Source organism: Candidatus Viridilinea mediisalina, assembly GCF_002532535.1.
Classification (GTDB): Bacteria; Chloroflexota; Chloroflexia; order Chloroflexales; family Chloroflexaceae; genus Viridilinea; species Viridilinea mediisalina.
In genome coordinates this window covers 1-56,915 of sequence record NZ_NQWI01000026.1, presented here as the reverse complement: position 1 = coordinate 56,915, position 56,915 = coordinate 1, and the positions used below count along the sequence as shown (strand labels likewise).

51 protein-coding genes and 1 pseudogene are annotated in these 56,915 nt (G+C 55.5%); 43 read left to right on the top strand and 9 right to left on the bottom strand.

What is annotated here, in order from left to right:
• Positions 1–594: pseudogene (locus CJ255_RS08095) on the top strand (hypothetical protein); the annotation flags it as partial.
• A gap of 370 nt (positions 595–964) precedes the next feature.
• Here CJ255_RS08095 and CJ255_RS08085 read toward each other — a convergent pair.
• Positions 965–3,244 carry a WD40 domain-containing protein gene (locus CJ255_RS08085; protein ID WP_097643579.1) on the bottom strand — a complete coding sequence of 760 codons (2,280 nt, stop codon included), beginning with the start codon at positions 3,242–3,244 and terminating at the stop codon, positions 965–967.
• Between the two features lies 1 nt (position 3,245).
• Positions 3,246–3,812 carry an anthranilate synthase component II gene (locus tag CJ255_RS08080; protein WP_097643578.1) on the bottom strand — a complete coding sequence of 189 codons (567 nt, stop codon included), beginning with the start codon at positions 3,810–3,812 and terminating at the stop codon, positions 3,246–3,248.
• Between the two features lie 242 nt (positions 3,813–4,054).
• On the opposite strand from CJ255_RS08080, the gene CJ255_RS08075 reads away from it, so the two are divergent.
• The 30 genes from CJ255_RS08075 (at position 4,055) to CJ255_RS07950 (ending at position 36,641) form a co-directional block, all read left to right on the top strand.
• A complete protein-coding gene (locus CJ255_RS08075; protein ID WP_097643580.1) occupies positions 4,055–5,161 on the top strand; it encodes an ABC transporter ATP-binding protein in 1,107 nt (368 codons plus the stop codon).
• Positions 5,162–5,550: 389 nt separating this feature from the next.
• Positions 5,551–6,414, top strand: a complete 864-nt coding sequence (locus CJ255_RS08070) for an ABC transporter permease (protein WP_097643577.1) — start codon at positions 5,551–5,553, stop codon at positions 6,412–6,414.
• Positions 6,411–7,271 (top strand): ABC transporter permease, encoded by an 861-nt coding sequence (locus tag CJ255_RS08065; RefSeq protein ID WP_097643576.1) that lies wholly within the window; start codon positions 6,411–6,413, stop codon positions 7,269–7,271. The genes CJ255_RS08070 and CJ255_RS08065 overlap by 4 nt, the downstream gene beginning before the upstream one ends.
• Before the next feature lie 125 nt (positions 7,272–7,396).
• Positions 7,397–8,545: a polyamine ABC transporter substrate-binding protein gene (locus tag CJ255_RS08060; RefSeq protein WP_097643575.1), complete on the top strand. Its 1,149-nt coding sequence runs from the start codon at positions 7,397–7,399 to the stop codon at positions 8,543–8,545.
• A 61-nt stretch (positions 8,546–8,606) separates the two neighbouring features.
• Entirely contained in the window at positions 8,607–8,747 is a 141-nt protein-coding gene (locus tag CJ255_RS23440) for a hypothetical protein (RefSeq protein WP_165774617.1), read from the top strand.
• A 6-nt stretch (positions 8,748–8,753) separates the two neighbouring features.
• The gene (locus CJ255_RS23435) at positions 8,754–8,900 is read left to right on the top strand and encodes a hypothetical protein (protein ID WP_165774616.1); all 147 of its coding nucleotides are present in this window, start codon (positions 8,754–8,756) and stop codon (positions 8,898–8,900) included.
• A gap of 87 nt (positions 8,901–8,987) precedes the next feature.
• A complete protein-coding gene (locus CJ255_RS24840; RefSeq protein WP_369127668.1) occupies positions 8,988–9,293 on the top strand; it encodes a ribonuclease toxin HepT-like protein in 306 nt (101 codons plus the stop codon).
• On the top strand, positions 9,290–9,781 hold the full coding sequence (locus CJ255_RS08050; RefSeq protein WP_097643573.1) for a Uma2 family endonuclease: 492 nt from the start codon (positions 9,290–9,292) through the stop codon (positions 9,779–9,781). Before CJ255_RS24840 ends, CJ255_RS08050 begins: the two co-directional genes overlap by 4 nt.
• A gap of 215 nt (positions 9,782–9,996) precedes the next feature.
• Positions 9,997–10,959, top strand: coding sequence for a Gfo/Idh/MocA family oxidoreductase (locus tag CJ255_RS08045; protein ID WP_097643572.1), 963 nt, complete (start codon positions 9,997–9,999; stop codon positions 10,957–10,959).
• The gene (locus CJ255_RS08040) at positions 10,959–12,062 is read left to right on the top strand and encodes a DegT/DnrJ/EryC1/StrS family aminotransferase (protein ID WP_097643571.1); all 1,104 of its coding nucleotides are present in this window, start codon (positions 10,959–10,961) and stop codon (positions 12,060–12,062) included. The genes CJ255_RS08045 and CJ255_RS08040 overlap by 1 nt, the downstream gene beginning before the upstream one ends.
• A gap of 48 nt (positions 12,063–12,110) precedes the next feature.
• Positions 12,111–12,875, top strand: a complete 765-nt coding sequence (locus CJ255_RS08035; RefSeq protein ID WP_097643570.1) for a class I SAM-dependent methyltransferase — start codon at positions 12,111–12,113, stop codon at positions 12,873–12,875.
• Positions 12,876–12,968: 93 nt separating this feature from the next.
• A complete protein-coding gene (locus tag CJ255_RS08030; protein WP_097643569.1) occupies positions 12,969–14,135 on the top strand; it encodes a DegT/DnrJ/EryC1/StrS family aminotransferase in 1,167 nt (388 codons plus the stop codon).
• Positions 14,126–14,743 carry a GNAT family N-acetyltransferase gene (locus tag CJ255_RS22615; RefSeq protein WP_124681858.1) on the top strand — a complete coding sequence of 206 codons (618 nt, stop codon included), beginning with the start codon at positions 14,126–14,128 and terminating at the stop codon, positions 14,741–14,743. The genes CJ255_RS08030 and CJ255_RS22615 overlap by 10 nt, the downstream gene beginning before the upstream one ends.
• Before the next feature lie 55 nt (positions 14,744–14,798).
• Positions 14,799–16,274 (top strand): MOP flippase family protein, encoded by a 1,476-nt coding sequence (locus CJ255_RS08025; protein WP_097643568.1) that lies wholly within the window; start codon positions 14,799–14,801, stop codon positions 16,272–16,274.
• Positions 16,271–17,743, top strand: coding sequence for an O-antigen ligase family protein (locus tag CJ255_RS22610; protein WP_124681857.1), 1,473 nt, complete (start codon positions 16,271–16,273; stop codon positions 17,741–17,743). The genes CJ255_RS08025 and CJ255_RS22610 overlap by 4 nt, the downstream gene beginning before the upstream one ends.
• Entirely contained in the window at positions 17,715–18,908 is a 1,194-nt protein-coding gene (locus CJ255_RS08020) for a glycosyltransferase (protein ID WP_097643567.1), read from the top strand. The genes CJ255_RS22610 and CJ255_RS08020 overlap by 29 nt, the downstream gene beginning before the upstream one ends.
• Positions 18,909–18,923: 15 nt before the next feature.
• Positions 18,924–19,874 (top strand): tetratricopeptide repeat protein, encoded by a 951-nt coding sequence (locus tag CJ255_RS08015; RefSeq protein ID WP_097643566.1) that lies wholly within the window; start codon positions 18,924–18,926, stop codon positions 19,872–19,874.
• Positions 19,875–19,912: 38 nt separating this feature from the next.
• Positions 19,913–21,037: a glycosyltransferase gene (locus CJ255_RS08010; protein ID WP_097643565.1), complete on the top strand. Its 1,125-nt coding sequence runs from the start codon at positions 19,913–19,915 to the stop codon at positions 21,035–21,037.
• A gap of 70 nt (positions 21,038–21,107) precedes the next feature.
• A complete protein-coding gene (wecB, locus tag CJ255_RS08005; protein WP_097643564.1) occupies positions 21,108–22,202 on the top strand; it encodes a non-hydrolyzing UDP-N-acetylglucosamine 2-epimerase in 1,095 nt (364 codons plus the stop codon).
• Between the two features lie 34 nt (positions 22,203–22,236).
• Positions 22,237–23,481, top strand: a complete 1,245-nt coding sequence (locus CJ255_RS08000; protein ID WP_097643563.1) for a glycosyltransferase family 4 protein — start codon at positions 22,237–22,239, stop codon at positions 23,479–23,481.
• Positions 23,478–24,383 (top strand): SDR family oxidoreductase, encoded by a 906-nt coding sequence (locus tag CJ255_RS07995; protein ID WP_165774615.1) that lies wholly within the window; start codon positions 23,478–23,480, stop codon positions 24,381–24,383. Before CJ255_RS08000 ends, CJ255_RS07995 begins: the two co-directional genes overlap by 4 nt.
• 15 nt (positions 24,384–24,398) lie before the next feature.
• On the top strand, positions 24,399–25,550 hold the full coding sequence (locus tag CJ255_RS07990) for an MraY family glycosyltransferase (protein WP_097643561.1): 1,152 nt from the start codon (positions 24,399–24,401) through the stop codon (positions 25,548–25,550).
• A gap of 484 nt (positions 25,551–26,034) precedes the next feature.
• Positions 26,035–27,948, top strand: coding sequence for a polysaccharide biosynthesis protein (locus CJ255_RS07985; RefSeq protein ID WP_165774614.1), 1,914 nt, complete (start codon positions 26,035–26,037; stop codon positions 27,946–27,948).
• On the top strand, positions 27,949–29,301 hold the full coding sequence (locus CJ255_RS07980) for an O-antigen ligase family protein (RefSeq protein WP_097643559.1): 1,353 nt from the start codon (positions 27,949–27,951) through the stop codon (positions 29,299–29,301).
• Positions 29,302–29,388: 87 nt separating this feature from the next.
• Positions 29,389–30,381 (top strand): lysylphosphatidylglycerol synthase transmembrane domain-containing protein, encoded by a 993-nt coding sequence (locus tag CJ255_RS07975; protein ID WP_097643558.1) that lies wholly within the window; start codon positions 29,389–29,391, stop codon positions 30,379–30,381.
• A 243-nt stretch (positions 30,382–30,624) separates the two neighbouring features.
• Entirely contained in the window at positions 30,625–31,413 is a 789-nt protein-coding gene (locus CJ255_RS07970) for a WecB/TagA/CpsF family glycosyltransferase (RefSeq protein WP_097643557.1), read from the top strand.
• Positions 31,414–31,521: 108 nt separating this feature from the next.
• Positions 31,522–32,922: a sugar transferase gene (locus tag CJ255_RS07965; RefSeq protein ID WP_097643556.1), complete on the top strand. Its 1,401-nt coding sequence runs from the start codon at positions 31,522–31,524 to the stop codon at positions 32,920–32,922.
• Between the two features lie 2 nt (positions 32,923–32,924).
• Positions 32,925–34,319 (top strand): glycosyltransferase family protein, encoded by a 1,395-nt coding sequence (locus CJ255_RS07960; RefSeq protein WP_097643555.1) that lies wholly within the window; start codon positions 32,925–32,927, stop codon positions 34,317–34,319.
• Positions 34,316–35,005: a hypothetical protein gene (locus tag CJ255_RS07955; RefSeq protein WP_097643554.1), complete on the top strand. Its 690-nt coding sequence runs from the start codon at positions 34,316–34,318 to the stop codon at positions 35,003–35,005. Before CJ255_RS07960 ends, CJ255_RS07955 begins: the two co-directional genes overlap by 4 nt.
• 265 nt (positions 35,006–35,270) lie before the next feature.
• A complete protein-coding gene (locus CJ255_RS07950; RefSeq protein WP_165774612.1) occupies positions 35,271–36,641 on the top strand; it encodes a GumC domain-containing protein in 1,371 nt (456 codons plus the stop codon).
• A gap of 131 nt (positions 36,642–36,772) precedes the next feature.
• Here the strand turns inward: CJ255_RS07950 and CJ255_RS07945 are convergent, their stop codons facing one another.
• Positions 36,773–37,621, bottom strand: a complete 849-nt coding sequence (locus CJ255_RS07945; RefSeq protein ID WP_097643552.1) for a hypothetical protein — start codon at positions 37,619–37,621, stop codon at positions 36,773–36,775.
• Positions 37,614–38,378 (bottom strand): LamB/YcsF family protein, encoded by a 765-nt coding sequence (locus tag CJ255_RS07940; protein WP_097643551.1) that lies wholly within the window; start codon positions 38,376–38,378, stop codon positions 37,614–37,616. Before CJ255_RS07940 ends, CJ255_RS07945 begins: the two co-directional genes overlap by 8 nt.
• Before the next feature lie 115 nt (positions 38,379–38,493).
• Between CJ255_RS07940 and CJ255_RS07935 the strand changes: the two genes are divergently transcribed.
• From CJ255_RS07935 to CJ255_RS07910, 6 genes are all read left to right on the top strand, one after another.
• Positions 38,494–39,690 carry an aminotransferase-like domain-containing protein gene (locus tag CJ255_RS07935; RefSeq protein ID WP_097643550.1) on the top strand — a complete coding sequence of 399 codons (1,197 nt, stop codon included), beginning with the start codon at positions 38,494–38,496 and terminating at the stop codon, positions 39,688–39,690.
• 151 nt (positions 39,691–39,841) lie between these two features.
• On the top strand, positions 39,842–40,438 hold the full coding sequence (locus CJ255_RS07930; protein ID WP_097643549.1) for a YIP1 family protein: 597 nt from the start codon (positions 39,842–39,844) through the stop codon (positions 40,436–40,438).
• A gap of 188 nt (positions 40,439–40,626) precedes the next feature.
• A complete protein-coding gene (locus CJ255_RS07925) occupies positions 40,627–41,793 on the top strand; it encodes a radical SAM protein (protein ID WP_097643548.1) in 1,167 nt (388 codons plus the stop codon).
• 118 nt (positions 41,794–41,911) lie between these two features.
• Positions 41,912–43,216, top strand: coding sequence for a histidine--tRNA ligase (gene hisS, locus CJ255_RS07920; protein WP_097643547.1), 1,305 nt, complete (start codon positions 41,912–41,914; stop codon positions 43,214–43,216).
• A 14-nt stretch (positions 43,217–43,230) separates the two neighbouring features.
• A complete protein-coding gene (locus CJ255_RS07915) occupies positions 43,231–44,070 on the top strand; it encodes an NAD(+)/NADH kinase (protein WP_097643546.1) in 840 nt (279 codons plus the stop codon).
• Between the two features lie 18 nt (positions 44,071–44,088).
• Positions 44,089–44,700: an SRPBCC family protein gene (locus CJ255_RS07910; RefSeq protein ID WP_097643545.1), complete on the top strand. Its 612-nt coding sequence runs from the start codon at positions 44,089–44,091 to the stop codon at positions 44,698–44,700.
• An 81-nt stretch (positions 44,701–44,781) separates the two neighbouring features.
• Here CJ255_RS07910 and CJ255_RS07905 read toward each other — a convergent pair whose 3' ends face one another.
• A complete protein-coding gene (locus CJ255_RS07905) occupies positions 44,782–44,994 on the bottom strand; it encodes an anaerobic carbon-monoxide dehydrogenase catalytic subunit (RefSeq protein ID WP_281257196.1) in 213 nt (70 codons plus the stop codon).
• A gap of 20 nt (positions 44,995–45,014) precedes the next feature.
• Positions 45,015–45,563 carry a Crp/Fnr family transcriptional regulator gene (locus tag CJ255_RS07900; protein ID WP_097643544.1) on the bottom strand — a complete coding sequence of 183 codons (549 nt, stop codon included), beginning with the start codon at positions 45,561–45,563 and terminating at the stop codon, positions 45,015–45,017.
• A 259-nt stretch (positions 45,564–45,822) separates the two neighbouring features.
• Here CJ255_RS07900 and tyrS point away from each other — a divergent pair, with 259 nt between their 5' ends.
• The 3 genes from tyrS to CJ255_RS07885 all read left to right on the top strand — a co-directional run bounded on the left by tyrS (position 45,823) and on the right by CJ255_RS07885 (position 49,924).
• On the top strand, positions 45,823–46,998 hold the full coding sequence (tyrS, locus tag CJ255_RS07895; RefSeq protein ID WP_097643543.1) for a tyrosine--tRNA ligase: 1,176 nt from the start codon (positions 45,823–45,825) through the stop codon (positions 46,996–46,998).
• A gap of 282 nt (positions 46,999–47,280) precedes the next feature.
• Complete coding sequence (locus tag CJ255_RS07890) at positions 47,281–48,477, top strand: 30S ribosomal protein S1 (protein WP_097643542.1); 1,197 nt, start codon at positions 47,281–47,283, stop codon at positions 48,475–48,477.
• A 460-nt stretch (positions 48,478–48,937) separates the two neighbouring features.
• Entirely contained in the window at positions 48,938–49,924 is a 987-nt protein-coding gene (locus tag CJ255_RS07885) for an ornithine cyclodeaminase family protein (RefSeq protein WP_097643541.1), read from the top strand.
• A 285-nt stretch (positions 49,925–50,209) separates the two neighbouring features.
• Here CJ255_RS07885 and CJ255_RS07880 read toward each other — a convergent pair whose 3' ends face one another.
• Positions 50,210–50,857 carry a CBS and ACT domain-containing protein gene (locus CJ255_RS07880; RefSeq protein WP_097643540.1) on the bottom strand — a complete coding sequence of 216 codons (648 nt, stop codon included), beginning with the start codon at positions 50,855–50,857 and terminating at the stop codon, positions 50,210–50,212.
• A gap of 111 nt (positions 50,858–50,968) precedes the next feature.
• Here CJ255_RS07880 and CJ255_RS07875 point away from each other — a divergent pair, with 111 nt between their 5' ends.
• Positions 50,969–51,880, top strand: a complete 912-nt coding sequence (locus CJ255_RS07875; RefSeq protein ID WP_097643539.1) for a cation diffusion facilitator family transporter — start codon at positions 50,969–50,971, stop codon at positions 51,878–51,880.
• A 112-nt stretch (positions 51,881–51,992) separates the two neighbouring features.
• Here the strand turns inward: CJ255_RS07875 and CJ255_RS07870 are convergent, their stop codons facing one another.
• Both CJ255_RS07870 and CJ255_RS07865 read right to left on the bottom strand, forming a co-directional pair.
• Complete coding sequence (locus CJ255_RS07870; protein WP_097643538.1) at positions 51,993–53,204, bottom strand: radical SAM protein; 1,212 nt, start codon at positions 53,202–53,204, stop codon at positions 51,993–51,995.
• Positions 53,205–53,279: 75 nt separating this feature from the next.
• Entirely contained in the window at positions 53,280–54,470 is a 1,191-nt protein-coding gene (locus CJ255_RS07865) for a lycopene cyclase family protein (protein WP_097643537.1), read from the bottom strand.
• A gap of 63 nt (positions 54,471–54,533) precedes the next feature.
• Here CJ255_RS07865 and CJ255_RS07860 point away from each other — a divergent pair, with 63 nt between their 5' ends.
• On the top strand, positions 54,534–56,594 hold the full coding sequence (locus tag CJ255_RS07860) for a DUF4838 domain-containing protein (protein WP_217352425.1): 2,061 nt from the start codon (positions 54,534–54,536) through the stop codon (positions 56,592–56,594).
• 42 nt (positions 56,595–56,636) lie between these two features.
• Positions 56,637–56,915, top strand: a 279-nt coding sequence (locus tag CJ255_RS22600) for a hypothetical protein (RefSeq protein WP_133117001.1), incomplete at its 3' end; no start/stop codon positions are given.

The window sequence follows — 56,915 nt, the reverse complement described above, 5'->3', positions numbered from 1 at the left end:
GAGCGCGGGGGCTACGGAGGACGCGAGGACGCGGGGATGCGAGGACGCGAGGAGCGGCGCGAGCGCGGGGGCTACGGTCCGCCCCGTGAGGATCGGCGCGAGCGTGGCGGCTACGGCCCGCCCCGCGAGGAACGGCGCGAACGCAGTGGCTACGGCCCGCCCCGTGAGGATCGGCGCGAGCGTGGCGGTTACGGAGAGCGCGAGGACACGAGGACGCGAGGACGCGAGGAACGGCGTGAGCGTGGGAGCTACGAGGAGCGTGGGCAACGGCGTGTTGAAGACGCACGGCCACGCGGACGTCAAGCGAACACAGGGCGGGGGCATAACGAACCAGCAACTCCCCGCAGCGATACGCCAGAAATGCGGGCGCAGAGTGATCACGCTGCCCAGCCGTCGTCGCACCAAGAGCGACAGGAGCAGCCCTCCCACGCCTCCCAACCTCAGCCAGAGCCAGGCTCAAAGGCACCAGCTCCCAGTCGTCCAGTGAAACCTCGGAGCGATCGGCGGGTGGTAGGACGCTCACGCACCAGCTTCCGCTCACGCCCCGGTGGTCGCCCCAACTTCGCCATGCCCCCTAAGCGGTCTGAGAAATAAGTTTTCTGGCATGCGACCGGCTGGTAGAGACGCCCCGGCGGGGCGTCTCTACGCAGGGGAAGCGCTCACGACTGCGCGAAATAAGGATGCCGCCCCAAGACCCAACGGCGCGCACCTGGCAGGTCTGGGGGGCCAACGGTTCAAAGGGTTTCACCAAATGCTTGAACATGCCGCATCATCAAGAACGCGAAAGCCCATTGGGACGCCATGTTCGGCAATCTCCAATCTCCAATCTCCAATCTCCAATCTCCAATCTCCAATCTCCAATCTCCAATCTCCAATCTCCAATCTCCAATCTCCAATCTCCAATCTCCAATCTCCAATCTCCAATCTCCAATCTCCAATCTCCAATCTCCAATCGAAAATGCTATCACACCCGCCACAACCGCACGGTGCCATCAGCCGCGCCGCTTACTAGCAGTGTGCCGTTGGGGGCGTAGGCGAGCCGAGTGATTGCGCCTGCATGAGCCTGAATACTACTAGGGGGCCGCTGTTTGCGCTGGCCTAAACGCCAGCGGATAATGCTACCTGTTGCGTCACCAAGGGCTAGGCTGTGACCATCAGGGGCAAAGGCGATGCTTCTAGCGGCATGGCCTTGACCCACAAAGCTTGTGTGCGCTGTCCCAGTCTCAGTATCCCAAATGCTGACGCTGCCCGTTTGGCCCCCCGCCGCTAGGAGTTTGCCGTCTGCACTGAAGGCCAAGCTGTGTAGCTGTTCGCTGCCAACGTTACAACTCCAGAGCGGTAGGTCGCCCTGCTGCGCGAGATTGGCTAAACGCCAGTATTGGAGTGCCCCACTATCACTTGCAAGTGCCAAGGCATCGGCTTGGGGGCTAAAGCTCAGACACCGTGGACGCCCTTGGATGCCACGCAGGATACGCCAAAAGGCTCCACCCGGCGTTGCGCTGGAGGCCGTAAGCTGCCAGAGTTGTACCGTGGCCTCGCTGTCACGACAGGCGAGCAAGCGCCCCCCTGCGGCCAGACCGAGTACCTGAAAGCCGCCCTGGATCTGCAGTAGCATGGTGGAACCGGGTTGGTCGGTATGGCATGCGCGGATCGTCCGGTCGGCGGAGGCCGAGATGAGGGTGGATGGCGTTGCGAAGCTCAGGTCGAGGATTGCGCCGCGATGCTCACGCTGGCGCGTGCGCCCTCCGGTCGCATCGTTGAGCTTGTAGGTTACGGTGATGCCATCGCTACTGCCGACAACTAAGTGCTCTGCATCAGGGCTGAGGGCTAGGCTCGTTACTCCGGCGGAGCAGGGCTGCAACGCGGCCACCTGCTGGCCAGTGGTGGGTTCCCACGCCAAGAGCCGATGGTCTTCAGCCACACTCGCCAGCCTGGTACCATCGGGGCTAAAGGCCACACGCACCAGTGGCGCACGATGTTCACTGATGATCCGCAGCAGCTTGCCATCATGCCCGCGCCACAGCCGGATCGAATGGTCATCGGCGCCACTGGCGAGCAAGGTAGTATCGGGGCTAAAGGCCAAGCTGGTCAAGGCGCCGGCGTGGCCTTCGAGCGTCGCCCGCAAACGCCACGTCGCCACATCCCAGAGGCGCACCTGGCGTCCCCGCGAACCCGCAGCCAAGGTGTTTCCGTCAGGACTAAAGGCCAGCGTCTCGACGGCTCCGCCATGGCCGCTCAAGCTCTGCACCAGCACGCGGTCGAGGCTGCGCCAGACCCGCACGCTGCGATCAACGCCCCCAGCGGCGATGAGGCTGCCATCGGGGCTAAAGGCTACGCAGGTTAGCGTATCACCCTGATCGCCGAGCGTTGCCAATAGCACTGCTGCCCGCCCAGTTTCACTACTACGCCAGAGGCGCAAGCTGCGGTCGCGCCCGACTGAAGCGAGCATGCGCTCATCGGGAGCAAAGGCAAGGCCGGTCACCGGCGCCTTATGGCCACTATAGATAGTGCGCACCTTGCCGGTCGCTAGGTCCCAAAGCACAATCTGGGTTGCCGCCGCGAGGGCCAGCAGGTGCCCACTCGGACTGAGGGCGACGCAATTGGTGGGACAATCAATGGCCCAGAGGGGCGGGCCACCAGCGAGGGGCATGAGGGCGGGGCCGCCGCCTGAAACGACCAAGGCGTACTCCGTATCGATCAGGAACAGACCACGCGCCCCGCCCCGCCCCAAGCGCCGCACCTGGCCCTGCTGCTCAAGGCTTGGCAGTTCAAAGACACCCCGTAGGCTCAAGGCTGGCATGGCGGGCGGGGCGGGATCGGGGGCGGCTGGCGCGGGCGCTTGTGGTGGTGGTGTCAGCGTCTGGGTATGCTCACGCAGCCGTGTTAGCAACCGCTCATAGCCACTGGCGCGAAAGAGATCGAGTGCAGGCACCGCAGCAAGTGGTTCTGGCAGATCGCAACTCGTGAGGCGCAAAGCCAGTACCAAACGCTGCGGACTAGGGGTTAACGGCAGCAGATCGAGCAGATTGGCCAGTGTGGGCGGAAGGCGATCAGCGGGCAGCGCACGGTGCGAAAGGCAAAACATGACCACCGCAGCTTTACGTAATGCCTCATGTTGTGCCCGTGGCGAAGCCAAATCAAGCGCCAGCACCAACGCAAGCCCATCAAGTTCCAAGCGTTGCGCCAACAGACGCAACGCGGGCGCATCCTGCTCGGCACAGACCATCAAGACGAAGGGCACCATACTAGAGCACCAAGAAATTGTGGAGCAACTGCTTTCCCACTTCAGTCATGATCGACTCAGGATGGAACTGCACCCCCTGTATAGGATACTCGCGGTGGCGCATACCCATAATCAAGCCATCATCACTCCATGCCGTCACCTCAAGTTCAGGTGGCAGATCATCACGGCGCACAATCAACGAATGGTAGCGCGTAGCCACAAAGGGATCGGGCAAACCCGCAAAGACTCCTTGGGCCGTATGGTGGATCGGCGCAAGCTTTCCGTGCATCAACGTGGGCGCACGCACCACCGCAGCACCAAAGGCTGCGCCAAGGGCCTGATGCCCCAAACAGACCCCCAGGGTAGGAATCTGCGGCCCCAGTTCACGGATCAAGGCCACACTAATGCCTGCTTCAGCGGGCGTACATGGCCCCGGACTCACGACGATGCGCTCAGGGCGCAAGGCTGCCACCGCATCCACCGTGATGCAATCGTTGCGTTGCACCTCAACCGTCGCCCCCAACTCTGCGAGGTACTGATAGAGGTTATAGGTAAACGAATCATAATTATCAAGTAGCAGCACCCGCATAGCGTTCCTCCTCGCATCACAACAACCATTGCAGCGCAGTATAGCCGCCAGTGGCAGAGGGTGCAAGCCAGATGTTTAGGAAAGATTTCGCATTGCGGCGATCGGCATTTTCTATATTCTCGTTTCTATATCCTTCCCTTATGGTATACTAGCCCCATTCCCTACGACGGGCAACTCATCACGCAACGACAGCGGCTGATGGATACGCACCAACCAGATTGTACCCTGTAGGGGCTTGGGCCTTGAGCGACACTCCCGCGATTGAACTGCGTCATGTGGTCAAGCAGTTTGGCGCTACCTACGCCGTAGACCACGTTTCGCTCCAGATTGGTGATGGCGAATTCTTTTCGCTGCTAGGGCCGAGTGGCTGTGGCAAGACCACAACGCTGCGAATGATCGCGGGATTCGAGTATCCCTCCAGTGGTGAGGTGCTGATCCACGGATGCCCGATGGCCGCCACGCCACCCCATCGCCGTCCAGTCAATACCGTCTTTCAATCCTACGCGCTCTTTCCCCATATGAGCGTGGAACAGAATGTGGCCTTCGGCTTGCAGATGAAACGTCTGCCGAAGCACGAGATTGGCCCCCGCGTGCAAGCCGCCCTCGCCTTGGTGCGCTTGGAGGGCTTTGAGCAGCGGCGTCCACGCGAGATGTCGGGCGGTCAACAGCAGCGCGTTGCCCTTGCGCGTGCCCTGGTCAATCAGCCAGAAGTGTTGCTCCTCGATGAGCCGCTTGGCGCACTCGATCAGAAACTGCGTAAAGAGATGCAGTTTGAACTCAAAAGCCTCCAGCATCGTGTTGGGATTACCTTTATCTTTGTAACCCACGACCAAGAGGAGGCGCTGATCATGTCGGATCGTATTGCGGTCATGAACCAGGGTAAGGTGCTGCAGGTTGGCAGCCCCACCGAGATCTATGAGCGCCCCACATGTCGTTTTGTGGCCGATTTTATTGGCGAGACCAACTTTATTGATGGGCAGGTTGTGGCGCATGCGGGTGACTATGCCACGATTGTGAGCAGAGATGGGCTTGAGCTACGGGGCATGATGCCGCGCCCAATAGCGGTGGGCAGCCAGGCGACCCTTTCGATTCGCCCGGAAAAGACGCGGCTGCTGACGCTCGATCAGGCTGGCAATGGGCATGGTGCATGTAGCTTCCCGGCCACCGTCGAACTTGTCAGTTACATTGGTTCGGATACACGCATTACAGTACGGCTCAACGCGCAACGCACCCTGCATGTATGGGAGCAAAATACGCGCAGTACCCTCGACCGCAATGCCTACTGGCAACCCGGCGAAGCAGCGCTGCTTGTCTGCCCGCCAGAGAATGCGTTGGTGTTGGTGGAGTGAGGCGGCGGGAGACAGGGAAGGTTTCAGAAGGGCGCTTGTAGCTTTACCGTCGTAGTGCCGACTTATGGTCTTCCAGTAAATAATCCGCTAACCAGACCTCGCAGATCTGGCATATCTATCAGGTCTAGTCCGTGCCGCGACACCGGATTAATTTCTGGAAGACCATTAGTCGGCATCCGGGGGTTGTCGGCGACCTCAGCCGACTAAAGTCAGCGGGAGGCGAAGCAGTGGGAGGCGATGCGGCGAAGCGGTAGCATAAACGCTAAACAGATTACACCATTTACCCTTGAACATACCGCATGATCAAGAACGCTAACGCCCATTGGGACACCATGTTCGGCAATCTACAATCTACAATCTACAATCTACAATCGTAAATAATATTACCCATGCTAGAACAGACTCACGCCCGCCGCGATCGGCGCAACCTCATTGCTCTACTTACCCCCGGAATGCTCTGGCTGCTGCTCTTTTTTGCACTGCCACTTGTGATCATTCTGCTCTATAGCTTTATGACCAATGGGCCAAGGGGGGCGGTGATCTGGCAGCCAACTCTTGAGAACTACCGGACGCTCTTTACCCAGACGATCTATGTCAATGCCTATATGCGCTCAATTCGGATTAGCCTTGAAACGACGCTGATCTGTCTGCTTTTGGGCTATCCCTTGGCGCTCTTTATTGTGCGCCAACCGGCCCATTGGCGTACTTTTTTGCTCTTTTTGGTGTTGATTCCCTTTTGGACCAATTTCTTGGTGCGGATTTATGCATGGCAGATTATTCTCGCCAATAATGGCATCATCAATACAGGGTTAGGGGCGCTAGGGTTTGCGCCTATGCCGCTACTCAATACAGAAGGGGCGACGCTCCTTGGTCTGGTATATGGCGAATTGCCCTTTATGGTCTTGCCACTCTATGCCGCACTTGCGCGCTTCGATTTTACCCTGCTAGAGGCGGCAGCCGATCTGGGGGCCAACCGCTGGCAGGCTTTTTGGCGCATTATGGTGCCCCAAACCATGCCTGGGATTGTCGCAGGCTCAGTGCTGGTCTTTATTCCCACCTTGGGCCAGTTTGTGGTGGCTGAACTGCTGGGCGGGGCCAAAGTGGACTACCTGGGCAACCTGATCCAGCGCCTCTTCCTGCGTTCCAACCCGGTCAATTGGCCCCTCGGCTCGGCCTTGGCGGTCGCTATGATGATCATCCTGCTTGCCTTGATCTTCTGGTACTTTCGTGTGACCCGTGAGGAGCAGCGATGATCAAGAGTCTACCTGCGGGCGCACAAGCGCCACCCGCAACCTCACAGCAGCGGCAGCATGGGTGGCTGCGTCGGGCCTTGAGCGGCTATGCGCTCCTCGTCTACGCCTTCCTCTACCTGCCGATTGTTGTCCTCGTTGTCTTCTCCTTCACCCGTGATGAATTTGGGGTGCGTTGGACCGGGTTTACCCTTGAGTGGTACATCCGCCTCTTCAATAACCCGCGCCTGATGGGCGCTGCCGTCAATTCGCTCGTTGTTGGACTCATATCCACCTTTGTTGCCACGCTGCTCGGTACGCTGATTGCCCTTGCCATGGAACGTTACCGCTTTCGTGGGCGCAGTGGAGTGGATGGCCTGCTCTATCTGCCCATCGTCATGCCTGAGATTGTCATGGCGGTGGCGCTGCTCGCCTTCTTAGCCCTGGTCTTCGACCTGATCAACGCTCTGACTGGCCAGATGTTGCGGCGTAGCCTCGTGACCGTGACGATTGGCCATATTGCCTTTAGTATCAGCTTTGTGGCGGTGGTGGTGCGCGCCAGTCTGAAAGGCTTTGATCGGCGGATCGAAGAGGCAGCGGCTGATCTAGGGGCCAATAGTTGGCAGATCTTCTGGCGCATCACCTTCCCCCTGATTCTGCCAGGAATCATTGGCGGGGGACTCTTGGCCTTTACGCTCTCGCTCGACGACTTTATCATCAGCCTCTTCCTCTCTGGGCCAGGCACATCGTTGCTGCCTGTAGAGGTGTACAACCGCGTGCGGCGGGCGATTACGCCCGAAATCAACGCGATCTCGACCATCATGTTGCTGCTTTCGATTACACTAGTGGTGCTTTCACAGTTGGCGCAACGCCGCCGCTGAAAGCGGTTCTGGGGCGAAGGCAACGCAGTGTATTTGCCTTCTTTTGCGGCAATGAACACGTCTTCTGTCCACAGTCCAGAAGGGGAGAAACGGCCTCCCTATCTGCAAAAAGAAAGGTTTAACCCATGACTCCATTCCGTTCGCTGTTCTGTTTGCTGCTACTGCTGCCCCTGCTCGTAGCCTGTGGGAGTGAACCGACCACGGCGCCACCGCCGCCCGCACTCGAAGCTACAGACAGCACGGGATTGGAAGATGGAGTGGATCGGGCGCAACTGGCCTCCGAACTCTACTTCTACAACTGGGGCGATTTCATCGATATGGATACGCTGGCCCAGTTTGAGGCGGAGTATGGGGTACGGGTGATCTACGACCTCTACGACTCCAACGAAGACATGATCGCCCAGGTACGTACCGGCAATTCGGGCTACGATATCGTGGTACCTTCCGACTACGCCGTGCAGATGCTGATTGAAGAGGGCTTACTGCAACCCCTTGAGCTTGAGCGCCTCGACAACCTGCGTCACATCGATCCCGACTATCTCAACACCTACTTTGATCCGGGCAATCGCTACTCGGTGCCCTACATGTTTGGGCTGACCGGCATCGTCTACAACCGCGAATTTTTCCCGGAGGGCGTCGAGAGTTGGGCAGCGCTCTTTGACCCCGCGCAACTGGAGGCCATTCGTGGGCGCTTCAGCATGCTTGATGACGAACGTGAAACGCCAGGGGCGGCGCTGAAATACCTTGGCTACTCCTACAACACCACTGAGCCGGAAGCACTGCAACAGGCCCAAGAGTTGCTGATTACCCAGAAGCCCTTCCTCGCGGCCTACAACAGCGCCGACGTAAACCGCAAGATGGCCTCGGGCGAATATGTGATCGCCCACTCCTGGAGTGGCTCGGCGATGCAGGCACGCCTCGGGCTTGAGGGTGAATTCTCGGGCAACCCAGCGATCAACTTTGTCATCCCGCAGGAGGGTGGAGCGATCTGGATGGACAACCTCGCCATCCTGAGCGAATCGGCCAACGCCTACACCGCCCATGTCTTCATCAACTTCCTGCTCCGTCCCGAGATTGCCGCCCAGAACGCCGACTATGTTGGCTACATCACCCCCAACGAAGCCGCGATTCCGCTCATGTCGGAAGAGGTGCAGGCGCTCTACGCAGCAGGCTTTGCGCCCGATGATGCCTTGCTGACGCGCCTCGAATGGATCGAGCGTACCGAAGCCACTGCGGTCTTTAGCGATCTTTGGACGGTTGTGAAGGGGGAATGACACCAATTACGCAATAGGGTAATGTACCCTGAAACCATCCCTTAAGTGGTACAATGCCTCCATGCAGCAGCCTAACGACAACAGCAACGAACTCCTCGCCGTGCTTGCCGCCAGTGAACTCCACTACGATGAGAGTCCTCTCTTCGGCGCTGGGATTGATCAACTGGCCCTACCCGCCTTTGAACACTACCACCAGCGCTAATTTGGCATGAGCCTTGAGGAACACCTGAGCGAAAGCGGGATCGATCTGCCCCACTTGCTCTGCAATCTGCACCTCTTACACGACCTCGACGGCGTTCCAACCCTCGTAGGCGAAGAGTTGCGCGTATGCATCTGGGCCCGACCGGGGGGGTAGAAAGGGAGGGGTTCGGGGAGGGCGAAGTCCTCCCCGAACCCCTCCCACAATAAGGTATCTATTCCATGAGCCACACACTCGTCGCGCATCTTCGAGCAGATCGCCCGCACCATTGACACCAGCGCACCCAGCGGCGCAGACTGGCACCGCACCCTGCTTATGCAAATGTCCGCCCCAGTGGAAGAAAAACGCCCTGCCGTCATCAGCCGCGAAGTACGCTTCTGCCTAGATGAATACCGTGGCTTTCGCCATGTCGTGCGCCACATCTACACCTTCAATCTCCGCTCCACGCGACTGCAGGAACTCGCCCTCGGGCTACGCAACTGTTATGACTCGTTACAGCATGATCTACAAAGCTTTATCACATTTCTCAAACAGGTGGAAGCAGCTTGAACAGAGCGATCAAAACATTCCTTGACGCCGACCAACTCGGCATCCGGCTCGAATTCGTTCGCGGCCTACCCTTATGGGAGGCATCACCAGTGGTGCGCCACCAACGCGCCATTGATCGCATCCGCGCCAGCATCAGCCCGGTAGCTCCAGAGGGCGGATGCACCTGCGTCCACCTTGCCGACATCTACATCCACTTCCCCGACGGCTCACTCAAACGGCCTGACATCGCCATCTTCTGCCAAGAGCCAGCGGAAGAGGACGAAGCAGTACGCCTCATCCCCGAAGCAGTGATCGAAGTAGTAAGTCGCGGCTTCGAGGCCAAAGACCTCGAAATCGGCCCCCCCTTCTACCTCAGCCAAGGCGTCAAAGACATCGTCGTCTTCGACCCACACACCCTCCTCGTCCTCCACATCCAGCAGCACGGTGCCTGGCGCCACACCTCGCCAGTGGAATTGACGCTCTGCTGTGGCTGTACATGCCGGGTGTAGGAATGCTTGCCCCATATGGTATAATGCGCCCTACGCAACATATTCGTAACGTATGGACTCGTCCACTTTGGCCATATAAATTGGGTGTGACTGGAATCTGTAGGGCGGTGCCCTGCAACCCCCGCCAGACAGGGGGAAATGCGGGGGAACCAGGTTCCCCCCCACCCCCCATCTACACATTTTGGTCACACCCATATAAATTATAGACCCCCGCTATGCCCTGTAATTTTGCCCTCACTGGTGTCGGTGGCTACATCGCCCCTCGCCATCTCAAAGCCATCCGTGATACTGGTAATCTCTTGGTAGCCGCTACCGATCCCAAGGATTCGGTTGGCCTGCTTGACCAGTTTGGTTTTGAGACAGGCTTCTTTACCGAGTTTGAACGCTTCGACCGTCACCTTGAGAAGTTGCGCCGGGGGCCGGAAGAGCAGCGCGTTCACTATCTCAGTATCTGCTCACCCAACTACCTCCACGACGCCCACTGCCGTGCAGCGCTACGTGTGGGCGCTCACGCCATCTGCGAAAAACCTCTGGTGATCAATCCGTGGAATCTTGCACCACTAGAAGAACTAGAGGCCGAGACCAATAGACGGATTTATAATGTGTTGCAACTGCGCGTGCATCCCACGCTGATGCAGTTGCGCGAAGCGTTACTGCGTGAACGCAGTAGCGGCAAGCAGCACGATGTGGTCCTCACCTACATTACCGCCCGTGGCCCCTGGTACCATGTCTCATGGAAGGGTCAACTCGATAAATCGGGGGGCGTCGCAACCAACATCGGTATTCACTTCTTCGATCTGCTCCTCTGGCTCTTTGGCCCCGCTGGTGAGTATCGCGTCCACCACGCAGACACGCAGCGTATGACAGGCTTTCTCGAACTAGAACATGCGCGGGTGCGCTGGTTCCTCTCGTTGGATCACCGCGATCTCCCCTTCACTGCCGAGCCGGGCAAACGCACCACCTTCCGCTCAATCACCATTGATGGCCAAGAGTTGGAGTTTACCGAAGGCTTCAGCGATCTGCACACGCGCATCTATGAAGAGGTGTTGGCCGGGCGCGGCTTTGGCATTGCCGATGCGCGACCATCAATCGAATTGGTCTACAACCTACGAACCGTGGCACCGAACGGGAACGATGACGGCTTGCGCCATCCCTTGCTGACAAACGAGAAACGCTGATGGCCATCCCTCTGCTCGACCTCAAAGCCCAATACGCCACACTGCGTGAAGAGCTCAACGCCGCCCTACTGCGCGTGGTCGAGAGCCAGCACTTTATTCTCGGCCCCGAGGTTGAGGCGTTCGAGCAAGCGGTCGCCACCTACGTGCAGTGCCAGTACGGCATCGGCGTCTCTTCCGGCAGCGACGCGCTGCTCGCCGCACTCATGGCCATCGGCATCGGCCCCGGCGACGAAGTGATCACCACACCCTACAGCTTCTTTGCCACGGCGGGTGCGATTGTGCGCCTGGGGGCCAAGCCAGTCTTTGTGGACATCGAACCCCAAACCTACAACATTGACCCGCACCTGATTGCGGCGGCCATCAGCCCACGCACGCGAGCGATCATTCCGGTTCACCTCTACGGCCAAATGGCCGTTATGGAACCAATCATGGCCCTCGCCGCGCAGCACAACCTCATCGTCATTGAGGACGCAGCGCAAGCCATTGGGGCGGAAGAGCAGGGGCGACGAGCCGGTTCCATCGGCCACATGGGCTGCTTCAGCTTCTTCCCCTCCAAGAACCTCGGCGGCTTCGGCGACGGCGGCATGGTCACCACCAACGACCCTGAGTTGGCCAAGAAACTCCGCCTACTGCGCAGCCACGGTGCCGAACCCAAATACTACCACCAACTCATCGGCGGCAACTTCCGCCTGGACGCCATCCAAGCCGCAGTGCTGCGGGTCAAACTCAAATACCTCGACACCTGGACAACCGCCCGTCAGCGCAACGCCGCCCGCTACCGCGAGCTACTCGCCGCCGCTGGCAACCCGCCGGTCGCCCCCCCGCTCGAACGGCCCAACGTGCGCCACATCTACAACCAATTCGTGGTCCGCACACCAGCGCGCGATGCACTCATGGCCCAGCTCAAAGCCCAAGGCATCGGCTGCGAAGTCTACTACCCGCTGCCATTGCACCTGCAAGCCTGCTTTGCCACATTAGGCTACCAACCCGGCAGCCTGCCGGAGAGCGAAGCCGCCGCCCAAGAAACCCTAGCGATCCCGGTCTACCCAGAGTTGGCGGAGGAGCAGGTGGCGGTGGTGGCAAGATACTGCCACATAAGATAAATTCGATTTAGCAATTGAATTGCGGTAGATGTAGATTCGGATGAGGTTATGAATCGTTATGTGTTTTTTAAATCTGTTCGTACATATTTACCCGATAATTTTAAGATTTTATTAAAGGCTGTTCGTGATTATGGTTTTCGTGCCTTATATCAAGGCATTGAGCGTCTTTGTCCCATATGTATGAAATCTGCACGTCGTTTTCGTCCTACTGGTCGTCCAATGCGTACTGATGCAAAATGTGTTCACTGTACTGCTCTTGAGAGACACCGTATGCTTTGGGTTTTTATTCAACGTTCAACTAATCTTCTGAACGGATCACCTAAAAAATTATTACATATTGCGCCAGAGCCATGTTTGGAGTCTCGTTTGCGCAATATGTTTGGTATGTCCTACGTTACAGCAGATCTTAGTTCTAACAAGGTAAACCTCAAATTTGATATTATCCAACTCCCACACCCTGACAATTCATTTGATGTGGTATTATGTAGCCATGTTTTTGAACACATCCCAAATGACCGAGCAGCAATGCGTGAAATAAAGAGGGTACTTAAGCCTGATGGATGGGCGATTTTGCTCGTTCCAATCACTGTTGATCATACAATCGAAGATGCGTCAATCACTGATCCTACTGAACGACTTCGCCTTTTTGGGCAAGAAGATCATGTACGGCGTTATGGGCCGGATTATATTGATCGCTTACGTGATGCTGGCTTTCACGTTCGTGTTATCCGTTCACATGATTTTGCTACAAATTCAGAAATAGTCCAATTCGGACTAACACGGGCGAGTGGAGAGATTTATTATTGCACATGAAATTAAATGTGAATTTGTACACAAATTCGCAAGACAAAGTTATATTGTAATTATGACAATACTATTCGAGTGTTTTTAATTAATCTAAACCATATGACCAATCCACGTCCCTTTATTATCTTTGGCTCGCCCATCATTGAAGATGACGAGATCCGCGAAGTTGTCGCAAGCATGGAGAGCGGCTGGCTTGGCACTGGGCCAAAGGTTGCTCGTTTCGAGCAGGATTTTGCGGCCTACAAAGGGGCATCTCATGTTGCGGCGGTGAATTCCTGCACGGCAGCGCTCCACTTGAGTATGCTCGCTGCTGGTCTTCAGCCCGGTGATGAAGTTATCACGACCCCACTCACCTTCTGTGCTAGTGTCAATGCGATTATTCACGCTGGACTTACCCCAGTGCTGGCCGATATTGATCCGGTGACGATGAATATTGATCCGAATCAGGTCGAAGCACGTATTACACCGCATACACAAGCGATCCTACCTGTTCACTTTGCTGGTCGTCCCTGTGATATGGATGGACTCCGCTCCATCGCAAAACAGCACCAATTGAAGATCATTGAAGACTGTGCCCACGCGATTGAAACTGAGTACAAGGGCCAGAAGGCCGGTACGATAGGTGATTTTGGTTGCTTCAGTTTCTATGTCACTAAGAATATCATTACTGGCGAAGGCGGGATGGTGCTTGCTCGCCAGGAAGAGGATCTGGCGCGAGTCAAGATGTTAGCGTTACACGGTATGAGCAAGGATGCCTGGAAACGCTTTAGTGACGATGGGTATAAGCACTACCAAGTGATCGAGTGTGGGTTCAAGTACAATATGATGGATTTGCAAGCCGCGATTGGCATACACCAACTGCGCCGCGTCGAAGCCTACTGGCAGCGTCGTCAGACCATCTGGCAGACCTACAATCAAGCCTTTGGGGATCTTCCGATCACGCTCCCAGCCGATCCAGAACCAGAGACGCGCCATGGCTACCACCTCTACACCCTGCTCATTGATGAAGCCCAAACTGGCATTGGCCGTGACGCCTTTCTTGACGCCATGACCCAACGGCGGATTGGCGTTGGTGTTCATTACCTCAGTATTCCCGAACACCCCTACTACCAGCAGACCTTCGGCTGGCGACCTGATGACTACCCACATGCCATGCGCATCGGACGGCAGACGGTGAGCATGCCACTTTCGCCGAAACTGAGCGATGAGGATGTAGAGTATGTGCGTGAAGCTGTGCATTCTATATTGAGGTGTATATGCACTTGACAGCCCAGCGATTTAAGCGGTTGAATCCCTTAAATAAAGTATTGGTATATACGCAGGGTTCATTATCAGATATCCCTACTCTACCTGAAGGCCATAAGTTTACTATTCAAGAGATGGATATGTGCAGTCCATCTGATATAAACACTTGGTTAACCATCTATAATGATGCCTTTCGTCGCCAATGGGATGCGGAGCAATTCAAAAAAGATGTACTTCAACATCCCCACGTCCTCGTTACCAACACGTTCTTTCTTCTTGCACATAGTAAACCTATAGGTATTACGTCAATCGGCGTATTTCGCAGAAATCAGGACATTGGAGTCGGTCATTATATCGGAATTAAACATTCTTGGCAAGGCAAAGGAATAGGTCGATACTTGGCAATTCTAAGATTTAACTTACTTAAGTGTCGAAATATAGCTATAGCCGAAAGCGAAACAACCTTGCGTCACCAAGATTCGATTCGCTTGCATTTTTCCTTAGGTTTTAAGCCTAAGAAGAAACCTGACTACTGGAATACTAATGATCAGTCTTTGCGCATTTTCAAATTTTTAGCATGGCATAATCTACACAAAATGTATCAAGATTGGGTTTTAACAAAAAATTGAAAATGGAATCGCTCGGTGAATTTTGCGTGAGCATATTTGGCAATAGGACAGAACCATGAGCCTACGCTTGCAAGCATTCTCGGGTGTAAGATGGACAACATTAGCTACTGTGGTAACTACCACGACGCAACTCTTGCAACTGGTGGTTTTAGCTCGTTTATTAGCTCCTGAAGCTTTTGGGTTAATGGCGATGGTTATGGTCATGATTGGATTTGCGCAATCTTATGCTGATGCGGGTATCAGTTCAGCCATTGTTCATCGTCAAGATATAACTTCCAAACAATTATCAAGTCTCTATTGGCTAAATATCATGGTAGGGGTAGTGATATTTGTAATATTATGGATTTTAACACCCTTTATAGCGAGATTGTTTAATGAATCTCAATTAATAGCTTTACTTCATGCCGTAATAATCATTTTTTTAATTGTACCGCTTGGTAAACAATATGAAGTATTATTGCAAAAAAATCTAAATTTTAACTTGTTGGCTCGTCAAGAGATTATTGCTGCAATTATTAGTACTAGTTTAGCAATTAGTTGTGCTTTTGTTGGTATGGGTGTGTGGTCACTTGTGATAGGACAAATATCGCTTGTCTTGACACGAACATTGATGTTGTTATGGGTCGGCATGCAAATTCACCGTCCATCTATCCATTTTTGCTGGCAAGATTTACAAGGCTATTGGCAATTTGGTCTCTACCAAGTGGGAGAGCGCAACATCAATTTTCTGGCGCAACGTATTGATCAACTGCTTATCGGTGGCATTCTTGGGGCACAAGCGCTGGGTTACTATAGTTTTGCCTTTAATTTAGTATCTCTACCGCAAAACCGCATTAATCCTATTGTAACAAAAGTCGCATTTCCTACATTTGCTAAGATTCAAGATGATATTCCAAGGTTGCAACGCGGTTATTTGAGCGTGCTGAAAATGCTGACACTCATCAATGCCCCGCTATTAATTGGGATGATCGTGCTTGCTCCGATGTTTGTCCCCCTTATATTTGGTGAGCAATGGCTCCCTAGCATGGTGCTTGTGCAACTAGCAGCAATTGTATCGCTGATGCGTGGCATAGGTAACCCTGTAGGTAGTCTCCTGTTAGCACGAGGACGGGCGGATTTGGGCTTTAAATGGAATCTTGGACTTTTCTTATTCTCTGCGCCTTTTATTTACGTTAGCGCTCTATGGGGCGATGTAGTTACCGTAGCTGCGACATGGGTGTTACTACAGGTCATATTGAAATTACCAGCGTACCTCTGGCTGATCCGACCGCTTATTGGTCCTTGTGGTAAAGCGTATATCGGAGCAACAGCAGTGCCCATTGGTCTGGCCTCGATCATGGGTGTAATCGTCTGGTTAGGGCTCTCACTTTCCTCAATAAGTTGGCTCAGTATGCTATCACTTATTGCGCTCGGTGGAAGTGTGTACGTAGTGATTTTGTGGATAGCCGAGCGGAAGATGTTGGTTGATTTAGGCGACTTGGTGTTGGGAAGCAGAAATCCTTTAAATCATAAAAAGGTTTCGTTTACATGAATTCCGCTTCTTACCCTATTCACAACAAGCAATTTACCACTCTCTCTTTGTTTTTTTTAAGCTCATTGTTTATTTCATTAGGGGTGAGTATTGCAATTTTTGCTTCTCAAACCCATTTGGGGATATTGCTCACAGCAATAGGTGTTGCTATACCTATTTGGACTGCATTAGTTTCATATAGTTCATATCGTATAACACTGTTTGGATTATTGATTTGCTGCATTGTTCTTGTTCCACCTTTATCGCTCGGCAATTTAAATTGGCGAGTGCATCAAATTTTTCTCCTCTTTCTCTTACCTTTCATTGTTTATTGGCGAAGACATACTCTTTCCCGCCTAGATGTTCTTTTAAGTTTATATGCATTAGCTATTATTACTTCTACGATAGTTGGAAGTATTTTGGGTAACACACCAGCTTTACGCGATTGGTTTGAGTTAGCCAAGCCCGGTTTTTGGTGGTTAATATTTAGCTTTGGATTGGGTTGTGGTTGGAGTTGGAAGTCTAAAATCCACGCACTCTGGATTTTTCTTATTTGTGGTTTTGGTCTTACAATTTTATCAATTGCTCAATATACGAATGCTGGCGATGTAAATAATTGGTTAACTCCGATTTTTGTGACCAATGAGGATTTCTTACGAGTAGCGAACTATCGAGTCCTTGGTACGTTTGGTAACCCTGTGCGTGTCGGCAGCACAATGGCAGGTATTTTGGGTGTCCTGGGGGTTTTCATCTTGTTTGGAAAATGTTCGCTATGGCTCCGCATGTTCCTTGTTCTTTATGCATTAGGAGTTAGTATTGCTATCTTGATGACTGCATCACGCGTTTCTTTGGGAGCAGGTGGTTTGGCCGTTATCGGAGCTGTGCTGTTTTTTATCTGGTATAGAATTCGCTTTGTGTTCAGCAAATTGATTGTGACAATTTTGCTTAGTTTACTAGCTATGTTTGGACTTATAGGGGTCTTTCTTTGGGCAGAAAGAATCTCGCGCGATTACTCTTATGCATCTGCAATCCTTAGTGGTAATCCTTTAATTGGAACATTGTATCGTTTAAATTCTGTTGGCAGCGAATTTGATGAAGGCGCACGGCGATTATCGGACTGGCAGTTGGCATGGCAATTAGGTCTGGAATCGCCAGTTTTTGGTGTGGGACCATCCAAAAACGTTGATGATTTTACATATTTTCATAGCGAGCATCTAACAGTGTTTCGCAGGTATGGATTTGTAGGTGTTTTTTTATTCACCATGATTTATGTAAACATTATTTTATATGCATACAAAGAATTTAGAAGCGGCATTGAATTAAGGAATCAGTCAAAAATAATTTTGTCCTTATCTGTATTGTTGTTTACTGTTGTCTTTGTTCTAGATGGATTTTTTTCAAATGGTGCTGCTTCGGATTTTCAGCAATCCGCAGTCCATTGGTGGCTTGTAGGTGTTTTGTATGGAAGACAGCGTCGGGAAGTTACATAACTTGAGGTATGATTCCGTGCAACATAACAAGATAGTAGTAGCTCATTTCATGCGTGCATATCTACCTGGAACATGCACTTTTATCTATCAATACCTAACTAACATTCGTCGTTACACATCGGTTGTCTTAGCGAATCAGCGTGAGCAATTGGATCAATTTCCATTTCCACATCTCTACACCCCCCCATTGTCACCCTTCAGCATGTTCATGGTACGAGCCGAACGGAGGCTGCTCCACCGGCAACGTCTGATCGAGCCGTTTTTTAAGCAGGCGCTACGGACATCACAAGCCAGCCTGATTCATGCCCATTTTGGCTACACTGGTGTGTATGCGTTACCTCTCCAGAGCGCCAGTGGTTTGCCTCTCGTGACGACCTTCTATGGTGCAGATGTATCATCCATCCCTCGCAGTCCTCAGTGGCACAGAAGCTACCGCAAACTCTTCGAGAGGGGTTCTCTCTTTCTCGTTGAGGGATCCCATTTGCGTGATCAACTTATAGCTTTAGGTTGTCCTGCCGAGAAGGTCAAAATTCAGCGTATTGGGGTTGATCTCACACAATTTAGCTATCGTCCCTCGCCACCGACCAATGAAGCCATCCGTATACTAATGGTTGGTCGCCTCACCGAAAAGAAAGGCGTTGAATATGGTATTCGCGCTTTTGCACAAGTGGCAGCTAAACATCCTAAAATTGAACTCAATATTATCGGTGATGGTGAACTACGCAAAAAAATTCAGCAGTTAATCAATCGATTGAAACACAATGTGCGATCTAGGATTAAGTTGCTTGGCTATGTAAACTATGCGGCCTATGCCAAAGAAGCGAACCAGACACATATTTTTATGGCACCAAGTGTGACTGCTAAGAATGGTGACTCAGAAGGTGGTGCGCCAACAGTTCTGATCGAGATGCAAGCGCGTGGCCTGCCAATTCTCTCTACACAGCATGCTGATATTCCGGAAGTTGTGGTTGATGGAAGCAGTGGCTATTTGGTGCCTGAGCGCAATCCAGTGGCCCTAGCAGAGAAACTGTCTGCGTTATTGGAAACACCTGAACAATGGGATATACTAGGGCAGGCTGGACGAGTACATGTTGAGCAGAACCACGATATTCGCAAGCTGGCGCAAGAACTTGAAGCGAAGTACGATCAGTTGCTGGTTCGCTAGGTAAGATCTAAGATAATGAATGTACGCATATCTATCATTCTGACAATTTCTTTGGCGCTTGTTTTTTTTATCACTGAGGGGTATATCGAATTGCGTCGCAATGTGGCCTGGGTAGTACTGATCAACACATGGATTTCTTCAGAGGCCAAGCTAAGTCCAGATGTTTCAGATTTCAACCATCTGGACGATTGGAATTTTCAGCGATTGGCTGGTATGAGCGCTTACCTAACAGGTAATTGCAATGAGGCGGCACAGGCATTTGATACAGCGTTGCAGATGAAACCCCATGAAACCATGATGCTCTTTTTTGCAGGTCATGCCTACTATCAGTGTGGATATTCATCAATAGCCGTGAATCGGTGGCAGCGTGCTGGGGCTGCACCTGAACTTCTCGCACGCTGCCAAACTGCCTTTAGCCGAGATGAGATGGATCATGCCCGCAACTGGTGCCAACTTGCGGTTGCAACCAACCCTAAATTGTCGGAAGCCCATTTCCAACTTGGACGGGTGTATCAGATACAGCGCGATTATTACAATGCTTTGGCAAGTTTTGAACGGGCGGCTGCTTTAGATCAATACTACAAGATGGTATTCTTCCAAATTGGGCTAACCCAACGAGCTCTGGGTGATCTACAAAGCGCAAAATTTTATCTACGGAGAGAAATTGAGATAAACCCGACCTATTCGGGTTCTTGGTATGTCATAGGACTCACTTACTTCGATCAACAACAGTATCCAGAAGCTATCGAGTATTTCCTTACATCTATTCATATGGATGATCGAAGATACGCAATGGCTGAAACATATGTCTTGAATGCGATCAAAGATAATCCAACGAATGCCGGAGCATACTACACCCTTGGTAAACTCTACCTAGTACAACAACGCTATGAAGAAGCATATCAGCATTTATTGGAAGCTGAGCGACTCGATCCTGAACGATTTGCTTTTAATGAATCCGAATAATTGATACCAGCAATTGTTGTATTTGGATATTAATCTTAATGACTATGACTAAAATCTGTCACCTAACCTCTGTTCATCCACCATTCGATACACGCATTTTTCATAAAGAGTGTAGAACCCTTGCTGATGCTGGCTATGACGTGGTTTTGATTGCTCCACACACCCGCTCCGAAGTAGTGAATGGAGTTAGGATTCGTGCTATCACTAAAGCTCGTAGCCGCTTAGTACGCATGATATTCACAGCATTCAATGCCTATCGAGCAGCAGTGCAAGAACAAGCACAGATCTACCATTTGCATGACCCGGAACTATTACCCTTTGGTTTGCTATTAAAGCTGCAAGGTGCCACTGTGGTGTATGATGTCCATGAAGACTACACTACCTCAGTTAAACAACGCTATAACCTGCCTCGCTGGATTACGTCAATCTTGAGTGCAACCATTGCTCTGGGCGAGCCTTTGATGGCACGACCAATGCAGGTGGTTGTTGCTGAGCGATACTATCACCGACGATTCCCTCATAGCATTGAGGTTCTCAACTATCCGTTAGTTGAACGTCTGCAACAATGTGGTGAGTATAGCAGTCCCAGACCTCTCCATTTACTCTATACCGGGGGGATAAGTGAAGATCGTGGAGCTCTCATCTATGCTCAACTCGTAAAACATTTTACTGATCTCGAAATCACCCTCGTTGGTCGTTGCTCAACAACACTGGTTGAACGGATGTGTGCCATCGCTGGAGAAGGGGCAAGACGGCTCCATTTTGAATGTACAGAGCAAGGAGTTAATTACGAATATATTATTGATGCGTATAAAAAACAGACTTGGCTGGCTGGTATTGCGATATTTCCACCAACACCGCATTATATAGAAAAGGAATTAACCAAGTTTTTTGAGTATATGACAGTTGGATTACCAATCATCTGCTCAAATTTTCCTGTATGGAAGGAGCTTATGATTGAGAGTCGCGCTGGGTTGTGTGTTAATCCTAATGATTTGTATGAAATCATGAACGTTATTCGCTTTCTTTCTAAGAATCCGCAATATGCCCAATTTCTTAGTCATCAGGGTAGGCATGCGGTGCGTAAACGTTACCAATGGAATACGCAAGCTCAACAATTGTTGCGGTTTTACGCAGATATGTTAGCGAAGAATAACAAGTGACTAGTAAGATTTGCCACATTCCAATGAGCTAATGAACTTTGGTATAATCTGCTGTATGGTATAAGCGCATATGCACATCATCCACGTTGTAGGTGCCCGCCCCAACTTCATGAAGGTCGCGCCAGTCTTGCAAGCGTTGCGAGCCTATCCTGATATTACACAACATCTTGTCCACACTGGTCAGCATTATGATGCGGCGATGTCTGAGATCTTCTTTCAGCAATTGGGCTTGCCAGAACCAGACATCAATCTAGAGGTAGGGTCGGGCAGTCACGCGGTACAGACAGCCCAGGTCATGCTGCGTTTCGAAGAGACGGTGCTGGCCCAACGCCCTGATCTCGTGCTGGTCTATGGCGATGTCAACTCGACCGTGGCTGCAAGCCTGGTCTGTGCCAAGCTGGGCATCCGGGTGGGGCACGTTGAGGCGGGGCTACGTTCGTTCGACCGCACCATGCCCGAAGAGATCAATCGGTTGGTGACCGATCAGATCGCCGATCTGCTCTTCACCCCCTCAGCGGATGGCGACCATAATCTCCTACGTGAAGGTGTTGACCCCGCAAAGATCCACTTGGTTGGCAATGTCATGATTGATACGCTGGTACGCTTGCTGCCCCAAGCCGAAGCGGGCTGGCCCACGCTGCGTACACGTCTGGGGTTGGGTAAACGCTATGGTCTCGTGACACTGCACCGCCCGTCGAATGTAGACGAGCCCGCGATGCTGGCCCAAATTCTGAAGACGTTGGGTGAGTTAGCGAGCGAACTGCCTTTACTCTTTCCGATCCACCCACGCACACGGCGACGGATCGCCGAGCAGGGTTTGGATGCACAGGCAGCGTGTTTACAGCTCTGTGAGCCGTTGGGTTACTTGGAGTTTCTGGCCTTACAGGCCCATGCCCAGTTGGTGATCAGCGACTCGGGCGGGGTGCAGGAGGAGACAACCTACCTCCGTGTACCATGTTTGACGGTGCGAGCGAACACCGAGCGCCCGGTCACGGTTGAAGTGGGTAGCAACCAGTTGGTAGGCCAAGATATGGCACGACTGCGCGAGGCGGCAGAGAACGTATTGCAGGGTAAATTTCGTAGTGGGGCGATCCCGCCGCTGTGGGATGGGCAAGCCGGAGAGCGGATTGCTGACATTTTGGCAACCAATGAACAAATGAACTAATGCCGCTCACTGATAACAAAGGCATCTTAAAGCCATGAAGATTGCGGTCTATTCTCACTACTTTACCCCAGAAATCGGCGCACCTTCAGCACGTATCTACGATATGAGTCGACAATGGGTTAGTTATGGTGATCAAGTTGAGGTTGTAACTTGTCTGCCTAATCACCCAACCGGAACGCTCTATCCTGGTTATCGGCCAGCGTTGCGGATGTTTGAGCAGCTTGATGGGATTGGAGTACACCGGCACGTAACCTATATTACCCGCAACAGCGGGTTTTTTAAGAAGACTCTGGGCCATATTTCATACCTTCCCGGGGCGCTGTTGGTGAGCAATCGCCATGTAAGCCGTCCTGATGTGTTAATTGGCTCCTCACCTACATTTTTTGCGGCTATCGCAGCAGCACTCAGTGCTGCCTATTGGCGACGGCCCTTTGTGATGGAGGTACGCGATTTGTGGCCAGCAGTCTTTATTGAGTTGGGTGTCTTACGCAACCGAACCATCATTGCTGCACTTGAACGGCTTGAACTCTGGTTGTACCGACAGGCTACACGGATTGTCACGGTGAGTGAAGCTTTTCGACGCAACCTGATCGAGCGGGGGGTGCCGAGCGAGAAGGTCTCCACGATCCCCAATGGAGCTGATATAGCCTATTGGCAACCTCAGCCTGCTCCCGAAGCATTGCGTCAGCGCTTACAGGTCGATGGACAGTTTGTGGTACTATACAGTGGCGCTCATGGTATCTCACAAGCACTCGCTGCGATCATTGCTTGCGCTGAACGTCTGCGCGAACAACGCGACATCACCTTCCTGTTTGTTGGTGAAGGGGCAGAAAAGCCTGCATTAATGAGCTTAGCCCGTGAACGCCAGTTGGATAACGTTCGCTTCTTAGAACCAGTCACCCGCGATGAGGTACGTGCCTTCTATGCGCTTGCTGATGTCTGCTTAGTTCCCTTGCGTAACATCCCCCTGTTTGAGTCCTTCATCCCCTCCAAAATGTTCGAGATCTTGGCAATGGGACGCCCGCTTGTAGGGAGTGTCGCTGGTGAGGCGGCTGAGATTTTGACCCGATCCGGAGGGGCGCTGGTGGTACAACCCGAGGATAGTAATGCAATTGCTCAGGCTATCCAGACACTCTACACCCATCCAGAACAGCGCCAAGAGTTAGGTATGCGCGGTCGTGCCTTTGCCCAAACACATTATAGTCGAGAAGCGTTGGCTAGAGCATACCAACACCTCTTGTCTGAAGCGATACAGGTATATTCACGGAAAAGCTGTTGAAAGTTCTGATTACAGGTGCTACCGGATTCACCGGTAGTTTCGTCGTCACACGCATGCTCGAACAGGGCAATGCTAAGATACGCTGTTTTGTTCGTCCACAGAGTGATTTGAGTAGTCTACCTAAAGATCAGATTGAATTGGCATATGGAGATCTGAATCAACCTGAAACATTACGGCAAGCTCTGCTTGGGATTGATATATTGGTGAATCTTGCTTCATTAGGCTTTGGTCATGCCCCGCAGATTGTCGCAGCAACACAAGCGGCAGGGGTCAAGCGGGCGATCTTTATGAGTACAACCGCGATCTTTACAACCCTCAATGCAGCAAGTAAGCATGTACGGGTAGCAGCCGAAGCAACGATTCAGTCGAGCAGCCTTGATTACACTATCCTCCGTCCGACCATGATCTACGGGAATAAGCGTGATCGGAATATGGTGCGCCTGATCAACTATTTGCAACGCTGGCCAGTAATACCAGTCTTTGGGCGTGGTACCCACCTACAGCAGCCAGTCTATGTTGATGACCTGGCCCGCGCCGTGGTAAGGATCATTGACGAGCCACGCACGTTCAGGCAGAATTACAACTTGCCAGGACAAATGGCTTTGACGTACAATCAGGTTATTAGTACTATCTGCCATCAACTGCAACGCAAGGTTTACCGCCTGCACATGCCGACCCAACCCGTTATTCGGTTACTGCTGTTGGTTGAGCGTTTCGGGCTCCGCCCACCGCTTAAGGCCGAACAAATTATGCGTCTCAATGAGGACAAGGCTTTTGACTACAGTGAGGCTAGCCGCGACTTTGATTACCAACCCCTCAGTTTTAGCGAAGGTATCCGGCAAGAGATGTTGAGTCTTGGCCTCTACCCTAACCCTATGAATGAGCAATCACACGTTCGATAGCCTGGTGAAGAGACTATGCCTAGCACCATGATCCAATTGCTTTTGTTGCTCACCATCGCCCTCCCCGCCACCTATTTCATGGTCGGTGCGGTGGCGCAATGGGCTCGACGCCGTCTGCTGGATGTGCCCAACGAGCGTAGTTCACATAGTCAGCCGACTCCGCGAGGCGGTGGCGTTGCAATTGCGAGCCTCACGCTGCTAGGGCTCTGTGTTGCTCCTGTATGGCATGCGGAACTCGCGAGTAGTACGCTATACATGTGCCTCGCTGCCATGCTCCTGATTGCTGTGCTTGGTTTTGTTGATGATTTGCGTTCACTTCCGGCTGGGTTGCGCCTGGGTGTGCAGTGCCTCGCTGCAGTACTCGTACTCTGGGCCTCAGGTCTATTCGTTACGAATGCGCCAAGCGCTTATACGTGGGTTATAGCCGCTCTGACGCTGGTTTGGTTGGTGGGCTTGACCAATGCGTTTAACTTTATGGATGGCATTGATGGCATCGCTGGGGCACAGGCTGTTGTCGCGGGGCTGGCTTGGTTTGGCTTTAGTCTCGCTGGTGGACATACCTGGCTGGCTGTTTTGAGTGGGTTGCTTGTGATGACGAGCTTGGGTTTCCTAGGTCATAACTGGCCCCCGGCACGCATCTTTATGGGTGATGTGGGTAGTACCTTCTTGGGTTTTAGCTTCGCGTTGCTTCCGTTGTTCTTTGCAGTGCAAAACCCAATTGGCCTCGATTTCTATGCCTGGCTCGTTGTAGGAGCCCTCCTCGTCTGGCCCTTCATCTTTGATACTGGCTATACGCTTGTTGCTCGTATCAAGAGGCGTGAGCGCATCTTTGAGGCCCATCGCAGCCACCTCTATCAGCGTTTGGTGAAGGCTGGTTTCCCCCACCAGAGCGTGACGCTGCTCTACACTGCCCTGAGTGGGCTGGGTGTCATGACCGCAGTTCTGCTCATAAATTTCGCTACCCCGATAGCTTGGCTGGCTCTGCTGTTTCCACTGAGTGTGGCCGTGGGTCTGGTGTTCTTTGTCCACCATGTGGAAGCACAAACCGCTGATGTGGTGCGCCAGCAACGCGTGGAGCGCGGGCGGGTTCGCTTGGTTCAACCGCGAACTGATCATTTGGTTGAACAGAAGCCCCAAGTTTCGCTTCAGGCTGATCGTTCTTCGTAATGCTAATGACCCTATGGCCCGCAGCCTAGTGTCTAGTGACCCGTGAGAAACGGTGTGAGCGCCGCCGCGCGGTGGCGCGGTGGCTGAGCTTGTCGAAGCCCTGCGCCGCCGCACCGTTTGTTTCTCATGAGCGCAGTAAAGCAACTCTTTTGAGTACCACAAGAGCCCCTTCGCCGCGCTCCGAGTGACTATGTGGTTAGGTTCAATCGTAAGTGATATAAAAATTGCGCTGACATGCGAGGCTTAACACTATAGAATACTCTATTCCCTGCATCTCTTGGGCTCATAGTGTGGTACACTACCCAAGATGAAACGAAGCTGTAACGAAGCTGACTCCACGCTGAGTTTGCGGGCATGGGAAGCGTGTGTTCCTATGCTTTGATTAGCCCACGTTGGGCTAGCGATCAGGAAGCTTGGTGTGTTGCTGCAAAGCGATACGCTCGGTGGGCTGGTCGTTCCTTGCCTATAGTTTCGTGAGATGCATATGAGACATTGGCGCAATCGCTATCTGCTCTTCCTCGATCTGATTTTGGTGCCTCTTGCGATCTATGCCGGCTTGCTCCTGCGGCTCGAGCAGTTTACCGTCGCTCCGTTTAGCACTGGTTTTTTTTCCTTTAGTGCGTTAGCTACGGTGTTGACAACCCTGCTGATCTATCAAGGGCGTTTGTATCGCCAGCATTGGGGCTATGCGTCGCTGGGTGAGTTGTTGCGGCTTGGACGTGCGGTTACCCTTGCGCTGGTGCTTGCGACGCTGCTCCAGTTGCTGGCCGCTTCGCTGCAGCCGCTCTTCGCTCTGCCCCGCTCGCTGCCATTCATCGCTCTGCCCCTCGTGCTAGGTGCGATCCTGAGTTCACGTCTGCTGCTGCGCCTCTTTCTGCGCCGCGCACGCCCCACCGCAAGCTTGGCCCATGAGCATAAGGTCTTGATCATGGGGGCCGGGGCCGCAGGAGCCTTGATGGTGCGTGAATTGCAGGGTAATCCGCAGCTTGGCAAGACGATTGTGGGGCTGCTCGACGATAATCCGCAGTTACATGGTATGGCGATCCATGGTGTTTGGGTACTCGGTGATCGCTCGGCAATCCCGCGCCTGGTCGAGACCCACCACGTGCAACAGGTGATTATTGCGATGCCACGGGCATCAGGCAAGGCGATCCGCTCGATTATGAGCATCTGTGCCGATGCTGGGGTCGAAACCTTGACGATGCCGGGGCTCTATGAGTTGCTCGATGGTAAGACCCAGGTGAGTCAGATTCGCCATGTTGAGATTACTGATCTGTTGCGCCGTGATCCGGTTGAGACCGATTTGGAGAGTGTGCGCCAGTTGATTACTGGTGAGGTGGTGTTGGTAACTGGAGGCGGTGGTTCGATTGGCAGTGAACTCTGTCGCCAGATTGTGCGTTGCCATCCCGCTGAGTTGATTATTTTGGGCCACGGTGAGAATAGTGTCTTTGAGATCCAACAGGAACTCCAACGTTTGGTGAGTCAGCAAGCCAATGGTCCGAAGATTCGGGCGGTGATCGCTGATATCCGCGATGGTCAGCGCATCCATAGCCTGATGTGGCGCTACCGTCCGAGCCTCGTCTTCCATGCCGCAGCCCATAAGCATGTGCCGCTTATGGAGCTTAATCCGATTGAGGCGGTGAGCAATAATATCCTCGGGACGCGCAATCTGCTTGATGCGGCGATGAATATGGGCGTTGAGCGCTTTGTGATGATCTCATCCGATAAGGCGGTCAATCCAACTAGTGTCATGGGGGCAACCAAGCGGATTGCTGAGATGTTGGTGCATCAGGCGGCTGCAATGAGTAAGCGCCCTTTTGTGGCCGTGCGCTTTGGCAATGTTCTGGGTAGCCGTGGCAGTGTTATCTTGACCTTTAAGCGCCAGATTGCCGAGGGTGGCCCGATTACGATTACTGATCCGGAGATGCAGCGCTATTTTATGACCATCCCCGAAGCGGTGCAGTTGGTGCTGCAAGCCGCAGTACTCGGTAAACAGGGCGAGGTCTTCCTGCTCGATATGGGTGATCCGGTTAAAATTGTTGATCTCGCCCGCGATATGTTGCGCCTCTCCGGACTTGAGGAGGGGCGTGATATTGATATTGTCTATACCGGCTTGCGTCCAGGTGAGAAACTCTTTGAGGAACTGTTTACTAAGAATGAACGCTACTGCGCCACGAGCCATAAAAAGGTCTTTATTGCCGAACGGGCAAGTAGTAGCGAGCAGGAACATCTCTTTGATCTGATTACACAGTTGGAGCAAGGGGTGCAGTTGGATAACGAGCCAGCGCTGCTGCATACGATTAGTGAGTTGGTGCCGGAGTATCAACCGCCCCAGCCCTTGCTCGCGCCCCATCAGCCTAAGATTGTGCCCATCTTGGCCTCGAAGCGTTCTGGTTAGATGGAAACGACCCAACCTTCAGATCTTCGCCCGACCTCATCTTGGCGTCTTTGGGCGCAACGGCTGCTTGAGTATCTCACCTATCTCTTCGTGCTTGCCGTGGCGGTGAGTGTCGTCAGCGAATGGCTCTTGCCTGCGGCCTTGCTGGTGGGGGTAGGCTACATGGTGACCCATCTGCTTGCCTATGGGCGTTTGGTGCCCAAGACGCTGGCTGATGGGGGCGTTCTGGTTCTCGCGTTGATGGCGTTGCTCTCCCTGGCAATTAGCGCCTTTCCTGAGCTTACCCGCCCCCAGGTGAACCGTCTTCTGGTTGGGATGGTGCTCTACTATGCGCTCGTGCGCTGGGCCGACCACCCGCAACGCTTGGGTTTGGTCTATCTCGGCTTCGTGGCCACTGGCTTGCTCTTGGCGCTTGGTGCTTTGATCAGTGTAGATTGGTCAAACCATAAGCTCTTTTTTTTGCCTGCCGATCTGACCAGTCGTTTGCCCCAACTCACCTCAGATAGCATTAATCCCAATGTGATGGCGGGCTATTTGGCGCTGCTTTTGCCGCTTACGGCTGGCCCTTTGTTGTTTGCCTGGAGTAGCTTGGGGCGAGGGCTCCGCACTGGGCTTATGCTCGCCTTGATTGTTATGCTCACGATCCTCCTCCTCACCCAGTCGCGGGCGGGCATTATGGCCGCCGCGGTGGCACTGTTGGTGCTGCTGGCCCTGCGCTGGCGCTGGTGTACACTTGGCCTTGGTTTGCTCGCTGGTGCTGGGTTGCTCAGTGTTGGTTTTGGTAAACATTATGTAGTGTTAGACTTCTTAGGTGCCAATGTTTCCCTGGGGGGCTTCGCTACTCGTCAGGAACTCTGGTGGCGCGCATGGTGGATGATCCAGGATTTCTCCTTCACTGGCATTGGTATGGGCGGGTTTGCTCAAGTAACCGAGTTGCTCTACCCGTTGTTTCTTTCGCCAACAAGTCAACCCCATGCCCACAATCTCTTGCTGCAGGTGGCGGTGGATCTGGGCGTACCCGGCTTGGTGGCCTATCTGGCCACCTTGGGGGCCGTGGTGCTCATGGCTTGGCGCGCCCGCCAAGCCTTGACCGCAGAGCCCTATTTGCGCGGTTTCGCTAGTGGCCTCTTGGCGGCACAGGTAGCCCTGCTAACCCACGGCATCTTTGATGCGGTCACCTGGGGGATGGTACGCCCTGCCGTGATGGTCTGGGCGCTTTGGGGCGCAGCGGCGGCGTTGTGGTTGGTGGCTGAGGGCGGGGTTCGGGGAGGGCTCGCCCTCCCCGAAAACTCCTCGCACCATCTGGAGCATCTGGAAGGGTGTAAGATGCTGTCTGAAAAGTCCATGAACTGACGTTGGAGTGCCGGCTTCAGCCGGCTAAAGCCGGCACTCCAACGCGTGCCCACTAGCTTTTCAGACAGCTTCTAAGAGAGATACCCTGTGACCAAACGCTGGTTCAACATCATCATAGGAGCCGCCATTAGCCTCCTGGCGCTCTACTTCGCCTTTGTGGGCGTAGATTATCAGCGTGTCTGGGCGAGCCTTGTGGCTGCCGATGGTCTCTTTGTGACCGCAGCACTGCTGAGTGTGTTGCTTAATAATTGGGCCAAAGCGGTGCGCTGGAAGTTGTTGATGGGTGAGCGTGGGGCGCAGGTGCCGTTAACCCAGGCGTTGCGCCTGCACTTGGTTGGCCAAATGCTCAACCATCTCTTGCCGGCGCGCGCTGGCGATCTGAGCCGCATCTATATGGCGGGTGAGTTGGGGATTGCGAAGAGCTTCATTTTGGGCACGGTGGCAATTGAGAAGGTCATAGATATGGTCTGCTATGTGCTGATCTTCTGCTTGCTGCTGCTGCTGATGCCCCTGCCTGACTGGGTGAGCCAACCGGCCTATCTGTTGGTCTTGCTAACCAGTGTGACCCTGCTGGTCTTGGTGGGCGTGCTGCTTACGCGGGGGCAGCAGCAGCGTTTGGTTGCGCGGCTCGGCGCTTGGTTGCCAGTAGGAGTGCGCGAGCGTGTGACGCGGCTAGGTGTGAATCTGCTGGCAAGCCTGCAAGTCTTGGCCGATAGCGGCCAGCAACTGCGGCTGGTGGGTTGGTCGCTCTTGATCTGGCTCACGGCGGCGCTAACCAACTACTGGACATTTTTGGCTTTGGGGCTTGAGTTGTCGCTGGTGGCAGCAATCTTCCTGCTCTTTGTGCTGGTGGCCGGGATCAACATTCCCTCTGCGCCAGGGCGGATCGGCCTCTTTCAATATCTCTGCATCTTGAGTTTAGCGGTCTTTGGAGTTGCCCAAGAGGCGGCCTTGAGTGTTGGGGTGCTACTCCATGGTCTCGTCTATTTGCCGCCAATTGTAGCGGGGCTCACTACGCTTTGGCTTTCTGGGCAAGGCGGAGGATCGATGCGCCTTCCCGTTGCAAAGAGTGATGAGTGACGGCTTCGACAGGCTCAGCCAACGCGCTGCGCTGTCCCCCTGCGGTGGCTTCGACAGGCTCAGCCAACGCGCTGCGCTGTCCCCCTGCGGTGGCTTCGACAGGCTCAGCCAACGCAGGGGAGAAAATGCCAATGCTGGTGCTTGCTGCTATACCACCAATTCCTCTGTGTTCTCTGTGCCTCTGTGGTGAAAAACTCTGTATCTCTAAAAAATCGCCTCGTCTCTGTATCCTCATCCTCACATATGAACAACCCATCACCTAATTCTGCCGCGCCCCCTCTGCCTTGCCCAATTGGGCAACTGGCGGTGCATCCGTTACAGCTCGAGGAATTACTCGGCTGGCTAAAGGCCGCATTAGCGCAACGTGAGCAACTGACGGTCTTCTATGCAAATGTGCATGCGGTGAATCTGGCGCAGGATGATGCGCTATTTCGCGCAGCATATGCACAAGCTGATCTCGTCTTTTGCGATGGGCAGGGGTTGCGTTTGGGTTCAGCGCTGTTGGGTAGACCGTTGCCCGCCCGTTTTACCCCGCCAGACTGGATTGATCAGTTGATGCTGCTCTGTGCCAACCAGGGCTACCGCGTCTTTCTGTTGGGTGGGCAGCCTGGTGTAGCAGCGGCAGCGGTCGCACGTTTGCACCAACGCTACCCAACCTTGACGCTGGCGAGTCACCATGGGTATATTCTGGATGACCCACATGAAGCAACCATGGCGCTGGCGGCGCTTGGTTCATTTACACCGGATCTGTTGCTCGTGGGCATGGGTATGCCACAGCAGGAGCGCTGGATTGCCGCACAACGCGAGCAGTTGGTCGCGCCGGTGGTGATGAGTGTGGGAGCCCTCTTCGACTATTTGGCCGACACGGTGCCCCGTGGCCCGCGCTGGCTGACCGACCATGGCTTTGAGTGGTTGTGTCGGCTCTGGTACGAACCACAACGACTTTGGCGGCGCTACCTGTTGGGCAATCCACGCTTTTTCGCGTTGGTCTTGCAACAGTTGGTGCGGGAACGGCTGAAGAAGGTTGGGTAGGCACTGCTTGCCCGATCCTATGCTTAATGGTAGACTAAATCGTCCGGCAACCACGTTTGACTACAACGAAAGCCTTATCACCCTAGCGTGGGGCGCAAGGAATGTTCTATGCTTGAACGTCTATGGGCACGCTTGACTGGCAGCGTGCTCTTTTGGGATCTCTGGTTGACCCTTTTTGCATTGTGGTTCTCCTCCTCCGTGCGCTTGTGGGTTGATCTTGGCTATGATCTCACGGCGGAGCATGTACATGTTCCTTGGCCGCTCTATCCGGCAGTAGCGTTGATCTGGGGGACTATTTTTCTGATCCTCAGGCCGCAGCGCGCCCTCTTTACCAGCGGAATGGTAGAGGCATTGGGGCGCTTGGTGGGTGCAGTGGTACTCTCCTCAGCCAGCTTCGCGGGGCTGCTCTACCTTTCGTTCCGCGATATATCACGCCTCCAGTTTATCTATTTTGTACTGCTCAATCTTGCGCTTTTGCTACTCTTCCATCTGGTGGTGCGGGTGGTGGTACGTATGCGCCGCCAGGGTAGCGAGCAGCACCGTGTGCTGGTGGTTGGTGATGCACTGGCGGGGCAGCAGTTAGCAACTGAGTTTGAGCGCCGTGCTTGGGCGGGCCTCAAGGTGGTGGGCTATGTTAGCGATCAGCCCCATGTGTACAGTTGCTTACCTCACTTGGGCTTGGTTGATGATCTGCCGCAGATTGTTGCCGAACAACAGATACATGAGGCGATCTTTGCCTTGCCACCACAGCAGCATGAACGGGTCGCCCGGCTCTCACTCGAGTTGCTGAAGCAGCCCGTGATGCTGCATATGTTGCCGAGTGTGCTTGATCTAACCTTTGCGCGCACGCCGGTAACAATGATTGGTGGGATTCCGCTAATTTCGCTGCGCGAGTCGCCTTTTACGCCGGCACAACGGGTGTTGAAGCGCATGGTTGATCTCGTGGCTAGTGGGCTGTTGCTTGTGCTGCTTGCGCCGCTATTTGTCGTGCTGGCGCTCCTGATTAAGCTAGAGTCGCCAGGGCCGATCTTCTTTTGGCAGGAGCGCATCGGTGAGTATGGGCGGCGCTTTAGGATGATCAAGTTTCGGAGCATGTATGTTGATGCGGAAGATCGCTGGCACGAGGTGGCCCACCGCGACGAGCATGGCCGCTTGATCCATAAGGTCAGTGATGATCCACGGGTGACCCAAATTGGGCGTAAGCTACGCCGCACCTCGCTCGATGAACTGCCGCAACTCTTGAATGTGCTGCGCGGCGAGATGAGCCTAGTAGGCCCGCGCCCCGAAGTACCCTACATTGCGGCAGAGTATGAGCCGTGGCAGTGGCAGCGTTTTCAGGTGCCGCCAGGGATCACCGGCTGGTGGCAGGTCAATGGGCGGAGTGATCGCACGATGCATCTGCATACCAAAGACGACCTCTACTACATTCAGAATTACTCCTTCTGGCTCGACCTCCGCATTTTACTCAAGACCTTGCGCGTCGTCTTGCGGGGCCAAGGGGCCTATTGAGCATGGCTGCCCAATGGAATGTATGGAAAGCTGAGTGGGCAGTCATAAGTTGGCTGTTGCCCCTAGCTCTATTGCACGGCCTGCTCTATCTGGCGCTTGTCCCGCCATGGCAGCACTACGATGAGCCATCCCACTTTGAGTATGCAGCCCAGATTGCCGCTGGTGAATTTGAGGCACCTGGCCCACAAGCGGTAGGCATCAGCCATGCGATTGCGGTCTCGATGTATCGTCATGGCTTTTATCCCCCAGGTGAGCATCCAAACATCGAGGAAGCTCGACGTATTCGGCTCGGCTACAATCAGCGTGTGCATCCGCCGCTCTACTATAGTGTTGCCGCAGTACCGCTTGGCTTCTTGCAGGATCGTTCGGTGGAGTTGCAGCTCTATGGGGCACGCATGGTGAGCTTGGTGCTCTATGCGCTCTCGGTGCTGGCGGCGTGGCGTATTGCGGTAACCTTGCTGCCCGATGAACCATTGATGCAACTGGTCATCCCGCTGTTGCTGCTCTTTACCCCTACTTTTGCCGACCTTATGACCGCAGTCAATAGCGATGTGCTGGTCAATTTTGCCGCGCTCGTGTTGCTCCTGGGTTGTGCGCGGCTCTTGCGCGATGGTTTTCAACCGATGGGCTTGCTCTTAGCGCTCTTCGGTTTGGCTGTAGCGTTGTTCACCAAACGCACCGCAATTCCTATGCTTGTCCCTTTTGGGCTTACCCTGCTCTGGGCTGGTTGGCGCCAACCGCTACCGTGGCGCATTTGGTTGCCCACAGGTTTGAGCTTGCTGGCTGGTGTGAGCATAGCCAGTTTCCGCTTCGAGCGGGTTGAGGGGGCCTTACGCATCTTGCCGCGTGATTGGTTGCTTGAATTCGATCGCAACCACCTACGTATCTACCTTGATCGGTGGCTCCTCTCGGTCGCAGATTGGGAACTCTCGGCACCAATCTACCCTGAGGTGGTGCGGGTGATGTTTGAGAGCTTCTGGGCTCGCTTGGCATGGGGCCATATTAGCTTGGGCGCTAGTGTTGACCTCATGGCGCGGATGCTAACCGTAGCAGTCTGCATCGGCCTCTTGGTGCGTGGATGGCAATTGCGCGGGCAATTACCTCTGTGGCAACAGCGTTCGATCTGGTTATGCTTTGCGATGGTTTGTGTGGCATGGTTTGTAACGATTATGCATGTGCATCCACTGCCGCCCTACGGACAATGGCTCCACATCCCGCGTGGGCGCTATATGTTCTGGGCAATCTTGCCCCACCTCTGGCTCTTGGCGTTAGGCTGGCAGGGGCTCTTTCCACAACCCTGGCGCAGATGGGCTACCATCGGGTTATTATTGCTCTTTGTGGGTCTGAGTAGCTTTGCGTGGAGTAGCGTGCTAGTAGATTTCTACTATCTAACATGATACGTTCCTATTGGTTTCCATTGGTCATAGGGTTATTGATTGTGCTGACCAGCGCGGCTATGCTTGCAGCGCTACAGCCGGTAGCGCAGCCAGGTGCAGCGCTCGATGGAGTAGAGTTGCTCGCTTTAACAGAGGTGACACAGCTTGAACAGCGGATCATGGCTGAGGGCGAGTATCTCGTGGGCCTGCGTTTGGGCTTAAAGGTTGATCCGTTGGCAACAGAATTGCCCTTGCGCCTGCGCCTGCGCCATGAGGGTGGCTTGCCGCGTGACCTCATCAACCTTGAGGTGCCCTTGGGGGCCACTGAACAGGGGGTGTTGGAAGTTCGTTTTGCACCAATATTCACCCGTGCAACGCTCCATACCAGCAGCCCGACGCTCCAATTGATCCTAGAGCCACCCCCGTTGCCTGAGGGGGCGGATGTGCGTATCCTGGTGAGTCGCCAGACCGAACCCCATGGATCGGTCGTCGTCAATGGTGAGCTTGATCCCATCTTTGCGCTCGCCTTCACCCCCATCTACCAGCACCAGCGCCTCGATGCGCTCTGGCCAGTTTCGCGCATGGCTGCCCAGCGCCCAGGGCCACTCGGCTGGCCGCCCTTCTACCCGCTGCTGGTAGGAAGTTTTTTGGTTGCCCTTATGGTTGCGCTGAAGCATGTGCTGTTGGTGAGTAGAGAGTCTGGGTGAAAAATATTGTTAGCGCGAAGAAGCCCTGGGCTGCGCCGCTTGGCTTCGACAGGCTCAGCCAGCGGCGCGGTGGCTGAGCCTGTCGAAGCCACCGTGAGGTCGCCTGCCAGCCCAAGGCTTGTTTGCGCTAACAACATCTTATGTTCTTCCATGTTGGCGGCTTCGCCGCCAACATGGAAGAACATAAGATTGATTGACGCCCCCCTAACCATCTGCTACAATCGCTACGACATTGATGCTGCGCTTTTGGAGGTTGATTATATCCATGGACGATGAGATCGATCTGCGGCCTTGGTTGTTGGCCGTACTGCGCCGCTGGCGCTTTGTGATCAGTATGGCGTTGGTACTGGCTTTGTTGGCCGCAAGTGTGGCGATTATACGCCCACGAGCAGATCAGGTTACTGCTCAGATCTTGATTTTGCCCGGCGGCTCTGAGGTGTCACTTGATGAGCGCTTCACTAGCCGTGATGCGACCCTTTCAACGAATGTCATAGCTCGTAATGATGCCTTGACAACGCTGGCACTGAGTAGTGAAATGGTTCAACGGGTGGCACGTGAGCTTGGGGTGGAGTTGGAGACCTCTGAAGATGTCACGGAGTTGTTGAAACAGATTGAGGTTGAGGCCAACGGCGATCTGATCACGATCACTGCGTCGGGTGAGGATGAAGCCGAGGCGTTGGGGTTAGCTGAGGCTTGGGCACGCAACTTTGAGCGTTTGGTGCTTGAGACCTATAGCCGTGATGCGTTGCTCACCCGTTTGGTTGATGAGCAGTTGGCGGTGGCTGAAGCGAATTTGGCGACCCAGCAGGCAACGCTGGAGGAGTTTTTGGCCCAGAGCCGCGTCTACGAAATTGATCGTCAGCAGAAGACGCTGCAAGGCTTGGTTGATGGCTCGCTTGATGCCGAGCGCTCACTCTATTCCGCCTATGCCCAGCGCACCCGTGAGATTGAGGTGATTCTGCAGGATGCCCGTACGGTGCGCGAGCAGTTGCAGGCGGGTTTGACGGATGAGTTGGCGAGTTCGCTGGCACTCCTGTCGCTGCGCGCCCGTTCGAGTAGCACGTCGTCGCTGCCGCTGCAACTGCTCGTTGATGATGTCGCGGCCATCACCAATACGCCCACGACGGTGGCTGAGCTTGATCGCCTGATTGCAGCCATGGAGGGCCAACGCACTCGTTTTGCGACTGAGCTTGAGCGCATGGCTTTGGTGATCCGCAGCGGCGAGACAGGCTTGGTAGGGCTCGATACGGCTACGATTCAACAGTACCAAACTCAGTTGGCGGGCTTGCGGAGTGAGTATGAGCAATTGCGGGCCCAAGAGCGCCAGTTGATCCAGCGGCGCGATACGGCGCTCTCTTCGGTCAATTTGCTGCGCACCAAGCTTGAGGAGCAGCGGATTGCTGAGTTGACCTCACAGCTTTCGGTGCGGGTGATTAGCCTGATGCCTGAAACACCGCGTTCACTCTTGGTTAGCTTGATTCTTTTTGGTGGGGCGGGTTTGGTGCTTGGAACTATGGGTGGTATCTTTGTTGCTTTGAGCCAGGAGGCGGTGTTGCGCTTGCGCCAGAGTATGGTCACGGCACCTCCTGCTACGCCTGCCCCGGTAACGCGACGTGAGCCGGTAACGAAGTCGTAGTAAGCACGTTAGAGGCTGTCTGAAGAGTCTATGAACTGGCGTTGGAGTGCCGGCTTTAGCCGGCTAAAGTCGGCACCCCAGCGTGTGCCACATCGTGTGGAACGACACTGAAGCCCTTTTCAGACAGCTTCTTAGACCAACAAGCTTACCCACACCCCCAACAGGCCCAGCGCCAGCAGTAGTTGCCCACGCTGTAGCAGCTTGGGGGGCAGGCGGAGTAAAGCACCAAGCAGCAGGGCTGCACTAACAAGGGCCACCAGCGGGAAGATCCGCCCCTGCCATGCGTTAGGTAGCCATGCTGCTCCGTAGGCCGCCAGTAGCGCTATCAGCGGTAGGCAGGCAATCAGCAGTAGGCCCAGGGCCCGTAGCCGTGCGGCTAGGCTCCGTAGCTCGCCGTCGAGCAGGGGCGGTAAGCTGGTGAGCCAGAGGGCTGTGCCCATGAGCATGAGGATTTGGCGGGCCATGGGTTCGGGCCAAGCTAAGAGGCGACTCAGGCCAAGACCACCAGTTGCTTCGCTCCAGCCCCAAGCGGCAATCAGTAGCGGCCAGTAGGCGTGGAGTAGGTCATTCCGTGTGGGTTGCCGTTGTAGCCATATGCGTGGCCATTCGAGTAGTGCAAGGGCGACAATGAGGTCGAGGCCGTAGGGAAAGGGGCGGGCCGGCGCTAAGGGCAAGAGGCTGACGACTGCCAGTGGTGGTACGGTAGCAATGATACCAATTACCCTTGAACATGCCGCATTATCAAGAACGCTAAAGCCCATTGGAGCGCCATGTTCGCCAATCTGCAATCTGCAATCTACAATCGTAAATGGTATGATGCGGTTGGGCTGCCAGGTTGCCTCAGGTTCCAGGATGAGCGCACGAGCACAGTGGCGTAACCACATGGCGAGGAGCCACGCGGCCACGAGCGCAAAGATGCCCCCTGGATAGAACAACAAGCGCGGCCAAGCTAAACCAAGAGCCCCAAGTAGTTCACCCATGCTGCAATCCGCCTACCGCCACCCCCGCTGCCTCCAATTCACGGCGTAGGAAGGCGGCACGGGCAGCGGCAGCGGGGGTGTCACCGTGCAGGCAGATGGTCTCGGCCTGGAGTGGAATCAGGCTACCATCATAGGTGCGCACCTGGCCTTCACGCACAATCATCAGCGTCTGGGCAAGATTCTGGGCATGGTCGAGGATTACTGCCCCCGCAAGTTGGCGCGGACGTAGGGTGCCATCCGGCTCATAGGCCCGGTCGGCAAAAGCTTCACGCGCCACCACGAGCCCGGCAGCGCGTCCCACTTGCTCTAGGGCCGAATTGGCCAGCGCCACCAGAATCAGGTTGGCATCAAAGGTCAGCACCGCTTCAACCAACGCATGGGCTACGGTTGGCGTCACGGCAGCTTGGTTGTAGAGCGCCCCGTGGGGCTTGACATGGTGCAAACGCACCCCCTCGGCCTTGGCCAGCGCTGTCAACGCTCCCAGTTGGGCCAAGATACTATTGGTAAGCTCGTCGGGGCGCATGGGCAACACGCGCCGCCCAAAGCCATGGAGGTCGGGAAAGCTAGGGTGGGCTCCGACATTCAAGCCCAAGGTATGGGCCAGACGCAGCGTGCGACGCATCGTATCAGGGTCGCCCGCATGGCCACCGCAGGCAATATTGGCCGAACTGACAGAGGGCAGCAGCGCCGCATCATCACCCATTGTCCAGGGGCCAAAGCCTTCGCCACAGTCACAGTTGAGGTCAATTGTATCCATAGATTTGGCTCAATTATACCATTATGGTACACTCTCTACGTTATTCACGAGCTTAATTCAAGGGCTACGTCAACGTCGTTGGGGCTACGCCCCGCACCCCCACCGGAGGTGGTCTATGCAACTCTCAGAGCTCTTCACGCCCCAGGCGCGCGAGTTGGCCCCACCGATCTGGGCTGCACCGCCAGTAGCCGGGGCGATTCCCCTGATTTCGTTGGCCTATGGCCTCGCCGATCCGCTCATGTTGCCTGGCGAGGAGTTGATCGAGGCGGCAGCCCAGCTTACCTCAAACAAGATTGGCGAGGTTCTCAACTATGCCCCTGATGCGCGCAGTCTCAAGATGCTCATTGCCGAGCGCTTGCGCCATGAGGGGGTGGCCGCAGAGCCACGCCAAATTCTGGTTGCCTATGGCTCATCACAGATTCTCGGCATTCTGCCCCATGTCTTGATCAACCCCGGCGATACCGTGCTGGTTGAGGCGCCTACCTTTATGGGCGCAGTACGCATGTTTGCGCGGGGCGGTGCCCGGCTTGTTGGTGTGCCGGTGGATAGTGCGGGGCTTGATGTTGATGCCCTTGAAGCCACACTACGGGAATTGCGCGCCGCTGGTGTGCGCCCCCGCTTCCTCTACAGTATCCCCACCTTCCAAAATCCTGCGGGGGTCACCCTCAGTCTCGCCCGTCGTCAGCGCATCGTGCAACTCGCCGCCGAGTACGGTCTGCTCATTGTGGAAGATGATGCCTACGTTGATCTGCGCTTCCGTGGCGAGCCCTTGCCGCCCATGGCGGCTCTGGACACTGAGGGTTGGGTGTTACGCATTGGCACCTTCTCCAAAATCCTCGCCCCGGGCCTGCGCGTTGGGTGGGCCCACGGCCCCAAAGCCCTGATTGATCGCCTCTTCATGTTCAAACCCGAAGGCAGCAGTGGCCCCTTTGTTACCCACCTGGTGGCCGAGTTTAGTGCCGATGGTCGGCTAGAGGCGCACATCGCAGTCCTACGTCAACACTATGCTGCCAAATGTGAGCGCATGGCCAACGCCTTACGCCGCGAGTTGCCCGAAGCGAGCTTCGTTATGCCCGAGGGCGGCTTCTTCATCTGGCTGCGCCTGCCCTCTGGGGTTAACGCGACTGAACTAGAGCCCCTTGCCATCCAACATGGCGTAGAGATTCTACCCGGCAGCCGCTGCTTCAGCGACGGCAGTGGTGACGACCACATCCGCCTCGCCTTTAGCGAAACGCCAGCCGAACAGCTTGATGAGGCTATTCGGCGCTTGGCGGGTGCGATCCGAGAGGTTGGCTCATACCTTGACTCATAGGCGTACAATAGAAGTATGCGACAACGTATAGGCTAAGGATCTGTCTGAAAAGCTCGTGGGTACGTGTTGGAGTGCCGGCTTTAGCCGGCTAAAGCCGGCACTCCAACGCCAGTTCATAGACTTTTCAGACAGCCTCTAAGGAGCAAACGCTATGTTTCAGGAAATGATGAACGGCAGCCGTGCTGTCTTGACCAACCCATCCGTCCAGACCTTTGAAGAACATGAGCGCGACAATTTGCAGTGGGCTTTGATCTACTCGATTTGTGCTGGGGTAATTAATGCCATCATTACAGCCATCGGTAATGTCATATTCCCATCAGAACCGTTGCCGCCTGAGCTGCGTGAATTGGGCGTGGCTGATCCTGGTGCTGCAAATGTCTTTATGACTATTTTCTTTATGATGATCTTCACGGTGATATTCTTGCTCATGTACTGGGGTATCGCCTATGGTTTAGGCAAAGCCTTTGGCGGAACTGGCGCGTTTGGTGAGTTGGCCTATAACATGGCGCTCTTTAGTGCGCCCCTTTCGGTTATTAGTAACCTCGTGGGGCTCATTCCGCTACTTGGTTGGTTGATGGTCTTATTGCTTTTGGGCTATAACCTCTACTTAACCTATCTCGCTATTCAGGCCGGGATGAATCTGCCGGGCAATAAGGCGCTCTATGTGATCATGATTCTCTTTGTGATTGTCTTTGTGCTTGCGGTTTGTTTCGGCTTCTTCTTGGCAGCAGCCCTTATTGGGCTCTAGCATGGAGCGTGGGGGGAAGCGAAGCCTCACCAAAAAAACTCTTTTTCTTGCCATTTGGCGGCGAAGCCGCCAAATGGCAAGAAAAAGAGGGTTTGGGGCGCAGCCCCAAAGCGGGTTGTAGGGCGGTAGCCCTACACGCCATAACAACAGATGTTAGGGCTATATCAAAGTGGTATAATGGCGGCGTTATGCCACAACCTGTCCTCTACAACCTGAGCTTGGCTGAGTTGGAAGAGCTTATGCGCGCTTGGGGGCAACAGCCCTTTCGGGCGAAACAGCTCTACCGCCAACTCTACCTGAATCTCACAAACGATCCGGCGGCTATGAGCGATCTGCCATTGCCGTTGCGTGTGCGCCTGCACCATGAGGCCCAATTAGATCCACTGGAGCTTGTGCAAAGCCAACAGGCCGATGATGGCTTGACTCGCAAGGCGCTCTTTCGTGTGTCCAATGGCGCACTGATCGAAAGCGTTCTTATGATCTACGCCGATCGGGTGACGGTCTGTGTGAGTACGCAGGCTGGCTGTGCGATGGGCTGCGATTTTTGTGCCACAGGGCGCATGGGTCTGTTACGCAACCTCTCTTGCGGTGAGATCGTGGCCCAAGTCCTGTGGGCTTGCCGTGAATTGCGGGCGTGGCAGGTTAAGCTTGCGGCTACGCCTCACACCCCCATCATGTCAACAGGAGAAGCTGATACCCAATGGTGGGGGAGTGAGTCTGGCGCTTTTAGTGAGCGGGTGACCCACCAAGTGAACCGGGTGACCAATGTGGTCTTTATGGGTATGGGTGAACCCTTTGCGAACTATGAGCGCTGGTGGGCTGCGGTGGAGCGCTTGCACGATCCGAATGGATTCAATCTGGGGGCGCGTAACATGACCGTCTCGACGGTTGGTGTGGTGCCGGGCATTCTGCGCTTGGCTGAAGCGCCTCTGCCGATCAATCTGGCTATTTCGCTCCATGCCCCCGATGATCAGTTGCGGAGTACGATGATGCCGATCAATCGGCGCTACCCCTTGGCCGAGTTGCTCGCTGCGACCCGTGAGTATACTGAGCGCAGTGGGCGGCGTGTGAGCTTTGAGTATGTGCTGCTCCACGGGCGCAATGATCATCCCTATCAGGCTATGGCGCTCGCTAAGTTGCTGCGTGGCCAAAGCATCAGTAAAGGGCCGCCACTGCTCTGCCATGTCAATCTGATCCCTTGGAATCCGGTGCCTGGTGTTCCCCTCAGCCGCTCGGAGCGTAGCCGTGTGCATGAGTTTCAACAGATCCTGCGTGACTATGGTGTCGCCTGTACGATCCGCATTGAGCGTGGTGCCTCCATTGCGGCGGCATGTGGGCAACTTGCTGGTCATTAGAAGCAGAAATAGGCAATAGCGCAAAAGTAACGCTGTGAATACGCCATCCTGGGTGTGCGGGCCAAAGGCCCGCGCACCCAGACAGCGCTCCTTTTGCGCTATTGCAGAAATAGTATTTATGGCAACCATTCAAAACATCAAAGGTATGCGCGATCATCTGCCCCAGGCGATGTTGCTGCGCCAGCATATTGTAGCGACGCTCCAGCAGGTGTGTGAACGCTACGGCTTTGATCCGCTTCAGTCGCCTGTGGTGGAGTATGCCGAGGTGCTTGAAGGGAAGCTCGGTGATGATGAGAAGCTGATCTATCGCTTTGAGGATCACGGCGGGCGACAGTTGGCGCTGCGTTACGACCAGACGGTGCCGCTGGCCCGGGTGGTGGCGCAGTATGCGGGCCAGTTGGTGCTGCCCTGGCGGCGCTACGCCTATGGTCCCAGCTATCGCGGCGAACGCCCGGCCCGTGGGCGCTACCGTGAGTTCTATCAGTTTGATGCCGATATTGTTGGCAGCTCTTCGCCTCTAGCCGATGCCGAAATTGTCGCCCTGCTCTGTGAAGCGCTGAGCGCCCTTGGCTTCCCTGATTTCGTTACTATGCTCAATCACCGCCAGTTGATTGGTGGGATCGCTCGCACAAGCGGCCTTGATGAAGCTGCCGCTGGTGGTGTCTATCGGGCCATTGACAAATTCGACAAGCTTGGTGCCGCTGGGGTGCAAGAAGAACTGCTGCGCTCCGGGGTGGCACCGCGTGCAGCAGAGCAGATTCTGGCTTTGGTGCAGATTGAGGGCGACGCCCCAGCGGTGCTTGAGGAACTCGCTGCCCGCCTCGCCAATGATGAGCGGGCGGTTGCTGCCGTGGCCAACCTACGGGCGATCAGCGAGGCTCTCGTGGGCCTTGGCATCCCCGCTGAACGTTACACCGTCGCGCCCCGCCTAGCGCGCGGCTTGGCCTACTATACCGGCTTGGTCTTTGAGGCGATCACCCCTCATTGGCCGGAAGGCTCGCTCCTTGGTGGCGGACGCTACGATGAATTGATCGGCCAGTTTGCAAAACGTTCTATTCCGACCGTAGGCTTGGCCTTTGGCATTGATCGCTTGCATGATGTGATGGAGCAGTTGGGGCTTGGCCCGCAAGCGACGGGCACGGCTGTTGCCTTTGTGACCATCTTTGGCCCGGAGCAGACCCAAGCGAGTATGGCCCTGGCCCGCGAACTCCGGGCTGCCGGAATCAACACCTTGCTCTGTTTAGAACCAACGACAGCATTGGGCAAACAGTTCAAAGAGGCCGATCGCAAAGGCGCACGTTTTGCCCTCGTCCTCGGCCCCGATGAGTTGGCCCGTGACACCGTAGTCCTGAAAGATCTCCGCACTGGTGTGCAGGAACATGTGGAACGGAGTAGCGTGTCGGCGAAAGTGCGATCATCGTAATGGGAGCATGCTCCATGATTAGACGTGTGGCGGTCATCTACAATCCCTACTCCGAGGGATCAGTTGAGTGTTCCTCGAATGTGGCTGCTTGGCTACGCGGCCATGGAATTATGACGTGGCGGGGGGTTTCGCAGGAGGCGCGTGATAATCCGAGTGCGGTCAATGATGCTGATCTGATGGTAGCGATGGGGGGGGATGGCACGATTCTGCGGGCTGCCCGCCTTTGCTTTCCGCTTGATCTGCCGTTGCTTGCCGTAGCACTGGGCCACCTGAGCTTTATGGCTGAAGTGCAGCCCTCTGAGGTCTTTGAGGCGCTTGAACGTCTGATGCAAGGGGGGGGGTGGTACGACGAGCGTACCCTGATTCGGGCAATGCTCTACCGTGATGGCCAAATTAGTGCCGATTTTACGGCACTCAATGAGGTTGTCCTTTCACGCAGTGATATTAGTCGCGTGATCAAGGCGTATGTGACGATTGATGCGTCGCCGCTTACTACCTACCACTCCGATGGGGTTTTGGTTGCGACTGCTACAGGTTCAACTGCGTATGCGCTTGCGGCGGGTGGGCCAATTGTTGACCCCCGTTCCCACGCATTGGTGCTGGTGGGCATTGCTCCGCATCTGACGCGGGTGCCTTCGATGGTACTGCACCAGGATGCGGTGGTTACGATTCGCGTTGACAGTCGCCACCATGCCATTCTGGCCGTTGATGGCCGCGAGAACCTCCCGCTTCACTATGGCGATGAGGTGGTGGTGCGCCGGAGTCCCCGTGTCTGTACCTTTGTGCGTCTGCGTCCGAGCAGCCAATTTTATACCCAATTGGTAGATCGGTTGCGCCGTGAACATGAGGATTAGCTAAGGAATCTAACAACCATGTTTTGCTACCTTGGTGCTTCGGTGAGTGGGGTGATTGCCGCTCCGATAGAGTCGGTCTGGGGCGTGGTGAGCGATCCGACACGCCATCCCCAGTTGGCTGGTAGTGGTCAGGTGCGCTCAGTTGAGGTGCTTGGTGATGAGCCACTGAAGGTCGGAAGCATCTTTGTGGCCCAGCAGGAGATCCGTGGTATTCACTATGTCAGCACGAACCGCATGGTGATCTGGGAGCCACCCTTCCGCGTTGCATGGCGTGTTGGGACGCCCTTTGCGCCACGGGGGGCTCAAATTTGGATGTTTAGTATGCTGCCCGATCGTGAAGGTACGCGTGTGGAGAATGGGGTGGTGTTGCCCTATGTGCTACCTAGTTTCTTTCCCTTCCGCCTCGCTCATGATGAGTTTGGCCGCCGTGAGCATAGTGCAATCGAGCCAACGCTTGATAATCTCGCCCGTATGCTTGGCGTCTTACCACCGAGCAATCTGATCAAGAACGAACGGGCACCCGCACCGCTCACTGCGCTCTTGCCTTCGCCCCTGCGTCAGGGTGCCCTCTGGGCGGGCGGGGGCGCCGCCCTGCTCTGGCTGCTCACGCGCCGGGGGCGTTGCTGTTAGTTTGGGGCTACGCCTCAGGCTCTCTTTGTTTGGTGCTGTTTGGCGGCTTTGGCCCTAAACAGCACCAAGCAAGTCCTCGCCCTACACGCCCATCAGCATAGCCTCGACATCCTCCTCTGCCGTCCCAATCCCCTTGATGGCAAAGGTTTCGACCAAGAAGTTGGCGATGTTGGGCGAGAGGAAGGCGGGTAGCGTTGGCCCTAAACGGATGCCCTTGACCCCCAGATGCAGGAGTGAGAGCAGCACGAGTACCGCTTTCTGTTCGTACCAAGCAATATCGTAGGAGATGGGCAGGTCGTTGATGTGTTCGGCCCCTACAAATCCTGGCGTGCCAAGGGCATCCCAATGGTAATCCCATCAACTTCGGGGCGGCCCACTTGCGCTACGAGGCGCAAGACCGCCCGCGCCAAACGGCGCTCTACCCGCTCGGTGGTCAATTCGCGGTAGCGATCTTGCAACTCCACAAAGCGTGCCGAAACCATCCTGAGGGCGCGTAGCGCCAAGATGGGGTGGGCTTCTAGTAAATCACGCAACGCCGCCTGATCCCAAGTCAACGCCACACTATCCTGCAACGCCTGGAGATCAAGGGGGTAGCGTGAGCCAGCAATAGCCGCAATGATGCCAACCTCATGCACAGGGCGCAAGAGGCCCATAATAATCTGACGCCCCTCAGGGGTAATCTGACTAAGGCGCGCATTGCCCTCGATCAGCACATAGAAATGGCTGGCCAGATCGCCCTGATGAAAGAAGAACTCACCACCCAAAACCCGGCGGATGCGCGTTGCTGCCGCTGCTGTCTGCAGGATTGGATCGGGCAACTCGGCAAAATAGGCGCATTGGCGTAACAATTGGTGATTGATCATGGTGATCCTTCTTCGATTAACGTAGCCCTAGGGTTGACTAGGATTACATCAATGTTGTTGGGGCTACGCCCCAAACCTGCTTTTTTCTGTCGTGTTGGCGGCTTCGCCGCCAACACGACAGAAAAAAAATTCTTCGGGGGAGGCGCAGCCTCGCCCAAACCCCCACCGGAGGTGACGTTAATATACCCTATGGTTGACGCTCATCTAGGGCTCATGCTACTATAGCTACGCCCATGCGACCATAATTAAGGATGCCGTTATGACCACGATAGATGAACTGTTAACCCGTGGCGTTGCTGAAGTGATTATTGAGCGTGAACTGCGCGAGCGCTTGGCGGCGGGTAAGCCGTTGCGCCTGAAGCAGGGCTTTGATCCGACCAAGCCCGATATGCATATTGGCCACGCTGTTGGTTTACGTAAGCTACGTATGTTTCAGGAGTTGGGCCACCAGGTTGTGTTGATTGTGGGTGATTGGACGGCCCAGATTGGCGATCCTTCGGGCCGCGATGAGACGCGCACCCGCTTGACTGCCGCTGAGGTACGCAGCAATGCGGAGACCTACATGGAGCAGTTCTTTCGTGTGATTGATCGCTCGCGAACTGAGGTGCGTTGGCAGAGTGAGTGGTTTGGCACCTTTGGCCTTGAACAGGCGCTCGATCTTGCTGGTCGCTTTACCCTGGCGCAGATGTTGGCCCACGAGACCTTTCGGAAACGCTATGAGGCTGGGGCGGGCTTGACCATCCTTGAACTGATGTACCCCATGCTGCAAGGCTACGATTCGGTGGCGATGCAGGCCGATGTGGAGTTTGGAGGCACCGACCAGAAGTTCAATATTTTGGCCGGGCGTGAACTGATGGCGCAGCTTGGCATGACGCCCCAACAGGTCTTGTTGCTTCCGCTCATTCCTGGTACCGATGGGCGCAAGATGAGCAAAACTTTCCTCAATACGGTGGATATTGGTATGGCACCAAATGAGATGTTTGGGCGCATGATGTCAATGTCCGACGCGGTGTTGCCACTCTACTTTGAGGTCTTGAGTGAGCGGCCTATGGTCGAGGTGCATGAAATCCGCCAAAGCCTCGCGACGGGTACGGTTAATCCGCGTGACCTGAAGATGGGCCTAGCGTGTGAAGTGGTCGCTCAGTTCCATTCGCCCGCCGATGGTGAGGCCGCCGAAGCGGCGTTTGTGCGCCAGTTTGTGCAGCGCGAACTGCCTACAGACATCCCTGAATATCGGCTCGAAAGCCCAACGCCGCTCCTCGATCTGATGGTTGCAACCCAGCTTGCTCCCTCCAAAGCGGAAGCGCGGCGCCTCATTGATGGCGGGGGCGTCCGCATTGCCGGTGAGCGCATCACTGACTATGCGGTCGTTCTGCAACCCGGTGCCGGGGTGGTAGTGCAGGTGGGAAGGCGCAAGTTCGTGCGCGTCGTGTAGCTCAGCGGGGTAGGGCGGCGAAGTCGCCCCCAAACTATATTTACGCTTTCGTGTTGGCGGCGAAGCCGCCAACACGAAAGCGTAAATATAGTTTGACAAGCCCTATTAGCTGCATTATAATTGCACCCATTGTAAACATAGTTGTAAAGCCCGCTGCGGTTCGATCCTCCAAGCTCGATAACGAGATAGAGCAAGCGCACCTGCCTGCGGGAAGGTGGCTTTTTTTTTGCTCACGCATTTGGTTTTATAGCTATGCAAAATCTTTTTAGGAGGCTTTGAAGCATGTCGGTGCAATCGGATCAGATGACCCTGGAGGTGCAGGAAGACCTCGATTGGATCGCGTTACTCGACGAGTATGACTACGCCCGCCCCCAGCGCGGTGAATTGCGCGAGGGTATGGTTATGCAGATCGAAGATAACGGGGTGCTCGTCTCGATCGGAACCAAGCGTGAAGGGGTCATCCCAGCACAGGATCTGCGGCAGATGGGCGATGAATTCCTGAGCACGTTGACGGTCGGTGAGACAATTCAGGTCTATGTCCAGGAGCCAGAGAATCGCGATGGCGATCTGATCCTCTCGCTCACGATGGTGCAGGTGGCGAAAGACTGGGAGTATGCCGAGCAGTTGTTTAAGGATGGGGGCATTACCCGCTGTAAGGTGATTGGCTTTAATAAGGGTGGCCTGCTCGTCCAGTTTAATCGCATTCGTGGCTTTGTTCCCGCTTCGCAGGTGGCGCAACTCCATGGTCGTACCGCTGCAGAGGAGCGCCAGCAGGCGCTGCAGAAGATGGTCAACCAGGAGATTCCGCTTAAGGTGATTGAGGTTGACCGTGAGCGCAATCGCCTTGTCCTCAGCGAGCGCAGTGCAACCCAAGAGTGGCGTAAGGCTCAGAAGCAGCGCCTGCTGACTGAACTGCAGCCCGGTGATGTCCTCTCTGGTCGGGTCAACCAGCTTACCAACTTCGGGGCTTTCATTGACCTCGGTGGCGCCGATGGCCTCGCCCATATCTCGGAGTTGAGTTGGCAGCGCGTCAACCATCCCCGCGAAGTGTTGCAACCCGGCCAAGAGTTGAAGGTGGTGGTGGTTGAGATTGACCGCGACCGTGAGCGTATTGGTCTCTCGGTGCGCCAACTCCAGGCGAATCCTTGGGATAGCATTGATCAGCGCTATACTTTGGGCCAGTTGGTGAGTGGCCCGGTTACCAATGTGACTCCCTTTGGGGCTTTTGTGCAGGTCGAAGAGGCGGTTGAGGGCCTGATTCACGCCAGTGAGCTGGATGTTGATCCCCAGACCCAGCCCCGCGATGTGCTCCAGCCCGGTCAGTCGGTCACTGCCAAGGTGATTAGCCTCGACCGCCAGCGTCAGCGCATGGGCCTCTCGCTGCGCCGTATGGCTGAGAATGGTCAGATCGAAGACGAAGAGGCAGAAGGCGGTGAGCCGGTTGCCGTGGCTGAAGAGGCCGTGGTCGCTGAGGCGTAGTACCAAATTCGATAGCCGATAGCTACATTCGAGGGCCGGAGGTGTACATGTGCATCCTCCGGCTTTCGTTTTTGTGTTATGCTACAGGGGTATTTTTGCTTGTAGGGATGTGTAGCAAAGTAACCACCTAAGATACCACAGCTTGTTCTTGTTCCTTTGGGATGGTTTCAGTCCACTTTACCGTTTGCGCCATAGGTAGTGCCGACTTATGGTCTTCCAGAAATTAATCCGGTGTCGCGGCACGGACTAGACCTGATAGATATGCCAGATCTGCGAGGTCTGGTTAGCGGATTATTTACTGGAAGACCATTAGTCGGCTGAGGTCGCCGACAACCTCTGGATGCCGACTAAAGTCGGCACTACGACGGTAAAGCTACAAGCGCCTTTCTGAAACCTTCCCTTTGCGTTCTTTTGCGGCAGTAAACATATGTTCTATTCGCCCTTGAACTAGGAGACCAACATGCGCCTCCTCTCCGCCGAAGATGTTCGCCAAGCGGTACCGATGACTGCGGCTATTGATGCGGTTGAAGCAGCCTTTGTGAGTCTTGCCAGCAATCAGGCTGAGGTGCCGTTGCGTACCCATATTCCTGCACCTGAACATGAGGGCATGAGCCTCTTTATGCCTGCCCGCATCAATGATCCCGCTGTGTCTGCACTGGGGGTGAAGGTGGTCTCGATCTTCCCCCGCAACCTTGGGCGTGGTCTACCCACCATCAACGCCCTCGTCAATCTCTTTGATCCGCAGACGGGCCAAGCGCTTGCGGTACTCGATGGTACCTACCTGACCGCGCTGCGGACTGGGGCGGCCTCGGGGGTGGCTACTCGCCACCTGGCTCGCGCCGATGCTCGTGTGCTGGCGCTCTTTGGCGCTGGGGCTCAGGCCATGCCCCAGGCGCTTGCCGTGTGCGCGGTGCGCCCCATTGAACGCATCTGGCTGGTTAATCGCAGCCGCGAACGCGCCCAACTGCTCGCGGCGCGCATGCGTGGAGCTGGGCTCACCCTTGATCTGCGGCTGGCCACGAGCAGTGAACAAGCTCTGGCCGAAGCTGATGTCGTGTGTACCGCTACGTCCGCTTTGCACCCGCTCTTCAGTGACCCTATGCTCAAGCCGGGTACCCACATCAATGCGATTGGAGCCTACAAACCTACCATGGCCGAAGTGCCCCCCGCGAGCGTTGCGCGAGCGCGGGTCTTTGTGGATCAGACCGAGGCCGCTTGGGCTGAGGCGGGTGATCTGATTCAAGCCCGTGATGCAGGGCTGATCAGCAGCAACCATCTGGCTGGCGAAATTGGTGCGGTTGCAGCGGGATTCCTCGCCGGACGGATCAGCGCCGAAGAGATTACGCTCTTCAAATCGGTTGGTAGCGCCGCCCAAGATCTTGCCGTAGCTACCCTCGCTGTAGCGCGTGCTCATGCATTAGGCTTGGGTACAGAGGTCGCGTGGTGAAGAGGAACAGGGGAACAGGGGAACAGGGGAACAGGGGAACAGGGGAACAGGGGAACAGAGGTAGGGGGTAGGGTGTGAGGGCCATCCAGAATACCTCATACCAATTACCATTGAACAGTCCGCATGCCTAATAACATTCAAGCGCATTGAGACGCCATGTCCGGCTTTCAGCTATCAGCTATCGGCTATCGGCTTTGGTATCACCCCCTACCCCTCTGTGCCCTCTGCGCCTCTGTGGTAAAACCCTCTCTGCGCTCTCTTCAAAAACTCGCTATCTGAAAGCCCCTATGGGTGACTCTGCCGCACATCAATCACCCGCTCGACCAAGGGTGCGACATAGGCACGCACCTCGGTCGGAGTGAGCCCCGCGACCTTGAAGGTGACATGGCTGTGGCCTGGTGCGTCGCCTGCAAAGGTGCCCAAGGCGATGATGTTGCCACCAGCACTGGCCAAAGCGCCCGTTACTGCCGCCAATTGACCCGGTTCGTCGCGCATACGCACTTCGCAGCGCACCCCCGCATCACGCGCACCCATCAACTCGAGTAAAATCTTGAAGAGATCGGTCTCAGTGATCATACCGACCACGTCTTCGCCACGCAAAACCGGCAACCCGCCGATCCGTTGGTCGGCCATAATGCGGGCGGCTTCTTCAATCGGCATATCTTCGCTGATCGTCTGCACCTTGTGGCTCATGCAGGACGCAACGGTCAATTTGCTCAACAGGTAGTTCAGTTCCCAAACGCTCAAGGTGGTCGCCTGAGAAGGCGAGGCGTTCAGCAGATCCTTCATAGAGACAATGCCCACCAAGCGCCCATGGTTGACCACCGGGGCGCGGCGGATGTGTTCGGTTCGCATCAGATGCAAGGCATCATGGACAGAGGTTTCAGGGGTGACCGTGATCACCGGGTACTTCATACGTTCACCAACTAGCATGGCTCTACCTCCTTGTAGTCCAGCGTGTGGCCACAAGAGTTGTGGCACACTCGATACGTCTACTATAGCATAGAGGGTATACGGGAGCTGAGGGGTTTTGTTAACGTCATCATGCATACATCACGCGCTAGTCTTACCCGCTTTGCTTGGCTTGCCATTGTTGCGGCCATTGTTACCATTGGGCTCAAGTTTGGGGCCTACCTGATCACCGGATCGGTTGGGTTGCTCTCTGATGCCCTGGAATCATTGACCAACTTAGTGGCGGCTATTGTGGCGCTGATCGCGCTCACGATTGCCGCCCGTCCTCCCGACGAAGATCACGCCTATGGTCACGGCAAGGCGGAGTATTTCGCTAGTGGTGTGGAGGGCGGCCTGATTCTGTTGGCCGCAGTGAGTATCATCTATACCGCCGCTGATCGGCTCATCACGCCCCAACCGATTGAACAGGTGGGGCTCGGCTTGGTGATCGTGGTGGTGGCTTCGCTGATCAATTTGGTGGTGGCCCGGATTCTGCTGCAGGCCGGGCGGGAGTATCAGTCGGTGACGCTTGAGGCTGATGCCCAACACCTCTTTACCGATGTCTGGACTTCGGTGGGGGTGGTGGTGGGCGTTGCTGCCGTGGCGCTCACCGGCTGGGAGCGGCTCGATCCCATTATTGCGATGGTTGTGGCCGCAAATATCATCTGGTCGGGCGTGCGCCTCATCCGCAACTCGGCCTTGGGCCTGCTCGATACGGCTTTGCCCACCGCTGAACTGGCCCAAGTCGAAGCGATTTTAACCTCATTCCAGATGCGTGAGGGGGTGCAGTACCATGCCCTGCGCACGCGCCAAGCCGCCGCCCGGCGCTTCGTCTCGGTGCATATCCTGGTACCAGGGGCCTGGAGTGTCACCCGTGGTCATCAACTGCTCGAAGAGATTGAAGCCGAAGTGCGCTCGGCGCTACCCAACACAACCATGCTTACCCACCTAGAACCGTTGGAGGATCCGCGTTCGTTTGAGGATCAGCAACTTGATCGAGTTTGACTAAAAAATCTAAGAGGCTGTCTGAAAAGTCTATGAACTGACGTTGGAGTGCCGGCTTCAGCCGGCTAAAGCCGGCACTCCAACGCGTGCTTACTAGCTTTTCAGACAGCTTCTAATACAACCACTCCTCAATGTGGTAGAGCGCCACTCGTGCTTGGGCATTGCTGGCCGTGAGAGCACCAGAGCGCAGGGCGGCCAGTTGGGCTTGCATGGCTGCGGTGTCGAGGGGCTGCACGCCCTGCATTTGGCGGGCGTAGTCGCTGGTGGCGGGGGGGATAAGCGGCGAGATATAGACCAGATCGCCTTGGCTGAGGTTCATGGCTTGCAGGGTCGTGAGGGAGCTGCTGAGGTGGCGTTCAGCAAAGCCAACCCCGCCCACACCGGCCAGCAGAATCACGCCGACGTTGATCCCAGCCGCCTTGATGCGCTGCACTACCTCTACACACTCGGCGGGTGAACCGGGTTTGTTGAGCATGCGAAACACCTCTTCGTCGCCCGTTTCAAGCCCTAGGTAGATGCGTTGGATGCCATCCTGCTTGAGTTCAACGTAGTCGGCAACCTGCTTGATCTCGCCGCCAAAGATGTCGAGGAAGGCATAGATGCCCCGTGGCCCGCCAGTGGCTGTAGGCGGAAAGGCGGCATTGACCACGGCAAGGAGTTCGCGCAGCCGCGCTTGGGGCACAATCAGGGCGTTGGCATCGCCGAGGAAGATGGAGCGCCTGAGCGCAAGGCCGCGCCCCAGCAGCGCCTTCACCTGCACAATATGCTCCTGCAACGCCGCCGGGCTCTTGATGCGAAAGGCCCGATCACGGTAGAAGCTGCAAAAACTGCATTGATTCCAACTACACCCCTCAGTGGCTTGAATGACCACCGCTTGGTAGTGGTCGGGAGGCACAATACTGATCGGGCTATAGGTGGCAGCAAAGGCTTGGCACGCTTCTGCTCGCCGGGTACGATCCCAGGCCACGACACGTTCCAGCCATGCTCGTAGTGCCGGTGAGCGCCCATGCATAATAGCATTGGCAATGCGTGTCGCACGGGCGTGAACAGTCGCCGCTAATGCTTCAGCCTCAGCGGGATCGAGGATCCGACGCAGCTTGCCATCAGGATGGGTGGTCTTGAGCAGTACCGCACCAGAAAGCCCAAAGCGGTAGTTACGCCCATCGAGGAAACAGCTCAAGGGGCGGCCTTCACCGTCGAAGGCAAAGGTGGCCTGCAACTCTTGTGAGATCGTTAGGCTATGTGGTTGGACATTGAGATAGATGGTGCCAAGTTCAGATGTCCGTACCACAGAAGGGCCATAGTCTGTATCGAGATGCTTCATTGCAACTCTGAGGGTGGGGGGCACGCGAGGGTCGTGCCCCGACGAAGAATATTAGGATGACCGTGATGTTCTAGCCTACTCACGTTCCATGGCCGTCGCACCGCTGGTAGCGAGGTTGGCCCAGGTGCGGCGAGCGGCGAGATCAACGCTCGAGAAGAGAAACGTAGGCACATTGACCGTGAGCATCAGGGCTATATCTTCCCACAAAATGGTGTCTTCATCAAGGAAGCGGAACACGCGCTGGGGCGGGTTACGGCTGAAAAGCTGCTCGAAGAAGACATGGCCCTGTTCGCGGCCCGTATCGAGTACATACAAGAGGACCCCATCCATGAGCGCGTGGTAGTTGAGCGGCGGCTCATAGTAGAAAGGCTGGCCGGTGGTGGTCAGGCTGGCCGTGATGCGCGCCGATTGGCGCTGAATGCGTTGGAAGGTATAGCCAGTGGACGCCTTGGTCATGCCCCCCGCCGTACCAATGTTCATCACATGGGGGCTAGGGCGGCGGGTAAAGGGCATGTCGGTCATGGGGATGACCCCAAATTCGACATGCTTGATTGCATAGCTCTGCACCCCCAAATGGCGGCTAATATAGTCACGGAGCCCGCGATCATAGACCTCATGGGGAACAAGGTCGGGTGCGAAGAAGGTATACTCAACGAGGGCGGTGTGTTGATCGTATGGTAACACATAGACAAAACGCACATCGTGGCCCTGTTCGACCCGAAAGTCCATGAAGGTGGCGGTGTTGGGATCAAAGACGGGGGTTTCGGAAGTGATCACCCAACCCTTAAAGTGCTGGAACCAGTGGGCATAGGTGGGGCGCGGGGGCTCAGGCGTATAGATGCTGTTGAAGGCCCAACGACCGTGGTAGGCTTGACCGTTCACAAAGACCGCAACGCCATCAGGGCGATCTTCAATCCGCTCGACGCGTCCGTAGCAGCGTGTAATATTGGGTTGTTGGGCCACCCACGCTTCGGTAAAGCGGTAGAAATCGCCGCCCTCGATCATCTTGTAACGGTAGGGCTCAATCGTAAACTGTTTCGTGCGCGACTGCCCGTGTACAATGAGTTGATCCCAACTGCGAGCTACCACCGGATCAAACATGCCGGCCCCAACCTCCCAGAAACACCACGTCCGATCGTTGCGCCGCTTGGGCGCCTCGTCTACAAGCAGCACGCGGTGCTGCTTCAGGCTGGACTGCCCCAAATGGTAGACCAGACTGAGCCCGGCGGCACCCGCGCCGGTGATGATGTAATCGTATTGGCTCATTGCCCTCTCTCGCGTATTAGGCTCCTATGGCGACATGGCCAGAGGTGCGACGACTTACCCCCTATGCTACCCGATCAATGGCTTTCAGTCCAGAACACCGGGCGAGTTTTGCGCGACTGCGCTATAATAGACCCCGTGGAGCTTACCCTTTCTCCTTCATGGTGCATTGCACTCCAGAGTGACCATCCGGTAGCCCAGCGAGCTGCTGAGGAGCTTCGGGCTGGGTTGGTGCAACTCGGTGGGCCGGAGTTGGCCCTTGCTGCGGCGTCGGATGGCCCACAGTTGAACTTGAGCCATGGGTTGGCTGGTGATGGCTTTGTGCGTGCGCCGGCGGCCAATGGTTTGGCGCTGCGCGGCGATGGGCCACGGGGCTTGCTCTATGCGGTCTATGATCTGCTGGAGACGCTTGGGCTGCGTTGGCCCTCGCCTGGTGTGCTTGCAACCCCTACGCCGCTCCCGCAGCCGCTCTGGTTGCCCCCGAGTGCAATTAGTGACCATCCGGCTTTGCCGGTGCGCAGCCTGGTGTTGGGCCACGACCTCTTCTTAGCTGAGGCCGAGGCATGGATTGCATGGGCCGCTCGCAATCGGCTCAATACGATCTTTGTTCATACTACCATCCACGAGCCAGCCCTGGGTGCTTGTCGCTTGGCAACATGGCGTGCCCGCCGCGAGCAACTCTTGCCGCTGCTGCGTTCCTATGGGATGCGGATCGAGTTGGGCGGGCACCACTTGCGCGATCTGCTGCCCCGCCGCTTTTTTCGACGCAAACCGGAACTCTTTCGTTACGATGGCCAGCAGCGCAATCCCGACCACAATTTTTGTGTTAGCAACCCGCAGACCCACGCTATCTTGCGGCAGATGGCGACCGCGTTCTTCCAAGCCTACCCTGAAGCCGAAGTCTACCATGTGTGGCCCGATGACCTGCGTGGTCATGGGTGGTGTCAGTGTGCGGCGTGTGCCTCGTTGAGTCCCGCCGATCAGGTGCTCATGGCGACCAATACGCTCGCTGAGGCGCTGGTGGCGCTGCGCCCTACGGCCCAAGTGAGCTTTTTGGCCTACCACGATAGCGCCTATGGGCCCAAGGTGCAACCGCATCCCGCTGTGGTGTTGCTTGTTGCGCCGCGTTTACGCAGCTATGCCGTGGGGCTCGACGCACCCGCCAATGGGCCACTTGCCGAGCAATTGAGTGCGTGTGTGGCTGCCTTTGGTGGTGGTAATCCCAATTCACCCCAGGCCAAGTTGGGCAGCTTTGAATACTACCTCGATGGCATCCTCTTCAAATCGGCCCCGCCGCCACTGCCCGAGGTGATAGCCTCTGATCTGCGCTACTACCAGCAGGCTGGGCTGGGCAGCCTCCATGTCCTGCTCACTGGCGACCGGCCCTTCCTGCATGCCCCGCCCAACGCCTACCTCTTCGCCCGTCTCGCATGGGAACCGCAAGGCGATCCGCAGCAACTCTTGAACGACTATGCCAGCGCACGGGCACCCCACCACCCGCCCTCGCTGATCAGTGCCTATCGAGCCTTAAGCCAGGCTTGGCAGCCCGTCTTGAACCGCGAGCCAGTGCTCGAAGCACCGCCAGCGCCAGCGCACGGCCTGCGTGATCCAATCACCCATCCACCCACCGACCTGCTTGATTTACTCGACATAACTAGTCGTGATGCCGAACTGCGTCTCGAAGCGCTGCACAAGGCCACGCTTCAGCTTGAGCAGGGCTATGCAGCGTGGGAAGAGCTAGGTGCCCCCAACATTCCTGCCGCTTTTGCTGCTGAGTATGCGGAGTGGGAGGTAGGGGCAAAACTGCTCACCTACATCAGGTTGCGCCAGCAACTCTATGTGTTAGTGGGGCGTAACGCCAGTCGGAGTGCGCTGCGCGAAGCCCTGACGGAAGCTCAACGCGCCCTGGATGCGCTCTACGCCTGGGCCGATACTCACGTGCCGAAACGAGCCCAAGCGAACCACCGGCTGCTGCGTGCCGCCCTCCAGTTGCAACTCGACCAGATCGCCGATCAGCGTATTCATAACCCCTTTGCGCGTTTGGGTCTGCGCGCACGACGCGCTAAAGATCTCGTGAAACTCTTGCCCGGCATGGTGCCACTTGCGATTGTAGATTGCAGATTGTAGATTGTAGATTGTAGATTGCAGATTGCCGAACATGGCGTCCCAATGGGCGTTAGCGTTCTTGATCATGCCGAACAAACCAGCAGTATCCTGTTAGGGAAGCGGATGTTGTTGATTACCCCGTTGCTTTGTCACCCTGAGTACTCAATGGCCCGCGGGCCAGTGGCCTGTGAGAAACAGGGTGAGTGCGCCGCGCCCCTCCGCTGGCTGAGCTTGTCGAAGCCAGCGGAGGGGCGCGGCGGCGCGGGGCTTCGACAAGCTCAGCCACCGCGCCACCGCGCCACCGCGCCACCGCGCCACCGCGCCACCGCGCCACCGCGCCAC

What these genes read in the sequence shown, in the direction of transcription:
- CJ255_RS08085 (WP_097643579.1), bottom strand. Translation starts at nt 3,244, where the DNA reads ATGGTGCCCTTCGTCTTGATGGTCTGTGCCGAGCAGGATGCGCCCGCG.
- CJ255_RS08080 (WP_097643578.1), bottom strand. Translation starts at nt 3,812, where the DNA reads ATGCGGGTGCTGCTACTTGATAATTATGATTCGTTTACCTATAACCTC.
- CJ255_RS08070 (WP_097643577.1), top strand. Translation starts at nt 5,551, where the DNA reads ATGCTAGAACAGACTCACGCCCGCCGCGATCGGCGCAACCTCATTGCT.
- CJ255_RS08065 (WP_097643576.1), top strand. Translation starts at nt 6,411, where the DNA reads ATGATCAAGAGTCTACCTGCGGGCGCACAAGCGCCACCCGCAACCTCA.
- CJ255_RS08060 (WP_097643575.1), top strand. Translation starts at nt 7,397, where the DNA reads ATGACTCCATTCCGTTCGCTGTTCTGTTTGCTGCTACTGCTGCCCCTG.
- CJ255_RS23440 (WP_165774617.1), top strand. Translation starts at nt 8,607, where the DNA reads ATGCAGCAGCCTAACGACAACAGCAACGAACTCCTCGCCGTGCTTGCC.
- CJ255_RS23435 (WP_165774616.1), top strand. Translation starts at nt 8,754, where the DNA reads ATGAGCCTTGAGGAACACCTGAGCGAAAGCGGGATCGATCTGCCCCAC.
- CJ255_RS08045 (WP_097643572.1), top strand. Translation starts at nt 9,997, where the DNA reads ATGCCCTGTAATTTTGCCCTCACTGGTGTCGGTGGCTACATCGCCCCT.
- CJ255_RS08040 (WP_097643571.1), top strand. Translation starts at nt 10,959, where the DNA reads ATGGCCATCCCTCTGCTCGACCTCAAAGCCCAATACGCCACACTGCGT.
- CJ255_RS08035 (WP_097643570.1), top strand. Translation starts at nt 12,111, where the DNA reads ATGAATCGTTATGTGTTTTTTAAATCTGTTCGTACATATTTACCCGAT.
- CJ255_RS08030 (WP_097643569.1), top strand. Translation starts at nt 12,969, where the DNA reads ATGACCAATCCACGTCCCTTTATTATCTTTGGCTCGCCCATCATTGAA.
- CJ255_RS22615 (WP_124681858.1), top strand. Translation starts at nt 14,126, where the DNA reads ATGCACTTGACAGCCCAGCGATTTAAGCGGTTGAATCCCTTAAATAAA.
- CJ255_RS08025 (WP_097643568.1), top strand. Translation starts at nt 14,799, where the DNA reads ATGAGCCTACGCTTGCAAGCATTCTCGGGTGTAAGATGGACAACATTA.
- CJ255_RS22610 (WP_124681857.1), top strand. Translation starts at nt 16,271, where the DNA reads ATGAATTCCGCTTCTTACCCTATTCACAACAAGCAATTTACCACTCTC.
- CJ255_RS08020 (WP_097643567.1), top strand. Translation starts at nt 17,715, where the DNA reads ATGGAAGACAGCGTCGGGAAGTTACATAACTTGAGGTATGATTCCGTG.
- CJ255_RS08015 (WP_097643566.1), top strand. Translation starts at nt 18,924, where the DNA reads ATGAATGTACGCATATCTATCATTCTGACAATTTCTTTGGCGCTTGTT.
- CJ255_RS08010 (WP_097643565.1), top strand. Translation starts at nt 19,913, where the DNA reads ATGACTATGACTAAAATCTGTCACCTAACCTCTGTTCATCCACCATTC.
- wecB (WP_097643564.1), top strand. Translation starts at nt 21,108, where the DNA reads ATGCACATCATCCACGTTGTAGGTGCCCGCCCCAACTTCATGAAGGTC.
- CJ255_RS08000 (WP_097643563.1), top strand. Translation starts at nt 22,237, where the DNA reads ATGAAGATTGCGGTCTATTCTCACTACTTTACCCCAGAAATCGGCGCA.
- CJ255_RS07990 (WP_097643561.1), top strand. Translation starts at nt 24,399, where the DNA reads ATGCCTAGCACCATGATCCAATTGCTTTTGTTGCTCACCATCGCCCTC.
- CJ255_RS07985 (WP_165774614.1), top strand. Translation starts at nt 26,035, where the DNA reads ATGAGACATTGGCGCAATCGCTATCTGCTCTTCCTCGATCTGATTTTG.
- CJ255_RS07980 (WP_097643559.1), top strand. Translation starts at nt 27,949, where the DNA reads ATGGAAACGACCCAACCTTCAGATCTTCGCCCGACCTCATCTTGGCGT.
- CJ255_RS07970 (WP_097643557.1), top strand. Translation starts at nt 30,625, where the DNA reads ATGAACAACCCATCACCTAATTCTGCCGCGCCCCCTCTGCCTTGCCCA.
- CJ255_RS07965 (WP_097643556.1), top strand. Translation starts at nt 31,522, where the DNA reads ATGCTTGAACGTCTATGGGCACGCTTGACTGGCAGCGTGCTCTTTTGG.
- CJ255_RS07960 (WP_097643555.1), top strand. Translation starts at nt 32,925, where the DNA reads ATGGCTGCCCAATGGAATGTATGGAAAGCTGAGTGGGCAGTCATAAGT.
- CJ255_RS07955 (WP_097643554.1), top strand. Translation starts at nt 34,316, where the DNA reads ATGATACGTTCCTATTGGTTTCCATTGGTCATAGGGTTATTGATTGTG.
- CJ255_RS07950 (WP_165774612.1), top strand. Translation starts at nt 35,271, where the DNA reads ATGGACGATGAGATCGATCTGCGGCCTTGGTTGTTGGCCGTACTGCGC.
- CJ255_RS07945 (WP_097643552.1), bottom strand. Translation starts at nt 37,621, where the DNA reads ATGGGTGAACTACTTGGGGCTCTTGGTTTAGCTTGGCCGCGCTTGTTG.
- CJ255_RS07940 (WP_097643551.1), bottom strand. Translation starts at nt 38,378, where the DNA reads ATGGATACAATTGACCTCAACTGTGACTGTGGCGAAGGCTTTGGCCCC.
- CJ255_RS07935 (WP_097643550.1), top strand. Translation starts at nt 38,494, where the DNA reads ATGCAACTCTCAGAGCTCTTCACGCCCCAGGCGCGCGAGTTGGCCCCA.
- CJ255_RS07930 (WP_097643549.1), top strand. Translation starts at nt 39,842, where the DNA reads ATGTTTCAGGAAATGATGAACGGCAGCCGTGCTGTCTTGACCAACCCA.
- CJ255_RS07925 (WP_097643548.1), top strand. Translation starts at nt 40,627, where the DNA reads ATGCCACAACCTGTCCTCTACAACCTGAGCTTGGCTGAGTTGGAAGAG.
- hisS (WP_097643547.1), top strand. Translation starts at nt 41,912, where the DNA reads ATGGCAACCATTCAAAACATCAAAGGTATGCGCGATCATCTGCCCCAG.
- CJ255_RS07915 (WP_097643546.1), top strand. Translation starts at nt 43,231, where the DNA reads ATGATTAGACGTGTGGCGGTCATCTACAATCCCTACTCCGAGGGATCA.
- CJ255_RS07910 (WP_097643545.1), top strand. Translation starts at nt 44,089, where the DNA reads ATGTTTTGCTACCTTGGTGCTTCGGTGAGTGGGGTGATTGCCGCTCCG.
- CJ255_RS07900 (WP_097643544.1), bottom strand. Translation starts at nt 45,563, where the DNA reads ATGATCAATCACCAATTGTTACGCCAATGCGCCTATTTTGCCGAGTTG.
- tyrS (WP_097643543.1), top strand. Translation starts at nt 45,823, where the DNA reads ATGACCACGATAGATGAACTGTTAACCCGTGGCGTTGCTGAAGTGATT.
- CJ255_RS07890 (WP_097643542.1), top strand. Translation starts at nt 47,281, where the DNA reads ATGTCGGTGCAATCGGATCAGATGACCCTGGAGGTGCAGGAAGACCTC.
- CJ255_RS07885 (WP_097643541.1), top strand. Translation starts at nt 48,938, where the DNA reads ATGCGCCTCCTCTCCGCCGAAGATGTTCGCCAAGCGGTACCGATGACT.
- CJ255_RS07880 (WP_097643540.1), bottom strand. Translation starts at nt 50,857, where the DNA reads ATGCTAGTTGGTGAACGTATGAAGTACCCGGTGATCACGGTCACCCCT.
- CJ255_RS07875 (WP_097643539.1), top strand. Translation starts at nt 50,969, where the DNA reads ATGCATACATCACGCGCTAGTCTTACCCGCTTTGCTTGGCTTGCCATT.
- CJ255_RS07870 (WP_097643538.1), bottom strand. Translation starts at nt 53,204, where the DNA reads ATGAAGCATCTCGATACAGACTATGGCCCTTCTGTGGTACGGACATCT.
- CJ255_RS07865 (WP_097643537.1), bottom strand. Translation starts at nt 54,470, where the DNA reads ATGAGCCAATACGATTACATCATCACCGGCGCGGGTGCCGCCGGGCTC.
- CJ255_RS07860 (WP_217352425.1), top strand. Translation starts at nt 54,534, where the DNA reads ATGCTACCCGATCAATGGCTTTCAGTCCAGAACACCGGGCGAGTTTTG.